At 72.0% G+C, this 56350-nt stretch carries 51 protein-coding genes, 1 tRNA gene, 1 other RNA gene and 1 pseudogene (2 of these 54 only partly in view); 28 read left to right on the top strand and 26 right to left on the bottom strand.

Annotation, left to right across the window (positions count from 1 at the left end; genetic code table 11):
- A protein-coding gene (locus tag HDG69_RS18480) for an MMPL family transporter (RefSeq protein WP_171785282.1) crosses the window boundary here: on the bottom strand, positions 1-2218 show its 5' portion. 59 nt of this gene lie to the left of the window's left edge; only the first 2218 of its 2277 coding nucleotides appear in the window; its start codon is at positions 2216-2218; the stop codon falls past the left edge of the window.
- A gap of 27 nt (positions 2219-2245) precedes the next feature.
- Between HDG69_RS18480 and HDG69_RS18475 the strand changes: the two genes are divergently transcribed.
- The 4 genes from HDG69_RS18475 to HDG69_RS18460 are packed head-to-tail and all read left to right on the top strand — an operon-like array spanning position 2246 to position 5229.
- Entirely contained in the window at positions 2246-2704 is a 459-nt protein-coding gene (locus HDG69_RS18475) for a MarR family transcriptional regulator (protein WP_171785281.1), read from the top strand.
- Between the two features lie 25 nt (positions 2705-2729).
- A complete protein-coding gene (gene lipB / locus HDG69_RS18470; RefSeq protein WP_171785280.1) occupies positions 2730-3446 on the top strand; it encodes a lipoyl(octanoyl) transferase LipB in 717 nt (238 codons plus the stop codon).
- A 26-nt stretch (positions 3447-3472) separates the two neighbouring features.
- A complete protein-coding gene (gene lipA, locus HDG69_RS18465; protein WP_171785279.1) occupies positions 3473-4483 on the top strand; it encodes a lipoyl synthase in 1011 nt (336 codons plus the stop codon).
- A gap of 11 nt (positions 4484-4494) precedes the next feature.
- Complete coding sequence (locus tag HDG69_RS18460; RefSeq protein WP_171785278.1) at positions 4495-5229, top strand: DUF4191 domain-containing protein; 735 nt, start codon at positions 4495-4497, stop codon at positions 5227-5229.
- 63 nt (positions 5230-5292) lie between these two features.
- On the opposite strand, the gene HDG69_RS18455 is transcribed toward HDG69_RS18460, so the two are convergent.
- Positions 5293-5739, bottom strand: coding sequence for an RDD family protein (locus HDG69_RS18455; protein ID WP_171785277.1), 447 nt, complete (start codon positions 5737-5739; stop codon positions 5293-5295).
- A gap of 134 nt (positions 5740-5873) precedes the next feature.
- On the opposite strand from HDG69_RS18455, the gene glnA reads away from it, so the two are divergent.
- The 7 genes from glnA to HDG69_RS18420 all read left to right on the top strand — a co-directional run bounded on the left by glnA (position 5874) and on the right by HDG69_RS18420 (position 12738).
- Positions 5874-7298, top strand: coding sequence for a type I glutamate--ammonia ligase (gene glnA, locus HDG69_RS18450; protein ID WP_171785276.1), 1425 nt, complete (start codon positions 5874-5876; stop codon positions 7296-7298).
- A gap of 157 nt (positions 7299-7455) precedes the next feature.
- Entirely contained in the window at positions 7456-8325 is an 870-nt protein-coding gene (locus HDG69_RS18445) for an AraC family transcriptional regulator (RefSeq protein ID WP_171785275.1), read from the top strand.
- 125 nt (positions 8326-8450) lie between these two features.
- Positions 8451-9230 (top strand): DUF429 domain-containing protein, encoded by a 780-nt coding sequence (locus HDG69_RS18440; protein WP_171785274.1) that lies wholly within the window; start codon positions 8451-8453, stop codon positions 9228-9230.
- A 63-nt stretch (positions 9231-9293) separates the two neighbouring features.
- Positions 9294-10208 carry an ATP-binding cassette domain-containing protein gene (locus HDG69_RS18435; RefSeq protein WP_171785273.1) on the top strand — a complete coding sequence of 305 codons (915 nt, stop codon included), beginning with the start codon at positions 9294-9296 and terminating at the stop codon, positions 10206-10208.
- Complete coding sequence (locus tag HDG69_RS18430) at positions 10195-11100, top strand: ABC transporter permease (protein WP_171785272.1); 906 nt, start codon at positions 10195-10197, stop codon at positions 11098-11100. Before HDG69_RS18435 ends, HDG69_RS18430 begins: the two co-directional genes overlap by 14 nt.
- Positions 11100-12011 carry an ABC transporter ATP-binding protein gene (locus HDG69_RS18425; protein ID WP_171785271.1) on the top strand — a complete coding sequence of 304 codons (912 nt, stop codon included), beginning with the start codon at positions 11100-11102 and terminating at the stop codon, positions 12009-12011. The genes HDG69_RS18430 and HDG69_RS18425 overlap by 1 nt, the downstream gene beginning before the upstream one ends.
- Before the next feature lie 13 nt (positions 12012-12024).
- Complete coding sequence (locus HDG69_RS18420) at positions 12025-12738, top strand: ABC transporter permease (RefSeq protein WP_343036518.1); 714 nt, start codon at positions 12025-12027, stop codon at positions 12736-12738.
- Positions 12739-12744: 6 nt separating this feature from the next.
- Here HDG69_RS18420 and HDG69_RS18415 read toward each other — a convergent pair whose 3' ends face one another.
- Together HDG69_RS18415 and HDG69_RS18410 are read right to left on the bottom strand one after the other, a co-directional pair.
- Entirely contained in the window at positions 12745-15891 is a 3147-nt protein-coding gene (locus HDG69_RS18415) for a bifunctional [glutamine synthetase] adenylyltransferase/[glutamine synthetase]-adenylyl-L-tyrosine phosphorylase (RefSeq protein ID WP_171785270.1), read from the bottom strand.
- Between the two features lie 35 nt (positions 15892-15926).
- Positions 15927-17264, bottom strand: coding sequence for a glutamine synthetase family protein (locus HDG69_RS18410; RefSeq protein ID WP_171785269.1), 1338 nt, complete (start codon positions 17262-17264; stop codon positions 15927-15929).
- A 107-nt stretch (positions 17265-17371) separates the two neighbouring features.
- Between HDG69_RS18410 and panB the strand changes: the two genes are divergently transcribed.
- Entirely contained in the window at positions 17372-18274 is a 903-nt protein-coding gene (gene panB, locus HDG69_RS18405; protein ID WP_171785268.1) for a 3-methyl-2-oxobutanoate hydroxymethyltransferase, read from the top strand.
- A gap of 10 nt (positions 18275-18284) precedes the next feature.
- Here panB and HDG69_RS18400 read toward each other — a convergent pair whose 3' ends face one another.
- Positions 18285-18488: an SPOR domain-containing protein gene (locus HDG69_RS18400; protein ID WP_171785267.1), complete on the bottom strand. Its 204-nt coding sequence runs from the start codon at positions 18486-18488 to the stop codon at positions 18285-18287.
- A gap of 28 nt (positions 18489-18516) precedes the next feature.
- Between HDG69_RS18400 and ppgK the strand changes: the two genes are divergently transcribed.
- Positions 18517-19281: a polyphosphate--glucose phosphotransferase gene (gene ppgK / locus HDG69_RS18395; RefSeq protein WP_171785266.1), complete on the top strand. Its 765-nt coding sequence runs from the start codon at positions 18517-18519 to the stop codon at positions 19279-19281.
- Between the two features lie 66 nt (positions 19282-19347).
- Here the strand turns inward: ppgK and HDG69_RS18390 are convergent, their stop codons facing one another.
- Positions 19348-19671 (bottom strand): STAS domain-containing protein, encoded by a 324-nt coding sequence (locus HDG69_RS18390; protein WP_171785265.1) that lies wholly within the window; start codon positions 19669-19671, stop codon positions 19348-19350.
- Between the two features lie 203 nt (positions 19672-19874).
- A complete protein-coding gene (locus tag HDG69_RS18385) occupies positions 19875-20462 on the bottom strand; it encodes a GNAT family N-acetyltransferase (RefSeq protein ID WP_171785264.1) in 588 nt (195 codons plus the stop codon).
- A gap of 54 nt (positions 20463-20516) precedes the next feature.
- On the opposite strand from HDG69_RS18385, the pseudogene HDG69_RS18380 reads away from it, so the two are divergent.
- Positions 20517-21482: pseudogene (locus HDG69_RS18380) on the top strand (DUF1990 domain-containing protein); the annotation flags it as partial.
- Positions 21483-21598: 116 nt separating this feature from the next.
- Here the strand turns inward: HDG69_RS18380 and rnpB are convergent.
- Together rnpB and HDG69_RS18370 are read right to left on the bottom strand one after the other, a co-directional pair.
- An RNA gene (gene rnpB / locus HDG69_RS18375) (RNase P RNA component class A) lies at positions 21599-22003 on the bottom strand.
- A 24-nt stretch (positions 22004-22027) separates the two neighbouring features.
- The gene (locus HDG69_RS18370; RefSeq protein ID WP_171785263.1) at positions 22028-22411 is read right to left on the bottom strand and encodes a tautomerase family protein; all 384 of its coding nucleotides are present in this window, start codon (positions 22409-22411) and stop codon (positions 22028-22030) included.
- 53 nt (positions 22412-22464) lie between these two features.
- On the opposite strand from HDG69_RS18370, the gene HDG69_RS18365 reads away from it, so the two are divergent.
- Complete coding sequence (locus HDG69_RS18365) at positions 22465-23298, top strand: peroxide stress protein YaaA (protein WP_171785262.1); 834 nt, start codon at positions 22465-22467, stop codon at positions 23296-23298.
- A 12-nt stretch (positions 23299-23310) separates the two neighbouring features.
- On the opposite strand, the gene HDG69_RS18360 is transcribed toward HDG69_RS18365, so the two are convergent.
- From HDG69_RS18360 to HDG69_RS18325, 8 genes are all read right to left on the bottom strand, one after another.
- Positions 23311-23994 carry a histidine phosphatase family protein gene (locus HDG69_RS18360; RefSeq protein ID WP_171785261.1) on the bottom strand — a complete coding sequence of 228 codons (684 nt, stop codon included), beginning with the start codon at positions 23992-23994 and terminating at the stop codon, positions 23311-23313.
- Positions 23994-24728: a zinc ribbon domain-containing protein gene (locus HDG69_RS18355; protein ID WP_171785260.1), complete on the bottom strand. Its 735-nt coding sequence runs from the start codon at positions 24726-24728 to the stop codon at positions 23994-23996. Before HDG69_RS18355 ends, HDG69_RS18360 begins: the two co-directional genes overlap by 1 nt.
- Before the next feature lie 35 nt (positions 24729-24763).
- Positions 24764-25630 carry a Nif3-like dinuclear metal center hexameric protein gene (locus HDG69_RS18350; protein WP_171785259.1) on the bottom strand — a complete coding sequence of 289 codons (867 nt, stop codon included), beginning with the start codon at positions 25628-25630 and terminating at the stop codon, positions 24764-24766.
- A 19-nt stretch (positions 25631-25649) separates the two neighbouring features.
- Positions 25650-27350, bottom strand: a complete 1701-nt coding sequence (locus tag HDG69_RS18345) for a bifunctional 3'-5' exonuclease/DNA polymerase (protein ID WP_425484059.1) — start codon at positions 27348-27350, stop codon at positions 25650-25652.
- Between the two features lie 184 nt (positions 27351-27534).
- Positions 27535-29655, bottom strand: coding sequence for an iron ABC transporter permease (locus HDG69_RS18340; RefSeq protein WP_171785257.1), 2121 nt, complete (start codon positions 29653-29655; stop codon positions 27535-27537).
- Between the two features lie 2 nt (positions 29656-29657).
- On the bottom strand, positions 29658-30662 hold the full coding sequence (locus tag HDG69_RS18335) for an ABC transporter substrate-binding protein (protein ID WP_171785256.1): 1005 nt from the start codon (positions 30660-30662) through the stop codon (positions 29658-29660).
- A 28-nt stretch (positions 30663-30690) separates the two neighbouring features.
- Positions 30691-31527 carry an ABC transporter ATP-binding protein gene (locus HDG69_RS18330; RefSeq protein ID WP_343036517.1) on the bottom strand — a complete coding sequence of 279 codons (837 nt, stop codon included), beginning with the start codon at positions 31525-31527 and terminating at the stop codon, positions 30691-30693.
- 92 nt (positions 31528-31619) lie between these two features.
- Positions 31620-32285 (bottom strand): TetR/AcrR family transcriptional regulator C-terminal domain-containing protein, encoded by a 666-nt coding sequence (locus tag HDG69_RS18325; RefSeq protein WP_171785255.1) that lies wholly within the window; start codon positions 32283-32285, stop codon positions 31620-31622.
- A gap of 81 nt (positions 32286-32366) precedes the next feature.
- On the opposite strand from HDG69_RS18325, the gene HDG69_RS18320 reads away from it, so the two are divergent.
- Both HDG69_RS18320 and HDG69_RS18315 read left to right on the top strand, forming a co-directional pair.
- Positions 32367-33074 carry an NAD(P)-dependent oxidoreductase gene (locus tag HDG69_RS18320; RefSeq protein WP_216645882.1) on the top strand — a complete coding sequence of 236 codons (708 nt, stop codon included), beginning with the start codon at positions 32367-32369 and terminating at the stop codon, positions 33072-33074.
- Positions 33071-34300: a DUF418 domain-containing protein gene (locus HDG69_RS18315; protein ID WP_171785254.1), complete on the top strand. Its 1230-nt coding sequence runs from the start codon at positions 33071-33073 to the stop codon at positions 34298-34300. The genes HDG69_RS18320 and HDG69_RS18315 overlap by 4 nt, the downstream gene beginning before the upstream one ends.
- Here the strand turns inward: HDG69_RS18315 and HDG69_RS18310 are convergent.
- A complete protein-coding gene (locus HDG69_RS18310) occupies positions 34290-34736 on the bottom strand; it encodes a GNAT family N-acetyltransferase (protein WP_171785253.1) in 447 nt (148 codons plus the stop codon). The two genes, HDG69_RS18315 and HDG69_RS18310, sit on opposite strands and share 11 nt — an antisense overlap.
- Before the next feature lie 157 nt (positions 34737-34893).
- Between HDG69_RS18310 and HDG69_RS18305 the strand changes: the two genes are divergently transcribed.
- A complete protein-coding gene (locus HDG69_RS18305; RefSeq protein ID WP_171785252.1) occupies positions 34894-36654 on the top strand; it encodes a serine/threonine-protein kinase in 1761 nt (586 codons plus the stop codon).
- Positions 36655-36698: 44 nt separating this feature from the next.
- Here HDG69_RS18305 and HDG69_RS18300 read toward each other — a convergent pair whose 3' ends face one another.
- Together HDG69_RS18300 and HDG69_RS18295 are read right to left on the bottom strand one after the other, a co-directional pair.
- Complete coding sequence (locus HDG69_RS18300) at positions 36699-37670, bottom strand: bile acid:sodium symporter (RefSeq protein ID WP_171785251.1); 972 nt, start codon at positions 37668-37670, stop codon at positions 36699-36701.
- On the bottom strand, positions 37667-39421 hold the full coding sequence (locus tag HDG69_RS18295; RefSeq protein ID WP_171785250.1) for an AMP-binding protein: 1755 nt from the start codon (positions 39419-39421) through the stop codon (positions 37667-37669). The genes HDG69_RS18300 and HDG69_RS18295 overlap by 4 nt, the downstream gene beginning before the upstream one ends.
- Positions 39422-39623: 202 nt before the next feature.
- On the opposite strand from HDG69_RS18295, the gene HDG69_RS18290 reads away from it, so the two are divergent.
- Positions 39624-40076, top strand: coding sequence for an SRPBCC family protein (locus HDG69_RS18290; RefSeq protein ID WP_171785249.1), 453 nt, complete (start codon positions 39624-39626; stop codon positions 40074-40076).
- A gap of 14 nt (positions 40077-40090) precedes the next feature.
- Here the strand turns inward: HDG69_RS18290 and HDG69_RS18285 are convergent, their stop codons facing one another.
- From HDG69_RS18285 to HDG69_RS18270, 4 genes are all read right to left on the bottom strand, one after another.
- Positions 40091-40615 (bottom strand): flavodoxin family protein, encoded by a 525-nt coding sequence (locus HDG69_RS18285; RefSeq protein WP_171785248.1) that lies wholly within the window; start codon positions 40613-40615, stop codon positions 40091-40093.
- A 359-nt stretch (positions 40616-40974) separates the two neighbouring features.
- Positions 40975-41051, bottom strand: a tRNA-Val gene (locus tag HDG69_RS18280).
- A 118-nt stretch (positions 41052-41169) separates the two neighbouring features.
- A complete protein-coding gene (locus HDG69_RS18275; protein ID WP_171785247.1) occupies positions 41170-41634 on the bottom strand; it encodes a peroxiredoxin in 465 nt (154 codons plus the stop codon).
- A gap of 5 nt (positions 41635-41639) precedes the next feature.
- The gene (locus HDG69_RS18270) at positions 41640-42044 is read right to left on the bottom strand and encodes a DUF3052 family protein (protein ID WP_171785246.1); all 405 of its coding nucleotides are present in this window, start codon (positions 42042-42044) and stop codon (positions 41640-41642) included.
- Positions 42045-42374: 330 nt separating this feature from the next.
- On the opposite strand from HDG69_RS18270, the gene aceE reads away from it, so the two are divergent.
- Complete coding sequence (gene aceE / locus HDG69_RS18265; protein WP_171785245.1) at positions 42375-45122, top strand: pyruvate dehydrogenase (acetyl-transferring), homodimeric type; 2748 nt, start codon at positions 42375-42377, stop codon at positions 45120-45122.
- Between the two features lie 88 nt (positions 45123-45210).
- On the opposite strand, the gene HDG69_RS18260 is transcribed toward aceE, so the two are convergent.
- Positions 45211-45906, bottom strand: a complete 696-nt coding sequence (locus tag HDG69_RS18260) for a hypothetical protein (RefSeq protein ID WP_171785244.1) — start codon at positions 45904-45906, stop codon at positions 45211-45213.
- A 108-nt stretch (positions 45907-46014) separates the two neighbouring features.
- Between HDG69_RS18260 and HDG69_RS18255 the strand changes: the two genes are divergently transcribed.
- From HDG69_RS18255 to HDG69_RS18215, 8 genes are all read left to right on the top strand, one after another.
- A complete protein-coding gene (locus HDG69_RS18255) occupies positions 46015-47178 on the top strand; it encodes a PucR family transcriptional regulator (RefSeq protein ID WP_171785243.1) in 1164 nt (387 codons plus the stop codon).
- Positions 47179-47275: 97 nt separating this feature from the next.
- Positions 47276-48247 carry an acyltransferase domain-containing protein gene (locus tag HDG69_RS18250; protein WP_171785242.1) on the top strand — a complete coding sequence of 324 codons (972 nt, stop codon included), beginning with the start codon at positions 47276-47278 and terminating at the stop codon, positions 48245-48247.
- Positions 48244-49251, top strand: a complete 1008-nt coding sequence (locus HDG69_RS18245) for a beta-ketoacyl-ACP synthase 3 (protein ID WP_171785241.1) — start codon at positions 48244-48246, stop codon at positions 49249-49251. The genes HDG69_RS18250 and HDG69_RS18245 overlap by 4 nt, the downstream gene beginning before the upstream one ends.
- A 104-nt stretch (positions 49252-49355) precedes the next feature.
- Complete coding sequence (locus HDG69_RS18240) at positions 49356-49604, top strand: acyl carrier protein (RefSeq protein ID WP_106269616.1); 249 nt, start codon at positions 49356-49358, stop codon at positions 49602-49604.
- 99 nt (positions 49605-49703) lie between these two features.
- On the top strand, positions 49704-50954 hold the full coding sequence (locus tag HDG69_RS18235; RefSeq protein ID WP_171785240.1) for a beta-ketoacyl-[acyl-carrier-protein] synthase family protein: 1251 nt from the start codon (positions 49704-49706) through the stop codon (positions 50952-50954).
- Positions 50955-51089: 135 nt separating this feature from the next.
- A complete protein-coding gene (locus HDG69_RS19250; protein WP_246256770.1) occupies positions 51090-54257 on the top strand; it encodes a choice-of-anchor G family protein in 3168 nt (1055 codons plus the stop codon).
- Between the two features lie 75 nt (positions 54258-54332).
- Positions 54333-55091, top strand: coding sequence for a DUF5819 family protein (locus HDG69_RS18220; RefSeq protein ID WP_281360243.1), 759 nt, complete (start codon positions 54333-54335; stop codon positions 55089-55091).
- Positions 55088-56176 carry an HTTM domain-containing protein gene (locus HDG69_RS18215; protein ID WP_171785238.1) on the top strand — a complete coding sequence of 363 codons (1089 nt, stop codon included), beginning with the start codon at positions 55088-55090 and terminating at the stop codon, positions 56174-56176. Before HDG69_RS18220 ends, HDG69_RS18215 begins: the two co-directional genes overlap by 4 nt.
- A 59-nt stretch (positions 56177-56235) precedes the next feature.
- On the opposite strand, the gene HDG69_RS18210 is transcribed toward HDG69_RS18215, so the two are convergent.
- Positions 56236-56350: the final stretch of a DUF3145 domain-containing protein gene (locus HDG69_RS18210; protein ID WP_171785237.1), read on the bottom strand. It continues 386 nt past the right edge of the window; the window shows 115 of its 501 coding nt (coding positions 387-501); its start codon lies off the right edge, out of view; it ends in the stop codon at positions 56236-56238.

The raw sequence follows: 56350 nt of genomic DNA, 5'->3' as shown, positions 1-56350 counted from the left end.
GGACCAGCGCGGGCACCAGCAGGCTGCGCACCACGAGCGTGTCGACGAGCACGCCGAACGCCACGATGAAGGCGAGCTGGGCCAGGAAGAGCAGCGGGATCACGCCGAGGGCCGCGAACGTCGCCGCCAGCACGACGCCGGCCGAGGTGATGACCGACCCGGTGACGGCCAGGCCGCGCAGCACGCCCTGCCGGGTGCCGAACCGCAGGCTCTCCTCGCGCACCCGCGTCATGAGGAAGATCGAGTAGTCCACGCCGAGCGCGACCAGGAAGCAGAAGGCGTACAGCGGGACCGAGGGGTCCGCGCCGGGGAAGTCGAACACGTGGTTGAACAGGATCGCCGCGACGCCGAGCGCGGCCCCGAACGAGAGCACGTTCGCCGCCATGAGCAGCACGGCGGCCAGGACCGAGCGCAGCAGCAGCATGAGGATCAGCAGGACGACGACGAGCACCACCGGCACGATCAGCTGCAGGTCGCGCTGGCCTGCCAGCTGGGTGTCCAGCCGCTCCGCCGCCGCTCCGCCGACGAGCGCCTCGGGCGAGACGTCGCCGACGGTGCCGCGCAGGGCGGAGACCGTCTCGACGGCCTCCTGGCTGTCGGAGGGCGCCGAGGTCGTGACGTCGACGCGCACGAGGCCGTCGACCACCAGGGGGTCGCCCTGGGGTGGCGCGCCGGGCGCGGCGGCCGGCTGGTCGGTGACCGGCGTGGCCGCGGAGACCCCGTCGGTGCCCTCGGCGGCGTCCAGGACGGCGTCGAGGTCGCCCTCCGGGGCGACGACGGTGACCGGCTGCGCGGAGACCCCCTCGAAGTGGCGGGTCAGGGCCTCCTCGCCGTCGACCGAGTCGACCTGGGTGAGGAACACCTCGGAGTCGCCCGTGCCGTCGGCGTCGAAGGTCGGCACGAACGCCGCCGCGGCGGCGAGCACGAGGGCGGTGACGATCCAGACGGAGCGGGCGGGACGCCCGACGAAGGCGGCGACCTTCGACCACACGCCGTGACCGGCGATCGCGACGGTGGTGTCGGCGTCGTGCACCTCGGCGGCGGCGACCGTGGCGGGCACGGGCTCCGCGTCGTCCGCGGCCACCTGCGGCACGCGGGGCCAGAACACCCAGCGGGCGCGGCGGCCGCCGACGAGCAGCAGAGCGGGCAGCAGCGTCAGGGCGGACAGGAAGGCCGCGACGATGCCGATCGCGGCGACGGGTCCGAGGCTGCGGTTGGAGGACAGGTCGGACAGCAGCAGGCAGAGCAGCCCGGCGACGACGGTCCCGGCGCTGGCGGAGATCGGTTCGATCGAGGCCCGGACGGCGCGGCGCAGCGCGGTGTAGGGCGAACGGACGGTCAGCAGCTCCTCGCGGTACCGGGCGACCACGAGCAGCGCGTAGTCGACGGACGCTCCGACCACCAGGATCGACAGGATGCCCTGGGACTGCCCGTTGAGCGTCAGGACGTCGTTCGCGGCCAGGTGGTAGACCACCAGGCCCGCGAGGGACAGGGCGAGCACGGCGTTGAAGATGACGACGAACGGCAGCACCGGCGAGCGGTAGACGAGCGCGAGGATGACGAGCACGGCGCCGAGCGCCACGAGGAGCAGCACCGTGTCGATGGCTCCGAAGGCGTTGACCAGGTCCGCGACGAACCCGGCGGGACCGGTGACCCACGCGTCGAGGCCGACGCCGGCGAGCCCGTCCTGCGCGGCGTCGGCCGCCGCCAGGGAGCGCAGGGCGTCGATCGCCAGCCCGGAGACGCTGGACTCCTCGGTCCCGGCGTCCTGCTCGGCGAGCTGGGCGTCCAGGGAGACGACCACGAGCGCGGCCTGGCCGTCCTCGGAGGGGACGACGACGGGGTCCGCCGTGCTGGCGTCCCCGATGGTGGCGGGCTCCTCGCCGCTGGTGCCCTCCAGCGGCGCGTCGGGCACGGCCTCGGCGAAGGCCTGCACCGCGCCGAGCTGGGCGTCGGTGATCGGTGCACCGTCGCTCGTCTCGGCGACCACGAGCGCCGGCAGCGTCTCGTCGTCGCTGAACTGCGCGGCGAGCCCGGCCGCCTCGGTGGACTCGGCGCTGGCGGGCAGGAAGGCTGCCGCGTCGTTGGTCTGGACGCTGCTGAGCTGGCCCTGCGCCTGCCCCCCGAACGCCCCGACCGCCAGCCACACGCCGATTGCTGCCAGAATGACGAGACCACGGACGACACCCGTCCACCTATTACTCAGCATGTTGAGCATTCTCCACCGGAAGGGCATCCTGGGCAAGTGACAGACCCGACGAGCGAGGAACCTGCCGACTGGCCCACCGGGCGGCTGCTGTTCACCCTCGTGCGCCGCATCGAGCACGAGTGGAACGACCACCTGGCGGGCTGGGAGCTCAACCATGCCGGGTTCCCTGTGCTCCTGCACCTGTTCAAGGGCCCCCGCACCCAGCGCGAGCTCGCCGAGCTCTCCGGGGTCACCGAGCAGACCATGAGCAAGGTCGTCGCCCGGCTTGAGCGCTCCGGGTACGTCACGCGCTCCACCGACCCGCGCGACCGCCGTCGTCGGGCCGTGGCGGTCACGGAGGCCGGGCGCCGGGCCGCCGCCGAGGCCGGGCAGCGCCAGCCCGCCGAGGACCTCACCGTCCGCGGGCTGGACGACGACCAGGCCCAGGCGTTCCGTGAGCTGCTGGTCACCATGGTGCAGGCGGGCCGCCCGGACGCGACCCCGCCAGCGCGGTAGCTCGCCGGCGGAGTAGCCTGCCAGCATGGACGTCGTCACGCTGCCGGGCCGCACGGACTACCGCGAGGCCTGGGACCTGCAACGACGCACGCACGAGTCCGTCCGCGGCGGCTCCCCGGGCGTGACCTACCTGCTCGAGCACGACAGCGTCTACACGGCCGGCCGGCGCACCCGGCGCGACGAGTACCCCACCGACGGTACCGAGGTGGTCGACGTCGACCGCGGCGGCAAGATCACCTGGCACGGCCCCGGCCAGCTCGTCGCCTACCCGATCGTCGCGCTGCGCTCGCCCGTCGACGTCGTGCAGTACGTGCGCACCCTCGAGACGGCGGTGATGGCCGTGTGCGCCGCTCTCGGCCTGAGCACGGTCCGGGTGGAGGGTCGCTCCGGTGTCTGGTTCGCCGCCGACGACGGCGTCCGGGCCGGGTACGAGGGCGCGGCACCGCGCCGCGCGCGCAAGGTCTGCGCGATCGGGGCCCGCGTGGCCCGCGGCGTGACCATGCACGGCCTCGCGCTGAACTGCGACGCCGACCTGACGGCCTTCGACGCCATCGTGCCGTGCGGGATCGACGACGCCGACGTAACCTCGCTGTCCGCCGAGGCGGGCCGGGCCGTGACCGTCGAGGAGATCCGCCCGCTGCTGGCGGCGGCCCTGCAGGAGCACCTCGCCCCCCTGGTGACGGAAGTCACGGCCACCTCGCAAGACATCCGCCCCACCCCCGCGGGCTCCGCCGTAGGCTGAGTGCCGTCTACGAAGGGACCGACGTCGTGACCATCGCACCTGAGGGCCGCCGCATGCTGCGGGTCGAGGCCCGCAACGCCACCACCCCCATCGAGAAGAAGCCCGACTGGATCAAGACGCGCGCCGTCATGGGTCCCGAGTACAAGGAGCTCAAGAGCCTCGTCAAGGGCGGTGGGCTGCACACCGTGTGCGAGGAGGCGGGCTGTCCCAACATCTTCGAGTGCTGGGAGGACCGCGAGGCCACCTTCCTCATCGGCGGCGACCAGTGCACCCGCCGGTGCGACTTCTGCCAGATCGACACCGGCAAGCCCGCGGACTTCGATGCCGACGAGCCCCGGCGCGTGGCCGAGTCCGTGCGCGAGATGGGCCTGAAGTACTCGACGATCACCGGCGTCGCCCGCGACGACCTGGCCGACGGCGGCGCCTGGCTCTACGCCGAGACCGTGCGCCAGATCCACGCTCTCAACCCGGGCACCGGCGTCGAGCTGCTCATCCCGGACTTCAACGCGATCCCCGAGCTCCTCGACCAGGTCAACGAGTCGCGACCCGAGGTGCTCGCCCACAACGTCGAGACCGTCCCGCGAATCTTCAAGCAGATCCGGCCGGCGTTCCGCTACGAGCGCTCGCTGTCGGTGCTGACCCGCGCCCGCGAGGCCGGCCTGGTCACCAAGTCCAACCTCATCCTCGGCATGGGCGAGACCATCGACGAGGTCAAGCAGGCGCTCGAGGACCTGCACGACGCCGGCTGCGACCTCATCACCATCACCCAGTACCTGCGCCCCTCGCTGCGCCACCACCCGGTGGACCGCTGGGTGCGGCCGGAGGAGTTCGTCGAGCTGAGCGAGCACGCCGAGGCGGTCGGGTTCCTCGGGGTCATGGCCGGCCCGCTCGTGCGGTCCTCGTACCGCGCCGGACGCCTCTGGGGTCAGGCGATGACCCACCGCGGCGAAGCCGTCCCCGAGGCGCTGGCGCACCTGACCGAACCGACGACCGCACGTCAGGAGGCCGCGAGCCTCGTGGCCTCCCGCGCCCAGTAGACTCAACGACCATGGCCCGCACCAAGTCCGGCGCCGGCGACTCCGCCGACGCGCCCACGAAGAAGCAGAAGAAGCCCAAGAAGCAGCGGTGGTACCACCAGGTATGGGCCGCCTACAAGATGACGCGGCGGCAGGACCCGCTCGTCACCTGGATCATGCTCGCGGTCTTCTGCGGCATCCTCGCGCTCTCGCTGCTCGTCGGTTTCCTCACCGGGCACCCGATCTACGCGACCGTGATCGGCCTGCCGTTCTCCCTGCTGGGCGCGATGTTCGTCCTGACCCGCAAGGCGGAGCGCGCGGCCTACACGCAGATCGAGGGACAGCCCGGTGCCGTGCGCGCCGCGCTCGGCACCGTGCGCGGCGGCTGGAACTTCGACGACGAGCCCGTGGCGGTCAGCCGGCAGCAGGACCTCGTGTTCCGCGGCATCGGCCGGCCGGGCGTCGTCCTCGTCTCCGAGGGCCCGGCGCACCGCGTGCAGCGCATGCTGGACGACGAGCGCCGTCGTACCGCACGCGTGCTGCCGAACGTGCCGATCACCCTGCTGCAGGTGGGTAACGCCGAGGGGCAGATCCCGCTGCCCAAGGTGGCCCGCAAGGTCCAGAAGCTGAAGAAGAAGCTCACGCGTGCCGAGTCCGCCGAGGTCGGCAAGCGCCTCAAGGCGCTCGGTGGGGTGCGCCTGCCGGTGCCCAAGGGCGTCGACCCGATGAAGGCCCGCCCGGACCGCAAGGGAATGCGCGGGCGCTGACCGCACGGCGCACGCCTCCGGGACGACGCAGGCTTCCAGGACGACCACGAGCGGCCGGTACCGTCATCGACGCACGATGACCGTGCCGGCCGCTCTGTCGTGCATGCCGCGACCGTCGGCGTCCCAGACGACCGGCGGGATCACCAGGCACAGCAGCAGGGTGCGGACCGTGCCGCGGCCGAAGCCGACCAGGTGCGGCCCCTCGACACCGAGCCTGCGCACCTGGAGACCGAGCAACCGGTGGCCGATCGTCGACCCGACGGACGACACCAGGATCAGGTTCATCACCGCGAAGATCGCCAGGGTCACCATCGGGTCTCGCCCGAAGAAGCCGAAGCTGATCGCCTCGGCCAGGGCCCAGTCGACGCACAGCGCGACCACCCGGCGCCCGAGCGGAGCCCGCGAACCGGCGCCCGAGGCAGGCAGACCGAGCCGGTCGCGCCCGCCGGTCTCACCTGTCGGGACGCTGCCACCGGTCAACCACGACCCAAGATCGCCACGTGAAGCCATGTCATCAGCCTACGCGCGGTCACCGGGTGGTCACGTAACACGGTCGAAACATCGGCGCTATGCAAGGGTAACCCTGCAGCCCTAGCGTCAAGGGCGCCGAGCGACCTGGCACCGTCTCACCAAGGAGAGCCTGCATGTTCACCAATGCCGAGGAGGCAATCGCCTTCACCCGCAACGAGGGGGTGGAGTTCATCGACGTCCGGTTCATCGACCTGCCGGGCGTGATGCAGCACTTCAACATCCCCGTCGGGCAGTTCGACGAGGACTCCTTCACCGAGGGCCTGATGTTCGACGGCTCCTCGATCCGAGGCTTCCAGGCGATCCACGAGTCGGACATGAAGCTGGTCCCGGACGTCACGACGGCGTACCTCGACCCGTTCCGCAAGCGCAAGACGCTCATCATGAACTTCTCGATCGTGGACCCGTTCACGGACGAGCCCTACGGTCGCGACCCGCGCACGATCGCCGCCAAGGCCGAGGCGTACCTGCGCTCCACCGGCATCGCGGACACCGCGTTCTTCGCCCCCGAGGCCGAGTTCTACATCTTCGACGACGTCCGCTTCGCGACGTCGGCGAACTCGAGCTTCTACCAGATCGACTCCGTCGAGGCGGCCTGGAACACCGGGCGCGAGGAGGAGGGCGGCAACCTCGGGTACAAGACCCGGTACAAGGGCGGCTACTTCCCCGTCTCCCCGAACGACCAGTTCGCGGACCTGCGGGACGAGATCTGCGCCGCGCTGGCCCAGGTCGGTCTCGACGTCGAGCGCGCGCACCACGAGGTGGGCACCGCCGGCCAGCAGGAGATCAACTACAAGTTCAACACCCTGCTGCACTCCGCCGACGACCTGATGAAGTTCAAGTACGTCGTCAAGAACGTCGCCTGGCAGGCCGGCAAGTCCGTGACCTTCATGCCGAAGCCGATCTTCGGCGACAACGGCTCGGGCATGCACTCCCACCAGTCCCTGTGGCTGGACGGCGAGCCGCTGTTCTACGACGAGAAGGGCTACGGCGGCCTGTCCGACATGGCCCGCTGGTACATCGGCGGCCTGCTCAAGCACGCGCCGTCGCTGCTGGCGTTCACCAACCCGTCGGCCAACTCGTACCACCGTCTGGTGCCCGGCTACGAGGCCCCGGTCAACCTGGTCTACTCGGCGCGCAACCGCTCCGCGTGCATCCGTATCCCGGTCACGGGCAACTCGCCGAAGGCCAAGCGCGTCGAGTTCCGCGTGCCGGACCCCTCGGCCAACCCGTATCTGGCGTTCGCCGCCCAGCTCCTCGCGGGCATCGACGGCATCAAGAACCGCATCGAGCCCCCGGCGCCGGTCGACAAGGACCTGTACGAGCTCCCGCCCGAGGAGCACGCGGAGATCGCCCAGGTCCCTGCCTCCCTCGGTGAGGCCCTCGACAACCTCGAGGCCGACCACGAGTTCCTCACCCAGGGCGACGTCTTCTCCGAGGACATCATCGCCACCTGGATCGACTACAAGCGCACCAACGAGATCGACCCGATCCGTCTGCGCCCGCACCCCCACGAGTTCGAGCTCTACTACGACATCTGATCGGTCGTAGGAGCAGGACCCGACGCTGTCGCGTCACCACGAAGGCCCCGGCACCCGCCGGGGCCTTCGTCGTTCCTGCGATGATCGAGCCGGTCCGCGACGGTCGGGCGCGGACGCCTCCGGCTCCTGGAGGCTTGTCCCTGGAAGGAGGCTCGCGATGTTCGCAGCGCTGAACCACCTGGTGGACGCCGTCGAGGAGGCGGCGGCCGAGCAGGTGGACGTCGCCAGAGTGGCAGCCGAGCACGGCACCACGGAGCACCACCTGCGTCGGATGTTCTCGTCGCTGGCGGGCATGCCCGTCTCGGAGTACGTCCGCCGTCGTCGGATGATGCTCGCCGCCGCCGACGTGGCGGAGTCGGCCGACGATCTGCTGACGCTCGCGGTCAGGTACGGCTATGGCTCGACCGAGGCGTTCGGCCGCGCGTTCCGTGCCGTCCACGGCCTCGGTCTCAGCGACGCACGCCGCGCCGGGGGTCCCTTCCGCGGTCAACAGCAGCTCAGGTTCCGCCTGACCGTCGAAGGGAACACGCCCATGCACGTCCGACTCATCGAACGACCCGACCTGCGCCTCGTCGGCCACGCCGCCCGGGTGCCGCTCGTCCACGAGGGCATCAACCCTCACATCCAGGAGCACATCGCCGCGATCCCGACGGAGGAGCACCTGCGGCTCAAGGAGTCGGGCAACACCTCCCCCGCCGGCATCCTGCAGATCAGCGACGAGCTGGAGCAGGACAGCCCGGAGGGCACCGAGCTGACCTACCTGCACGGCGTGGCGGTGACCGCCGGCACGCCGGTGCCGCAGGACCTGGACGTCCTCTTCGTGGCCGCCGGGAGCTGGGCGGTGTTCACGACCCAGGGACCGCACCCGCGGGCGCTGCAGGAGGCCTACGCGGCCACCGCGTCGGAGTGGTTCCCGTCGAACCCGTGGCGGCTGCGCCCCGGCCCGTCGATCGTGGCGGTCCTGGAGCACGACGAGGACTTCACGAGCGCCACGTGCGAGATCTGGATGCCCGTGGAACGCGCCTGACCGACGAGCAGCATGGAGGTCCTCACGGTGCCGGCACGGTCGGCACCGTGAGGATGTCCGCGCCTCGCTTCGTCGGCGAGCCTCCCTCCTGCGGCCCCATCACTCCCGGTACTACGATCGGCAGGATGCGATCCGGCGGCATCGACCTCTCGACCGACCCCCGCAAGACCGGCGTCGCGACGATCGAGTGGTACACCCACGGCGCCCGTCTGGCGAGCGCCTCGCTCGGTGCGGACGACGACTCCCTCGTGGAGCTGATCGATCACGCGGACAGGACCGGCATCGACTGCCCGCTGGGCTGGCCGACGGCGTTCGTCGACTACGTCGTCGCGCACCGCGACGGCGGCCTCGACCTCGACGTGCCGCCCACCCGCGCCCCCCTCCTGCTGCGGGCGACCGACCGGCACGTCGTCCGGAAGGCAGGTGTCAGGCCGCTCAGCGTCTCCGCCGAGCGGATCGGGTCCACCGCCATGCGGTGCGCGGCCCTGCTGTCCCGACTCGTCGAGGCCGGGACCGCCGTCGACCGGACCGGAGGATCAGGAGCCGTCGTCGAGACCTACCCGGCCGCGGCACTGAAGATCTGGCAGCTGCCGTTCCGGAGCTACAAGGGCAGGACCACGGAGGCTCAAGCCGTCCGCGCCAAGCTCGTCGAGGGTCTCGCCACGGCGCTCCCCTGGCTCGATCTCGGCGGCCACGAGAACGTCTGCCGCGAGCACGACGACGTCCTCGACGCCGTCGTCTGCGCGCTCGTGGCGGGCCTCGTGCTGCTCGACCGCTGCGACCCCGTGCCACCCGACGCCGTCCAGGAGGCTCGTACCGAGGGGTGGATCGCGCTGCCGCCGGTCATCCGTCCGGACGGTCCCGCTGTCATCCCTTCGGTCCGTCCTCGTCAGGGTTCACCCTGAAAGCTCCCTGGTCCACGCCCGAAGGCCTATCCGCGGCGGGTCCCCGTCGCTAGCGTGAGGCGCGTGCCAGTCATCTCCACGGAACGACTCACCAAGAGGTACCCCCGGGTCACCGCGCTCGACGCGCTGACCATCGACATCGGCGACGGCGTGACGGGACTGGTCGGTGCCAACGGCGCGGGCAAGTCGACCCTGCTCAAGATCCTGCTGGGACTGACCGAGGCGACGTCGGGTACCGCGACCGTCCTGGGGCACGACATCGTGTCCGACGGGCTCGCCCTGCGCAGCCGGGTCGGGTACATGCCCGAGCACGACTGCCTGCCGGGCGACATGTCGGCGACCGAGCTGGTCGTCCACCTGGCGCGCATGTCCGGGCTGCCGACGTCGGCGGCCCGCGAGCGCGCCGCCGACACCCTGCGCCACGTCGGGCTCTACGAGGAGCGCTACCGGCCGATCGGCGGCTACTCCACCGGCATGAAGCAGCGGGTCAAGCTCGCACAGGCGCTGGTGCACGACCCTGACGTGGTCTTCCTCGACGAGCCGACCAACGGCCTCGACCCGGCCGGACGCGACGAGATGCTGTCGCTGGTGCGGCGCATCCACACCGACTTCGGCATCTCCGTGCTCGTCACGTCCCACCTGCTGGGCGAGCTGGAGCGCATCTGCGACGGCGTGGTGATCATCGACGGCGGCACCCTCCTGCGCTCGTCGACGGTGGCCGACTTCACGCGGTCCAGCGACCGGCTCGCCCTGGAGGTCCTCGCCGACCCTGACGACGCCCTCGTGGCGCTGGCGGACGCCGGGCTCGAGGTGGTCCGGGACGGCCTGCTGCTGCTGGTCGCCCTCGAGGACGACGAGACGTACGACAAGGTCCGAGACGTCGTCGCGGACCAGGAGCTCGGGCTGGTGCGCCTCGCACCGCGCCGCCACCACATCGCCGAGGTGTTCGACGAGGAGGCCACCCGTGTCATCTCCTGACAGCGCGCCCGCAGGCGTCATCCACAACATCGGCTACCGGGGCTACGACGGCGAACGTCTCTCGCGACGCGCGATCACCCTGGCCCTCTACACCCACGGCCTGCGGGGTGCGTTCGGGCTGGGCCGCGCCGCACGGTCCAAGGTGATCCCGATGGGCATGGCCGTGGTCATGCTGCTGCCCGCCGTCGTGCTCGCCGTCGTCGCCGTCGTCGGCGAGCAGATGGGCCAGCTCTCCGGTCCGGTGGTCCCCTACACCCGTTACGCGATGATCCTGCAGGCGGCGCTGGCGATCTTCGTCGCGGTCGCGGCCCCGCAGTCCGTCTCCCTCGACCTGCGGTTCCACTCGCTGCCGCTGTACCTCGCGCGGCCGCTCGCGCGGGCCGACTACGTGCGCGCCAAGCTCACCGCCCTGACCACCGCCGTCTTCCTCCTGCTCGCCGCTCCCCTGCTGGTGATGTACCTCGGTTCGCTCGCGGCCGGGTTCGACGCCGCGAGCGAGACGGCGGACGTCGCCCAGGCGCTGCTGGGAGCGCTGCTGTACGCCGCCGTCCTGTCGAGCGTGTCGCTGGTCATCGCGTCGCTCACGTCCCGGCGAGGCTTCGGGATCGCCGCGATCGTCACCGTGCTCGTCCTGAGCTACTCGATCGTCAGCAGCATGCAGGGCGTGATCGCCTTCGACGCGGACGACCCCACCACCGCCGGGTGGGTCGGGCTCTTCTCACCCATGACGCTGGTCGACGGGGTCCAGGTCTGGGCCTTCGGTGTCACCACGTCGACGCCGGCGGGGCCGCCGAACGACCTCGCCGGCGCGGCGTTCCTGCTGACCTCGCTGGCCGTCGTGGCCCTCGGCTACGTGGTCCTGAACCGTCGCTACCGGAAGGTGAAGGTCTGATGGCCACCCTGCGGATCGAAGAGTGCTCCCGCTGGTTCGGCAACGTCGTGGCGGTCAACGACGTCTCGATGTCGATCGGCCCCGGCATCACCGGGCTCCTGGGGCCCAACGGCGCCGGGAAGTCGACCCTGATCAACATGCTCGCCGGGTTCCTACCTCCGTCCGCCGGGACCGTGACGCTCGACGGGACGGCCACCTGGAAGAACCCGGAGGCCTACCGGGTCCTCGGCATCGTCACGGAGCGCGAGGCCACGTACGACTACCTCACCGGGCGCCAGCTCGTCGTCGCGAGCGCCGAGCTGCACGGTCTCGACGACCCGGGGGCGGCAGCGCGACGCGCGCTGGAGACCGTCGCGATGCAGGACGCCCAGGACCGCAAGGTCGGCGAGTACTCCAAGGGCATGAAGCAGCGCGTCAAGATGGCCTCCGCCCTGGTGCACGACCCGACCGTGCTGCTCCTGGACGAGCCGTTCAACGGGATGGACCCGCGCCAGCGCCTGCACCTGATCGAGCTGCTGCGCCGCATGGGGGCCGAGGGCCGCACGGTGCTGTTCAGCTCCCACATCCTCGAGGAGGTCGAGCAGCTCGCCCACCAGATCGAGGTGGTCGTCGCCGGCCGGTACGCGGCGTCGGGCGACTACCGCGAGATCCGGCGCCTGATGACCGACCGACCCCACCAGTACACCGTCGTCTCGAGCGACGACCGGGTGCTCGCCTCGGCCCTGGTGGCCGACCCGTCCACGGCCGGCGTCAGCCTGGAGGACGGCGTGCTGCGCGTCCAGGCCCGGGAGTTCCTCCGTTTCGCCGAGCTGCTCCCCCGGGTCGCCCGCGACGCGGACGTCCGCCTGTTCGAGGTCTCGCCGGCCGACGAGTCGTTGGAGAGCGTCTTCTCCTACCTCGTCGAGAACTAGGAGCCAAGCCACCGTGAACCGCACCATCATCCGACTGACCGCCCAGGGGATGCTCGGCGGGCGACGCCTCTGGCTCCTCGGCGCCCTGGCCGCCCTCATCCTCGTGATCGCCGTCGCGACGCGTCTGCTCGCTCCCGGGTCACCCGCCGACGGCGCGACGGTCCTGCGCACGATCGTCTTCTCGACGTTCCTGCCGCTGTTCGGGCTGATCGTCGGCACCGGGGCGATCGCCCCCGAGATCGACGACGGCTCGGTCGTGCACCTGCTGGCCAAGCCGGTGTCGAGGCACACGATCGTGCAGAGCAAGCTCGTGGTGGCGGTCGGCGCCGTGGTCGCCCTGGCCGTGCTTCCCACGGTGCTCGCGGCCGTGATCCTGGGCACCGGGGCGCAGACGGTCCTGGCGTTCGGGGTCGGAGCGCTGGCTGCCGGGGCCGTCTACGCCGTGCTGTTCCTGCTCCTGACGCTCCTCACCCGGCACGCCGTCATCATCGGGCTCGTCTACGCCCTGATCTGGGAGAGCCTGGTGGGCAGCTTCGTCCCCGGTGCGCGCAACCTCAGCATCCAGCAGTGGGCGCTGTCGATCACCGACGCGATCGCCCCGGCCGGGGTGGTCGCGGCCGACGTCGGGCTGGGCCTGGCCTGCGGACTGATCGTGGCCGTGCTCGTGGTCGGGACCTGGTACGCCGGGAACCGGCTGGCCGCCCTGACCCTGGCCACGGAGGACTGAACGCTCTCAGTCCTCGCCGTAGACGACGCGCTCCATGACCGTCCGAGCCCGCCGAGACGTCCGCAGGTAGAGCTCCTCCAGCTCACCGCCGCTCTCGACGTCGCCGAGCAGGTTGGCCAGCCCCGACAGCGCCCAGGCGTCGGCGGGCAGCACGTCGCCCCGGGGGCCGCCGACCTTGCCGGACCACAGCACGAGCGCGGAGCGCAGACGCGAGGCCAGCACCCACGCCTCACGCAGCCACTCCGCGTCCAACGCGTCGAGCAGACCCGCGGACTCCGCGGCGTCGAGCGCCGCCACCGTCTCGGTCACCCGCAGGCCGGGGACCTCGTGCGCGTGCTGGAGCTGCAGGAGCTGGGCGGCCCACTCGACGTCCGAGACCCCGCCGCGACCGAGCTTCAGGTGCCGGGTCGGGTCGGCGCCGCGCGGCAGCCGCTCGGCCTCGACACGGGCCTTGATGCGTCGCACCTCGCGCAGCGCGGGATCCGGCAGCCCACCGGAGGGGTAGCGGTACCGGTCGACCAGGTCCGTGAAGCGTCCGGCCAGCTCGGCGTCCCCCCCGAGGGCTCCGGCGAGCGGCCGCGCCCGCAGCAGGGCTTGCTGCTCCCACACGTCGATCCACCGCGCGTAGTACTCCACGTAGGAGTCGAAGGTGCGCACGAGCGCCCCCTGACGTCCCTCGGGCCGCAGGTCCGCGTCGACGGGCAGGTTCGGTTCGGTGCCGACGGCGGAGAGCATCTTCTGCAGGGTGCGCGCCGTGCGCACGGCGAAGTCCTTCGCCAGCGCGGCGTCGGCGCCGGGCACCGGGTCGTGCACGAACATCACGTCGGCGTCCGAGCCGTAGCCCATCTCCCGACCGCCGATGCGCCCCATGGCCACCACGAGCATCCGGGTCGGGTTCGCAGCAGCGTCGGTCCCGAGACCCAGCTCCGACCGCGCGGCGTACTCCGCGACCCGCAGCCCACCGAGCAGGACCATGTCGGCGGCGTCGGAGATCGCGGCCTGCGCCTGGACCGGGTCGAGCACACCGAGCACCTCGCCGGCGCCGGTGCGTGCCAGCTCCCGGCGCCGCAGGGCACGCAGCTTCGTCGCCGCCGGCCCGGGGTCGTCGACCCGGGCGAGCACGGCGTCGGCCTCGGCGGCGAGGCGCTGGGGGCCGCGGGGCTCCAGTCGCGAGGTGTCCGCGAGCCACTGCACCGACTCCGGTGACCGCGCCAGGGCGTCCGCGAGGTAGCGGGAGGACGCCAGCAGGTGGGCGAGGTGATAGGCGGCGTTGCCGGAGTCCCGCAGGAGGCGCAGATACCAGGGCGTGGCACCCAGCGACTCGGAGAGCTTGCGGAAGGCGAGGAGCCCTGCGTCGGGGTCCGCTCCCTCGGCGAACCAACCCAGCATCACCGGCAGGAGCTGACGCTGCAGCGCCGCCCGTCGCGAGGTCCCCTCGGTGAGGGCCACGACATGACGCATCGCCCCGTCGGGATCGCGATAGCCGACGGCGGAGAAGCGTGCCCTGGCGGCGTCCGGCGCGAGCGACAGCTCGTCGTCGGACAGCTGTGCCCAGGCGGGCAGCAACGGCCGGTAGAAGACGGCCTCGTGCAACGCTCTGACCTCGCGGCGGGTGTCCCGCCAGAGACGCATCAGGTCGTCGGCACCCTGTCCTCGCAGACCCAGGGACCGGGCCAGACGACGCAGGTCCTCCTCCGAGGTGGGCAGCAGGTGCGTGCGGCGCAGCCGGAAGAGCTGGACCCGGTGCTCGAGCGAACGCAGGAAGCGGTAGCACTCCCCCATCCGCGCGGCGTGCTCGCGACCCACGAACCCCGCGTGGGCGAGGGCGTCCAGCGCCGCGAGAGTGTTGGCGGCGTGGATGGACTCCGCGGTGCGTCCGTGCACGAGCTGGAGCAGCTGGACGGTGAACTCGACGTCGCGCAGGCCGCCCTTGCCGAGCTTGATCTGGCGGTCCGCCTCGGCGACAGGGACGTGCTCCTCCACGCGCCGACGCATCGCCTGGGCGTCCTCGACGAAGTGGTCGCGGTTCACGGCCGCCCACACGAAGGGGTCGACGGCCTCCCGGTAGGCGGCCCCGAGCTCCGCGTCACCGGCGACGTGCCTCGCCTTGAGCAGCGCCTGGAACTCCCACGTCTGGGCCCAGCGCTCGTAGTAGGCGACGTGGCTCTCGAGCGACCGGACGAGCGGACCCTGCTTGCCCTCGGGTCGCAGCGCGGCGTCGACCTCCCACAGCGCCGGCTCGGCCGAGGTGCCGCCGCACACCTTCTGCAAGCGGGCGGCGAGCTGCGCACCGACGCGCATGGCGGCCGACTCCTCCATCACCGCGGTGCCGTCCGCCGTGCGGGCGGGTTCGCAGACGTAGACGACGTCGACGTCGGAGATGTAGTTGAGCTCGCGGCCGCCGGTCTTGCCCATGCCGATCACCGCGAGGCGCACGCCGGCGCCGTGGTCCGGCTGGTGGCACCGCGCGACGGCGAGGGCCGCCTCCAGCGCGGCGGAGGCGAGGTCGGCCAGCGCGGCGGCGACGGCGGGCAGCAGCACGAGCGGGTCGGTGGCGGTCAGGTCCGTGGCGGCGATCCGTAGCAGGCGCGCGCGGTAGGCCCGCCGCAGCGCGTCGGTGGAGGTGCGGGCGGCGACGTCGGCCCACGCCGGGGTCTCGTCCGTGCCCGGGGCGGGGTCTGCTGCGGCCACGGGGTCGTCAGCCGCCGGGTCGGCTCCGACGGCCCGCAGCAGCTCGGCACGGACGGCAGCCGGGTCGGTGCCGATGTCCGACTCCTCCCCTGCGAGGGAGTCGAGGAGACCGGGTCGCCGCACGATCTCGTCGCCCAGGGCGGATGACGCCCCCAGCACGGCCAGCAGCCGCGTGCGGGTGGCGGCCTCGGGACCGCCCGGCCCGGCGGACAGCAGGTGGTCGACGCGGTCGCCGGCGCCGGGAGCGCCCGCGAGGCGGACGAGCTGGAGCAGGGCGAGGTCGGGGTCGGCCGTGGCGCCGAGGGTCTGCAGCAACGACTCCCCGCCGTCCGGCGGCAGGCGCCGCTGAAGGTCGTCGTCGGCCCACAGCGAGGCCGATCGCGTGAGGTCGGCGAAACCTGCCCGAAGGAGCCTTCGGGTCAGGGTCTCGCGTCTGCCGGTGCCGGACGTCGTCGAGCTCACGTCCCGACCCTAGCCGCCCCGGGCCTCACCACGGATCAGAGGAACTGCAGCGAGGTCCGCAGCTCGTACGGCGTGACCTGTGCGCGGTAGGCGTCCCACTCGTTGCGCTTGTTGCGCAGCACGTAGTCGAAGACGTGCTCGCCGAGCGTCTCGGCCACGAGCTCGGAGGACTCCATGAGCTCGATGGCCTCGTCGAGCGAGTCCGGCAGCGGGGCGATACCGAGCGCGCGGCGCTCGGAACCGGTCAGCTCCCAGACGTCGTCCTCGGTGGCCTCCGGGAGCTCGTAGCCCTCCTCGATGCCCTTGAGACCGGCCGCCAGCAGCACGGCGAACGCCAGGTAGGGGTTGGCGGCGGAGTCCAGCGCCCGGTACTCGACCCGCGAGGAGTTGCCCTTGCCCGGCTTGTACATCGGCACGCGCACGAGCGCGGACCGGTTGTTGTGCCCCCAGCAGATGTAGCTGGGCGCCTCGGCGCCGCCCCAGAGCCGCTTGTACGAGTTCACGTGCTGGTTCGTCACCGCGGTGATCTCGCCGGCGTGCACGAGGAGCCCGGCGATGAACTGACGCCCGGTCTTGGACAGCTCGAACTGCGCGCCCGGCTCGTGGAAGGCGTTGTGGTCCTCCTCGAAGAGCGACATGTGCGTGTGCATGCCCGAGCCCGGCTGGTCGGCCAGCGGCTTGGGCATGAACGACGCGAACACTCCCTGCTCGAGCGCCACCTCCTTGACCACCGTGCGGAAGGTCATGAGGTTGTCGGCGGTCGTCAGCGCATCGGCGTAGCGCAGGTCGATCTCGTTCTGCCCCGGACCGGCCTCGTGGTGGGAGAACTCCACCGAGATGCCCATCGACTCGAGCATGGTGATGGCGGCACGGCGGAAGTCGTGCGTGCTGCCACGGGCCAGGTGGTCGAAGTAGCCGCCGTCGTCCACCGGCTGGAGCGGCTGGTCGCTGGAGGACATCTGGTTGAAGAGGTAGAACTCCACCTCGGGATGCGTGTAGAAGGTGAAGCCCTTGTCGCTGGCCTTGGCGAGCTGCCGCTTGAGGACGTTGCGCGAGTCGGCGAGAGACGGCTCGCCCTCCGGCGTCAGGATGTCGCAGAACATCCGTCCCGTGCCGTGGCGCTCGCCACGCCAGGGCAGCACCTGGAAGGTGGTCGGGTCGGGCTTGGCGATCATGTCCGCCTCGTAGACCCGCGTCAGCCCCTCGATCGAGCTGCCGTCGAACCCGATGCCCTCGACGAAGGCCTGCTCGAGCTCGGCAGGTGCGACCGCGACCGACTTGAGCACCCCCAGCACGTCGGTGAACCAGAGACGGATGAAGCGGATGTCGCGCTCCTCGACCGTGCGGAGAACGAACTCCTGCTGCCTGTCCATGACCCCATCCTGCCCGATACCTGTTAACCGTGGGTGACGCACCGCTCCGGCGCCGTCGACCGGACGCGAGACGAGGTCCCACCCGGCTGTCGCCTACGCTATCGACCATGGCAACCACGAGCCAGGACCCTTCCCCCCAGAGCCCTTCCGGAGCCGGTGTGAGGTCGGTCACCCCTGACGGTGACGCGGCCGCCGGCATCGCCGGTGGCGCGCGGCGCGTACGGGTCCACCACCTGCGGCAGGCCAAGGAGCGGGGCGAGCGGATCACGATGCTCACCGCCTACGACGCGCCCACCGCGGCCCTGTTCGACGCCGCAGGCATCGACACGCTCCTGGTGGGCGACTCGATCGGCAACACGATGCTGGGGCACGCCACCACGCTGCCGGTCACGCTGGACGACATGGTCCGCGCGGGACGCGCGGTCGCCTCGGCGACGCGGCGCGCCTTCGTCGTCGTCGACCTGCCCTTCGGCACCTACGAGTCCGGGCCGGAACAGGCTCTCGCCTCGGCCGTCCGGGTGATGAAGGAGACCGGCGCGTCCGCGGTCAAGCTCGAGGGCGGACGGCGGACGGCGGCTCAGATCCGCGCGATCACCGACGCCGGTATCCCGGTGGTCGGTCACCTCGGTTACACGCCGCAGGCGGAGAACTCCCTGGGCGGTCCCCGGGTGCAGGGCCGCGGGGACGACGGCGCCGAGGAGCTGAGCCAGGACGCCCTGGCCGTCCAGGAGGCCGGGGCGGTGGCCGTCGTGCTGGAGATGGTCCCGGTGGAGGTCGCGGAGAGGATCACCGAGTTCCTGCAGATCCCCACGATCGGGATCGGCGCCGGCACGCACGTCGACGGCCAGGTGCTGGTGTGGACCGACATGGCCGGGATGACGGACTGGTCACCACGGTTCGCCCGTCGCTACGCAGAGCTGGGGCGTGCGCTGCAGCAGGCGGCAGCGGACTTCGCCGACGAGGTGCGCTCGGGCGCCTTCCCCGCGGCGGAGCACTCGTTCGGGCAGTGACGGTCGCCCCTCACCCCTGGTCGCGCCAGTCGGCGTCTTCCTCCTCCCAGTCCTCGTTGCGGCTCGACGCGGTGTCGAGGGCGCGCGCGGCCTCCTCCCGGGTGGGGTAGGGCCCCATGCGGTGTTTCCAGGACGACTTGCGGTCCGACTCCTCGACCTCGCCGGTCCTGGTGTTGTACCAGTACGTCACCTGACGTGGGCTGTTCTCGCTCATGACTCGATCCTGCACCAAGATGGTGCCCATGGCTGAGCAACGAGAGCACCGGGTGGCGTTCGGCATCGACGTCGGCGGGTCCGGGATCAAGGGCGCCCCGGTCGACCTGTCGACCGGGGAGTTCACCGCCGAGCGGCAACGGATCCGCACGCCCGAGAAGTCGACACCGGAGGCCGTGGGAGAGATCCTCGGTGAGCTCGTCGACGGCTTCGACCTGCCCGACGACGCCCCGGTCGGCGTCGCCTTCCCCGCCCCGCTGGACCACGGCGTCGTCCGCTTCATCGCGAACCTGCACAAGTCGTGGAAGGGCGTGGACCTGCCTGCGCTCGTGCGTGAGGCGACCGGTCACGAGGCCGTGGCGGTCAACGACGCCGACGCGGCCGGCGTCGGCGAGCAGCGGTACGGGGCGGCGCAGGGGCGCGAGGGCGTGGTGCTCGTGGCGACCCTCGGCACCGGAATCGGGTCGGCGCTGCTGGTCGACGGCGCGCTCGTGCCCAACACCGAGCTGGGACATCTGGAGATCGACGGGCACGACGCCGAGCACAAGGCCGCCGACTCGGCCCGGGACCGCGAGGACCTGAGCTGGGAGAAGTGGGCGAAGAGGCTCCAGCGCTACTTCGAGACGGTGGAGATGCTGCTCTCCCCCGACCTGATCGTCGTCGGCGGCGGGGTCAGCAAGCACCACGAGAAGTTCCTGCCGCTGCTCGACCTGCGGGCCGACATCATCCCCGCGAACCTGCGCAACCGAGCCGGCATCGTCGGTGCGGCGTCGCTGGCGGCGAGGCCGCACTGACCGGTCCGCCCGACGGTCCGGACATGGCGGTGCCGACCACGCGATCGCGTGGTCGGCACCGGTCGGTCAGCGTGCGACGAGCGAGTCGAGCTCGAGCGTGCGCAGCGTCTGACGGATGGCGGCGGGAGGATCGTGCAGCGAGACCTTGAGACCCTCGTCCTGCCCGATGCGGCAGATCTGGACGAGGAAGGCGATGCCCGCCGAGTCGATGAACGTCACGGCGGACGTGTCCACGACGATGGGCAGGTCTCGCTGGAACGCCCCGGCAAGTGCTGCCGAGGCCTGGTTGCGCAGGGCGATGTCGATCTCGCCCCACATCGTCACAACGCTCACCGACGGGTGCTCGGTCAGAGCGATCCCGCCGACCCGTACCTCACTGGTGAGAGCCACTGTCACACCTTCGTCCCTGGAGTCAACGCCCCCTGCGTGCCACGGTGCGGCACCGGCGATCAGGACACGCGACCACGTTGTCGCGATGGCGCCAACTTACACCAGGACTCCCCGGCGGAGAAGACCCGGTGAGACAGACTTGACCAAATCTTCACTTGCCGGCCCGGGATCGAGGCGCCCTGAGCACCCTCCAGGCCCGGGACTCAGAAGTCGATCCGCATGACCCGGCGCCGTGGCGTGGGCGCACTGATCGTCTCCAGGCCCGCTGCGGCGAACACCTGGGGCGTACCGACGCTCGCCTCGTCCCAGACGACCTCTCCCCCGTCCCGCGCGACGATCGGGTAGCCCTCCAGCGCCGTGGCACCCCGCGACCGCGACAGGTCGACGGCCGCCTGCGCGAGCTCGTAGGTCAGCCCCTGACCCCGGGACCCCGCGCGGACCACGAAGCAGGCCACGGCCCACACGGAGTCGTCCTCGCGGTCCTCGTCGCGGCCCGACCACACCACCGGGCTGCGGCCGTAGTACCGGCGGTACGTCGGGCGCGGCCCGACGGCGACCCACCCGACCGGCTCGTCGTCGTCGAACGCGACGATCCCGCCGGGTGCGGGACCGTCCCCGCCGACCTGGTCCGCGAGCCGCATCCTGCGCTCCTCCACGGGCATGTGCCACCAGAGGCCGTCGCCGAGCACCTGACGCTGGCACTGGCACTGGCCCGCGGCCGACCGGCCGAGCACCGTCTGGACGTCGTCGAACGGCACCTCGTCGGCCGGGCGGACGGTGAGCACTCCCATGACAGGACGGTATAGCCGCCGAGGCGGCGCCGCCGTCCCGGGCAGTGCGGCAGGATGTGCCGCGTGCAACCGACGACGGACGACACCGGCGCACGCTGGTTCTGCGTGGGTGACGGCGCCGACCGTGCGACCACCGAAGCGGCGATCAGGGGCGCGCTGGTGGCAGCGCGGAGCCGTCTGGCCAGCATCGAGGTCGACGTCCTCTCGGACGAGGCGTGGCCGACGGACGTCCGCGAGGCCGTCCGGCTGGCCGAGCGGCGCCTCACGGCGAAGCGCCGCGCCAGCACCTCCCTCGCCCTGGACCCCGGCCTCCAGGAGGACCTCGACATCGCCCTCGCGCTCGCGCCGTTCAGCATCGCGTGCACGGGACTCAGCACCCGAGGGGCGCCCATCTGGAACGCGGACGACACCGGCACCAGCACCGCCTTCGCGCTCACCCCGGCCGAGGAGCACGCGGTGAGGTCCACCATCGGGCGAGCCGGCGGAGACGCCGGAGATCTCGTGACGCTCGCGGAACACCGACTGCGCCGACGCGAGCTCAGCTACGACGTCGTCGGCGGCACGGCGCCCGGCAGCGTGAAGTGGCGGCCACCCGGCGGCTGGCGCGCACACGAACGCACGGTCCGGCTGGGCACCGGCGAGAACCTCTGGCAGTCCGCCTCGGCGGCCGTCCTCTCGTGGGAGGTCAAGACCCGCAGCGGGTTCACCGTCGATCCGCGGCTCGCACCCGGACACCCCGCACACCGCGGGGAGCGCTCCTGGCTCGTCGCACGTGTCGGTCCGCTTCGGGTGCGCGAGCCTGTCGAGGTCGTCGGGACGATCAGCACCGACCGACGGGTCGCACTCGCCTACGGCACGCTCGAGGGCCACCCCGTCGCCGGCGAGGAGGCGTTCATCGTCGAGCGCGACACCGACGGGACCGTGACCCTGACACTGCGTTCACTGACGCGCGCCGGGCAGGGCGCTTGGCGGGCGCTGTTCCCGCTGATCCTGGTCGCACAGCGCGTCTACCGGCGCCGCTACCTCCGCGCACTGCGTCGCGACGGCCAGGAGCCGAGCCCCCGGCAGACACTGCGGACGCTCTGCGGACTGGGCCACCCCCAGCGGCATCGAGCCGCGGTACAGACCGTGCGAGGCGGACGAGCCGGTCTGTACGCCGGGTTCTGTTCCCGCGCCGGGTCTCCCCGACACGGGCGACGGTCATCCATCTAGGCCCTGCGTTGCCGCAGGGCTCCAGCGGTCTACCCGGCTGCGCTTCTCGTCAGAGAATCGGGCGGGCCGCCCTCAGACACAGCCTGTCTGACCTTGCTCCAGGTGGGGTTTACCGAGCCGCGACCGTCACCGGCCGCGCTGGTGGTCTCTTACACCACCGTTTCACCCTTACCTGCTCGCCGAGGCGTGCAGGCGGTCTGCTTTCTGTGGCACTGTCCCGCGGGTCACCCCGGGTGGCTGTTAGCCACCACCTTGCCCTTCGGAGCCCGGACGTTCCTCGGCGTCGCCACCCCGAGGAGCAACGACGACGCGACCGTCCGACCGACTCGTCCGCCCCGCAAGGATACCTGCCGTCAGACGTCCACCCGGTAGGTCAGCCCCAGCTCGTCACCGGAGTGCCCGCGGATTCCCCAGTTCTCGCGGGGGCTCTCCATGATCACCACCTCCAGGTCGTCGGCGGCCAGCCCCAGCGCAGGTGCGACGTCGTCGTACATCGCCCGGACCAGGGCCTTCTTCGCGTCGATGGAACGCCCGGAGAAGCACAGGATCTCGATGACGAGGTACGCGTCGGAGCGCGGGGCGACCAGGTCGCCGTCCTCGAGCAGCACGAAGCGGTGGAACCGCTTGTCCGCGGGGAGCTGCCACGCCCCGACCACCGCGGCGTGCACGGCCTCGGACACCTCCGCGCGCCGCTCGCCCCACACCGGCCGGTTCCCGTAGATCTTCACCTGCGCCATGGGGACACCCTACGGACGCACGGTTCTCGGGCTCGCTCCCCTAGGGTGTCCGGGTGCTGATCTGCCTGCCGCCCTCCGAGGGCAAGACGCCCGCCCCCGACGACGGCGCCCCGGTCGACCTGTCGAGCCTCACCGCCCCGGGGCTCACCGCGCAGCGGGAGGCCGCCCTGGACGCCCTGGCGACCGTCAGCGCGAGGCAGGACGCCACCGACGTCCTCAAGGTGGGCGCGACGCTGGCCGACGAGGTCTCCCGCAACGCCGGCCTGCGCAGCGCGCCGGCCGCGCCCGCGGGCGACGTCTACACCGGCGTGCTCTACGCCGCGGCGGGCCTGACCGATCTGACCGGCCCGGCGGCGGACCTCGCCCGCGACACGGTCCGCATCTTCTCCGCCCTGTGGGGCGTCGTCAGGCCGACGGACCGGATCCCGGCCTACCGGTTGTCCATGGGGGTCGACCTGCCCGCCGTCGGCAAGCTCGCCACGGCCTGGCGGCCTCACCTGACGGCGGCGCTGGACGAGCGCGCCGCCGGGGACGTCGTCGTCGACTGCCGCTCGGCCGCCTACCTCGCCGCCTGGAAGCCCGCGACGACGGGGCCCCACGCCGCCGAGTGGGTCACCGTCCGCGTCGTGCGGGAGGCCGAAGGGAGGCGCACCGTCGTCTCGCACAACGCCAAGCACACCCGAGGCGTGCTCACGGGCCACCTCCTGCGCCGTGCGGGCGAGGCGCCGTCGTCGGCGGAAGGGCTCCTCGCGACCGCCCGCGAGCTCGACGGCGAGGTGATCGGCACCGAGGTCGGTACCGGCCTGAGCTACCGCATGATCGAGGCGACGCTCGGTGAGGCGCCCGCTCGCAGCGGACCGCGCGTGCTGGAGCTCGTCATCGCCTGACGGCGACCCGGTTCAGTCGGCGGCCGGGTACCCGACGGCAGAGACCTCGCGGCCTCCGTCGGGCCAGAACCTCAGCACCGACAGGGAGCACGGCGGGATGCGCACGCGACCCCAGGAGCTCGGCGGGGCGTCGAGCGCCAGTCCCACCAGGGCCCGGATCACCGCGGCATGCGCCACGACGACGGAGGTGCTGCCCTCGGCGCCCGCCACGACGTCGTCGAGGGCAGGTTGCACCCGGGTCGCGAGGTCGGCGTACGACTCCCCGCCGGGCGGGGCGAAGGTCCCCTCGGTCACCCAGCGCAGCAGGTCGCCGGGCCATCGCTCCTGGACCTGCTCGGGGACGAGGCCCTCCCACTCGCCGAAGCGGATCTCGGCGAAGCGCTCGTCGGTCCGCACCCGGGCACCGATCCGTCGTCCGACCGCCGTGGCGGTCTCCTGGGTGCGCACGGTGGGGGAAGCGACGAGTGCGTCCGGCCGGGCCACGTCCGGCCACAGGTCCTTGCCGATGCGGAACACGGCGTCAGCGGCCTGGGCCGCCTGCCTCTGACCGGCCGTCGTGAGCGACGGACCGGGCACGTCCCCGCCGGAGAGCGCCCCGACCTCGGTCAGCGGCGTCACGCCGTGGCGCACCAGGACCACGGTCGCCGGGACCGCGCCGTCGTACCGGGCCAGCGCGCCCGGGGCAGGCCTGTGCATCACGCAGCGGTGACCCGCACGAGGATCCGGCCGCACTCCTCGCAACGGACGACCTGCTCGGGCGCGGCGTTCTTGGCCGCGGCGAGGTCACCGGGGTTCAGCTCGAGACGGCACCCCTCGCAGCGGTTGCCGTTGAGCGCGGCCGCACCCGTGCCGAGCTGCGAGCGCAACCGGTCGTAGAGAGTCACCAGGGCGGCGTCGAGGCCTGCGGCCGCGGACTCCCGCGCGGTCGTGACCTGCCGGGCGGCGCCGTCGATCTCGGCGAACGCCGCGTCACGCTCCGCCGTCACCTTCTCCTGGGCGGCGACGAGCTCACCGTGCGCGGCCTCGACCTTCGACAGCGCCTCCTGGTGCGCCTCGAGGCGCTCCATGAGTTCCAGCTCGGCGTCCTCCAGCACGTTCTGTCGCCGGGCCAGCGACTCGAGCTCGCTCAGCACGGCGGTCGCGTCCTTGGCGCCGAGCGCCCCGGAGTCGAGCTTCTGCTGGTCGCGGGTCGCGCGCTGGCGGACCTGCTCCACGTCCCGCTCGGCCTTGGTGACCTCACGCTCGAGATCCGCGACGGCGGTCCGCGAGTCGACCAGGGAGCCGTGCAGGTCCCGCATGCGCTCGTCGAGCTCGGCCAGCGTCGCCAGCGTGGGGTGGTTCCTGCGCTGGTGCGCGAGCTGCTGGAGCCTGGTGTCGAGGGCCTGGACCTCGAGCAGGCGACGCTGGTCCTCGACGGGTGCGGTAGCCATGGGTGGGTCCTCTCGTGCAGCTCTTCAGATGACGGTCAGCGACCCGTGCTCGCGACCCGGGTCGTCCAGGGGTCCGTCACCAGGGTGCTGACTCTGGTGGTCACCGTACCGTCTCCCAGTCGCTCCTCGAGGTCGGCGGCGGCGTAGGCCAGCCAGGGCCACTCGGAGGCGAAGTGGGCGACGTCCACGAGGAACGGTCGGCCGCCGTCCGACGTCGCGCCCCCGCCTTCCTCGAAGGCGGCCCGCTCCCGCAGCTCGGAGGCCGGGTGGTGCCGCAGGTCGGCGGTGACGTAGACGTCGACGGCGGCGGCCCGGACGGCGTCGAACAGCGAGTCCCCCGACCCGCCGACGACCGCCGCGGTGGTGATCTCGGCGTCGAGGTCGCCGGCCACCCGGACCCCCTGCGCTGTGGCGGGCAGCACGTCGGCGACCCGGTGGGCGAACTCGCGCAGCGTCGTCGGCCGTTCGAGAGGGCCGACACGCCCGATCCCTCGGTCGGCGTCGTCGACGCGCGCCACCAGGGGACTCCGGTCGGTGATGCCGACGAGGTCCGCCAGGGCGTCGGCGACCCCGCGAGGCGCGGAGTCGGCGTTGGTGTGCGCCACGTGCAGCGCGCACCCGGCCGCCAGGAGACGGTGCACCACGGCTCCCTTGAAGGTGGTGGCGGCCACGGACGTGACCGGCTTGAGGAACAGCGGGTGGTGCGTCACCAGCAGGTCGGCACCCCACTCGACCGCCTCGTCCACGACGTCGGCCACGGGGTCGACGGCGAACAGCACCTTGCGCACCTCGCGCTGCGGGTCCCCGGCCACCAGTCCCACGGCGTCCCAGCCCTCGGCCGTCGACGGCGGGTAGAGGTCCTCCAGGACCGTGACGACGTCGGCCAGCGTGGGTGCGCTCATGCGCCCGACGATACCGACGTCACTTGGCGTCGGCGTACGAGTCGACCGTGGCGACGGTGAGCGGGAACGACACGGGGAAGTCCCCGAAGAGCAGCCGCCCGGCCTCCTCGGCCGCCTCGCGGACCTCACGGGCGACGTCCTCCGCGAGCGCCGCCGGCGCGTGCACCACGACCTCGTCGTGCACGAAGAACACCAGGTGCGCCCGGTCCGCGAACGGGGCGGGCCCGTGGTTCGGCTGTGCGGCGGTCGGCAGGCGCCACAGGCGTCGGCGGATCGCGGCGATCCAGCACAGCGCCCACTCCGCCGCCGTGCCCTGCACCACGAAGTTGCGCGTGAAGCGCCCCCAGGCGCGGGCCGAGGAGCGGGCCAGGCTCGCGGCGTCGGCCGGGGCGCCGTCGCCGAGCGCCCCGGACTGCGCCGCGTCCCACGCCTGGCCTGGTGGCGGCGAGGTGCGCCCGAGCCAGGTCGTCACGGAGCCGCCCCGCTCGCCGGTCCGGGCGGCGTCCTCCACGAGCCCCATCGCCCGCGGGAAGGCCCGGGACAGCCGGGGCAGCACCTGCCCGCTGACGCCGGTCGTCCCGCCGTACATCGCGCCGAGCATCCCGACCTTCGCGTGCTCCCGCGTCTCCACCGCCCCGGTGGCGACGATCCCCGCGTACATGTCCCCGCCCGCGCCCGCCGCGGCCATGGTCTCGTCGGCGGCGAGACCGGCGAGCACCCGCGGCTCGAGCTGGGCGGCGTCGGCGACGACGAGCACCCACCCCGGATCGGCCTGGACGGCACGGCGCACCCCGCGGGGCAGCTGCAGCGCCCCACCGCCGCTGGCAGACCATCGGCCTGTCACCACGCCGCCGACGACGTAGTCGGTGCGGAACCTCCCGTCGCGGACCCACTGGTCCAGCCAGGACCACCCGTTGGCCGTGTAGAGGCGGTACAGGCTCTTGTACTCCAGCAGCGGTTCCACCACGGGGTGGTCGATCCTCTCCAGCTCCCACTTCCGCAGGCTCCGCGCGCCCACCCCCGCGTACTCCATGGCGCGCAGCAGGTCCGGGTGGGAGTCGGGGTTGAGGCTGTCCGGGGCGTCGAGGGCGGCCCGGATGCGGACCGCGAGCGCCTCGAGCCGCTCGGGGCGGCGGCCGGGCGCCGGACGCGGTCCGAGCGTCTCGGTGAGGACCGCGTCGTGGACGTCGGTGCGCCACGGCAGCCCGGCGTGGTGCATCTCGGCCGCGGCGAGCGCCCCGGCGGACTCGGCGGCGAGCAGCAGGCGCAGCCGGCCCGGTGCGGTGGACCCGGTGACGGCGGCCTCCTGGACGGCCAGCTCGGCCACGGGGTCCAGGCCGGCGTCGGCACCTGCGCCCGACGGCGGCACCCCTTTCTCGCGGGCCCGTTCGCGTTCGGCGCGCGGGGCCGCGGCGAGGTCGAACAGCGACTCCTCCTGGGGAGCGCGCAGCACGCCCACCACGGCGGCTCCCCCGACCGGCGAGTGCTCCAGGGCGTCCCAGCCGCTCGGCGAGGACGTGGCCAGGTCCGAGGTCGCCGCGAGGCTCGAGACGCGCAGGATGCGGTGGGCGAGCCGCAGGTCACGGCAGCGCTCGACCCGCTCCCCCGCCGTCAGGAGCGCCGGGTACCAGCGGTTGGTGTCGTCCCACGTCCACCGCGGCGGGCTCGTCGAACTCTCGGCCTCGTGCACGAGCGTCGCGAGCCCGTCGCGGGTGACCACCTCGGCGGGCGTCGGTCCCTGCCGCGCGCGCTCGTCGAGGACCCGCACGGCACAGACCGGTCCGCTGCCGCTTCCCGGGTCGGGGCCCGTGACGGCGGCGTCTGCGGGCTGGGCGGCCAGGACGAGGTGCACCCGCCCATCCTGCCCGCAGGCACCGACACGAGACCCGCCTGCTGCGGCGGCGTCAGGCGCGGGCCCGCATCCGCCACAGCAACCAGACGAAGTACGGCGTGCCGATCACCGCGGACACCAGGCCCGCCGGGATCTGAGCCGGGGCGATCACCGTCCGCCCGACCACGTCCGCACACACCACGAGGAGCCCGCCCAGCAACACCGCCAGGGGCAGCATCGCGGCGTGGCGCTTGCCCACGAGCAGGCGGGCGGCGTGCGGCGCCACGAGGCCGACGAACGCGATCACGCCCACGCACGCTGTCGCGGCGGCGGTCAGCAGCACGGCCAGCGCCACGACGACGCGGCGCACCTGCGGCACCCGGACCCCCAGGACCCGCGGCGTCGTCTCGTCCCACTGGAGCAGGTCGAGGTCGCGGTGCAGCGGCACCAGCACGACGCCCGCCACCAGCAGGACCACCAGCAGCGGCACCAGGTGAGGGAGCATCGCCCCGTAGGTCGAACCGCCGAGCCAGGTGATCGCAGCGTTCTGGTTCCACGGGTCGGTACGCACCAGGAGCAGCGTGGTCAGGGCGCTCGCCGCCGCACCCACCCCGACGCCGACCAGCACCATCCGACCCTGGTCGGCACTGCCCCGGGCGCCCAGGGCGAAGATCGCCAACGTCGCCACCGTGGCCCCGACGAGGGCACCGGCGAGCGTCTGGGCGAAGGAGACGGTGGAGAACGTCACGATCGTCACGACCGCGCCCAGACCCGCCGACGCCGAGATCCCGAGGATGCCAGGGTCGGCCAGGGGGTTGCGCGTCACGGCCTGCACGAGCGCGCCGGCCAGGGCGAGCGCCATCCCGGCGAGCAGCGCCGCCAGCACCCGGGGCACCCGCGTCTCCAGGATGATCTCGACGCGCACCGAGGCCAGGCCCCGGAGCCAGTTGGTGACGTCGCCGAGCAGCACGGTGCGGTCCCCGAGCAGGACGCCGGCGACCACCGCGCCGACGAGCGAGACCGCGGCGACGACCAGCACGACGCGCGCCGCCCGGCGGCTCCGCACCCCGCCGCGCAACGAGGCGAGCGCGTCACCCGTGAGGCCGCTGCGCATGCGCTGCGCGAGCACGACCAGGAACACCGCACCGATGATCGAGGTGATCACACCCGTCGGCAGGGTGACGCCCGAGACCGCACCGAACACCGCGCGGACGAACACGTCGGCGGACAGCACCAGGGCGACCCCCGCGAGCGCGCTGACGGGGACGAGCACCCGGTGCCGGCGCAGCGCAGGCACGGCGCGGGCCAGCATGCGCACCAGCACGGGTGCGCAGAGGCCGACGAAGCCGATCGGCCCGGCCGCGCTGACCGCCGTCGTCGCCAGCAGCACCGAGACGGCGACGAGCCCGAGCCGGGTGCGTCCGACGGAGACTCCGAGCGAGCGGGCGGCGTCGTCGCCGAGCTGGAGCAGGTCGAGCCGCCGGCCCAGCAGCACGAGGACCAGCAGGCCGACCACCACCACGGGCGCCAGCATCGTGACGGTCTGCGCGCCGTTCTGGGCGAGGGACCCGGCGCCCCAGGCGAACATGCCCTGGGTCTCCCACGGGAAGAGCAGCAGCAGCACGGAGGTGATCGCGGAGATGCCGAGGGTCAGGGCCGACCCGGCGAGGACCAGCCGGATGGCCGAGACGCTCGACCCGGAGGAGATCGCGATCACGGTGGCCGCGGCGAGCAGGCCGCCCACGAACGCCACCGCGGCCCCGGACAGGATGCCGAGCGGCACCCCGGCCACCGCCACGACCGTCAGTGCCAGGTAGGCGCCGGCGTTCACCGCGGTGGTGTCCGGGGAGGCGAGCGGGTTGCGGGCGACCCCTTGCATGGCCGCCCCCGCGGCGCCCAGCGCCGCCCCGACCACCAGGGCGGCGAGCAGGCGCGGGACGCGGGACTGTGCGACGACGAGCGCGCCCTGGTCCGTCCCCGAGCCGGTGACGACCTGCCAGAGCTCGGGGACGGTCAGTCCGGCCGTCCCCTGGGTCAGGTGCACCACGACGGCGACCACCAGCCACGCCACGATCAGCCCGACGGCGGCCGGCGCCTTCCAGCGCCCGCCCCCGACCTTGTCGGGTGGGGTCGGCACGCCGACCGGTCCGGCGACGGGACGTTCGAGCGTGGTGGTGGCGCCGTCGTGGCTCATGCTCAGGCCCCCAGGATCTGCACGAGGTCGTCGCTCCACGCGATCATCGAGGCCGGGCCGCCGTACGCCCAGATGCCGACCGCGGCGCGGTGCACCTCACCGTCCGCGACGAACGCGAGGTCCTCCCACAGCGGGTTGCCGGCCATCTCGGCCTCGACGACGTCCTCCTCGTCCCCGTCGTTGCCCCAGTAGAGGAAGCGGGTGTCGTCAGGCAGACCCGTCAGCCCTTCCAGGTCCGTGTACGACAGCCCGAACGCGTCGTCGCCCGGGTCCTCCCACGCGGCCGTCAGACCCATCTCGTCGGCGACCGCATGCACGGCCGTGCGCGGGCCGTGCATGCGGATCGAGAGGTTGGCACCCTCGGCGTACGGCGAGGTGAGCACCACGGGCGTGCCGGCGAGGCCCGCCTCCTCGATCTTCGCGGCGTTGGCGGCGAGGGTCTCGTCGAGGTCGTCCAGCAACGCCTCCGCCTCGGCCTCCTTGCCCAGGAGGGTCGCGACGGTGGCGAGCTCGTCACGCACCGTGCCGAGCGGGTCGGACACGTCGGCGCTGCCCATGACGACCACGGGGGCGATCCGCTCCATCTGCTCCATCGCCTCGTCGGGCACGGAGCCCGAGGCGCCGATGATCAGGTCGGGTTCGAGGTCTGCGACGGCCTCGATGCTGGGTTCCCGACGCACGCCGACGTCCTCGGGGTCGGTCCGCAGAGGTGCGCCCGCTCCCACCCAGCTCTCGTAGCCCGCAGGGTCGGACATGCCGATCAGGTCGACACCGAGGGTCGTCACCATCTCGGCCTGGTTCCACTCCAGGGCGACCACACGCTCGGCCGGGCCGTCGGGCAGCACGACCTCCTCGCCGCGGGCGTCGGTCACCGTGACGGGTCCGGTCGCGGCGGATGTCTCGGTGTCCGTCCCGGGCGCGGTGCCGGCGGGGTCGTCGGTGGTCCCGCAGGCGGTGAGCGTCAGGCCCACCGTCAACGCGGCCACCAGTGCACGTGCAGTTCTCATTCGTCCTTCTCCTCCTGGTCGGGACCGGTCAGGCGTTCGCCGTCGCGGCCCGTCGTCGCAGCAGCTGCCGCGGTACGTGCACTCGGGGCACGTCGTCCTCGGTCCCGTGGTCGACGACGACGTCGATCTCGAAGACCTCGCTGAGAAGCTCGCTGCGCATCGCCCGAGCGGGCGGACCGTCCGCGACGACGCGACCGCGGCTCAGCACGACCACCCGGTCGGCGAGCGCAGCGGCCTGGTTCAGGTCGTGCAGCACGGCGCCGACGGCGATGCCGTGGTCGTCCGCCAGCTCGCGGACCAGCTCGAGCACCTCCACCTGGTACCGCAGGTCGAGGTGGTTCGTGGGCTCGTCGAGGAGCAGGACATCCGTGTCCTGGGCCAGCGCGCTGGCGATCCACACCCGCTGGAGCTGCCCGCCGGAGAGCTCGTCGATCATGTCGGAGGCGCGGTCGGTCAGCCGCGTCAGCCGCAGGGCATGCTCGACGCGCTCGGCTCCCTGCGGGTCGTGCCCACGCCACCGCGAGCGGTGCGGGTGGCGACCGAACTCGACGGCGTCGCGCACGGTGACCCCGACCGGCGTCGGGCGGCTCTGGGAGAGCATCGCGACCTCGCGGGCGAACGAGCGGGCGTCCAGGTCCCCGGCAGGGCGTCCGTCGCGCAGTGTCACCGTGCCGGTCCGGAGCCGCTGCAGCCGGGCGATCCCGCGCAGCAGGGTGGACTTGCCCGAACCGTTCGGCCCGACCAGTGCTGTCACACGCCCGGGGCTCAGGACGATCTCGGCCTCGCGGACGACGTCGTCGCCGCCGTACGTGATGGACACGTCTGCGGCGTGCAGCCAGGGTCCTGGCTCGTTCGGGGCGCTCACCCGTACCTCCGTGCAGTTGGTTAGCCTTACCTAACCATGACGCCTGCGGGTGGAGGAAATCGTCTCGGATAGCGGGACCTGGTGGCCCCCGCTCAGCCCTCGTCCGGGTGCAGCGCGCCGAGGATCAGCGTGAGCCCGGCATCGAACGCCTCGACGAAGTCGTAGCCCTGCTGGCTGGCGTACCCGGTCGCGACCTCGACCAGGCGGGGATGGCTCGCGACGTCCAGCCGGTCCGCGACGTCGTCGACGACCTGCTCGAGCCCTTCCTGGCCGCCGAACGGCAGGCCCACCTCCTGCAGCACGGCGCCGTAGACGTAGCTGTCCACGACGAAGAACGCCCGCACCGCGGCTTCGACCGAGAACCCGCCGGTCCGCAGCACCCCGAGGACCGCCTCGTGGTGACGCAGGGTCGCCGCCCCGGGACTGCGGGAGTCGAGCAGCGCGACGGCCCAGGGGTGGCGACGGAGCACCCTCCGAGCCGAGTCGGCACGACGGCGCATCGCCTCGCGCCAGGCGCTGTCCGCCGGCGGGAGCTCGATCTCGGCAAAGACCGTGTCGACCATGCCGTCGAGCAGGTCGTCCCGGTTGCGGACATGGTTGTACAAGGACATCGCCTCGACACCCAGCCCGCCGGCGACGGCGCGCATCGTGACACCGCCGATGCCCTTCGCATCGGCCAGCGCCACCGCCGTCTCGACCACCCGCGCGCGATCGAGCGGCGCCCTGCGCCCCGCCTCGCCGGTCGTCCCGCTGCTCACACGCTCGCCCCCTTGACTCTACTTACACAGTAAGCCTACTGTACTTACAACGTAAGCCACCGGCCGGACGAGGGAGCACGCATGAGCATGACGACGAAGGTCTGCATCGTGGGGGCATCGGGCAAGCTCGGCCAGTACCTGGTCCAGCACGCCCTCGACCGGGGCTGGGAGGTGGTGGGTGTCTGCCGCGAGCGCAGCGTGCCGAAGCTCGACCGGTTCGCCGACCGGATCACCATCGTCCCCGGCCCCACGAACGATCCCGACGTGATCCGCCGAGCCGCCGCAGGCTGCGACGGCGTGCTGACGGTCCTCGCCCCGTGGGGGGTCCAGCAGTACGCCTCCGGCACCGCGCAGGCCGTGCTCGACCACGCCGCTCCCGACGCCCGGCTGATCTTCTCGTGCGGCTGGCACATCACGCGAGACGGCCAGGACAGCTACTCCCGGCGCTTCCTGGCCACGGTGCGCCTGATGACCTGGTTGGCGAAGGCCGTGCGCGCCGTCGAGATCGACGACCAGGTCGAGGCGTGCCGACGCATCTTCGCCAGCGAGCGCCGCTGGACGGTGGTACGCGGCAGCGACCTCGAGGAGGGACCGAGCCAGGGGCTGCCCGTCTGGAGCCGGCACGTCGGCGACCCGGTGCTCGCGAGCAACCTCACCCGCCGCGTCGACTTCGCGCTGTTCATGATCGAGGCGCTCGACGACCGTCTGGTCCACGAGGCGCCTGCCATCGTGGGACGCCTCTCGGCCAGCGCCCTCGCCCACCACCAGGACCCTGAAGGAGCACGATGACCGCCCCCACCCCCGTCCGCAGCACGCCCGGGACGCGAGCCGTCGCACCCGACCTCGCCCGCGGCCTCATGCTGCTGCTCATCGCACTGGCCAACGTCCCCTGGTTCCTCTACGGGACCGAGACCTCCCTGACCAGCGCGCACCGCGAGCCCTCCACGACGCTCGACGCCGTCTGGCAGTCCGTGGCGATCGTCGCGGTCGACGGCCGCAGCTACCCGCTCTTCGCCTTCCTCTTCGGCTACGGCATCTGGCAGTCGTTCGCCCGCCAACGTTCTGCCGGCGTCGACGAACGCACGGCGCGACGGAGGCTGCAACGCCGGCACGGATGGATGATCGCCTTCGGTGCGGTCCACGCCGCCCTGCTCTGGTTCGGTGACGTGCTCGGCGCCTACGGACTCGTAGGACTCGTCGTGGTCTGGCTCTTCCTGCGACGCACGACGCGCACCCTGCTGATCTGGGCCGCGACGCTCACCGGTGTCCTGCTCCTCGCCGCTCTGGGCACGCTCGCGCTGGGCGCCGTGGTCCCCCCGGAGCTCGCCGAGGTCCCCGGCAGCGCGAACCCGGACCTCGCCGGCACCACGCCCTACCTCGCCTCGATCCTGCCGCGCCTGCTGTTCTGGCTGCCCTTGACCGTCACCCAGGGCATCTTCGGCCTGGTCGTGCCCGTGGCCGTGCTGCTCGGCATCGCCTGCGCACGGGTGCGGATCCTCGAGGAGCCCGCCGCGCACCGCCGGGCGCTGGCGCTGACCGCCGTCGTCGGCATCGCCGTCGGCTGGGCCGGTGCCGTGCCGTCGCTGCTGGTCCACCTGGGCACGTGGGAAGCACCCGAGTGGGCGCCCGTGGTGCTGCACCTGGCCACCGGCCTCGGCGCGGCACTGGGCTACGCGGCACTGTTCGCACTGTTCGCTCTGCGCGTGCCGTCCGGGACTGCTCCGCGCGGGTTCACCGCGGCCCTGACCGCCGTCGGCCAGCGATCCTTGACGAGCTACCTGCTGCAGTCGGTGATCTTCGCGCCGCTGCTGTGCGCCTGGGGCCTCGGACTCGGGGGCGTGCTCGACCAGTGGCAGGCCGCGCTCCTCGCGGTGGCGACATGGCTGGTCACGCTCGCCGTCGCCGTCGGTCTCGCACGGGGCGGGCGTCGGGGACCGGCCGAGCGGGCGCTGCGGGCGCTCTCCTCCCGGGGCGCGGAGACCTCCGCGACGCCGGTCGGTCGCCTCACACCCTGAGCTCTCCGAGACGCTGGCCGAACAGCTCGCCGACCGGCCGGAAGCCGCACCGGAGGTAGAAACCCTCCGGGCTCCGGGGGTGGTCCGCGTCCCACAGCACCGTGATCCTGTCCACGCCCCGCCGACGGGCCTCAGCAGCCACCTGCTCGACGGCGAACCTGCCGATCCCCCGGCGGCGTGCGTCCGCGGCGACGTTCATCCGCCAGATGCCCGCGCGAAAGGCCGGTTCCGACTCGTCAGGGCTCCAGTTGGCCATGACGAATCCGACCACGGCGCCGTCCGCGGTGATCGCTCGGGGCCACGCCGTCGGCTGCACGTAGGCCTCGGCGACCGACCACGCCGTGGGCGCGACCGGCTCGTCATCTCCCGACTGCGGAGGCAGGGCCAGGACGGCCTCGAGGTTTTCCGGCGTCAGCGCTTCGATACGGAGGTCCATGGGGCGAAAGTAGCTCTCGACTCCGACACCTGCCGCACCGCGGGCCCCCACCGCCTATCCTGTGATGGCTGATGACTGAGATGACTGAGATGACCCGAACCACCGTGCCGCGGTGCACGGACCGCGTCGACACCTCGGCCCGCCGACCGTGCGCGGCATGACACCGACCGGGCCGACCGACGAGCCGCCGGCCGGCCAGGTGGTCATCGGCGGGAAGTACGTGCTGGGGGCCATCCTCGGCACGGGAGGCACCTATACCGTCTACGAGGCCTCGCGGCTCTCCGCGGCGGACGGGGACCCGGGCGACGGCACCTCCGACGCCCGTCCGTCCGACGATACGGAGCCCGGACCGGCGCTCCTGGTCAAGGTCCTGCACCCGCACCTGGTCGACGACGAGTCGGCCCGCGCCGCCCTGGCCCGCGAGATCGCGGCGTCGGAGCTGATCGACCATCCGGGCGTGTCGAAGGTCCTCGACACCGGGGAGGACGAGGTCGCGGGAGCGGACGTGCCCTGGGTGCTGACCCGCCGCCTCCCCGGCACCCTCTTGTCCGAGCTGGCCGCCGGACGTGGCATGCCGTGGCGTGAGGCGCTCGCCCTGGTCGACGGGCTGCTCGACGCGCTGGCAGCGGTCCATGCCGCCGGCCTGGTGCACCGCGACGTCAGCCCACGCAACGTCGTCGCCGAGCGACACGACGACGGGGCGCTGACGGTCGGGTTGCTCGACCTCGGCCTGACCGCCCCCGGCGGAGGCGACGGAGACGGCGAGCTCGTCGCGGGCTCGGTCACCGGGATGTCGCCCGAGCAGGCGCAAGGACGACCGCTCGACGCACGCAGCGACCTCTACTCCGTCGGGGCGCTGGCGTACTTCGCGCTGACCGGTCACGCGCCGTTCGAGCGTCCCCGGCCCGCCGACGTGCTCCGCGCCCACGTCGGTGCACCGGTGCCCGCACCGTCCGCACGCCGGGCCGCGGTGCCGGTGACGGTGGACCGTCTCGTGTCCCAGGCCATGGCCAAGGACCCGGCACGACGGTTCGACTCCGCCGCGGAGATGCGCGCGGCCGCCGCGACCATCCTGGGCGCGGGGGCGGTCGCCACCACGGCCGCCGCCACCGGCTCGGACGAGACGATGACCCTGGGGCAGATCGCGGAGGACGACCCGAACCGCACCGCGGTCGTCGGAGCGGCGGGGGTCGCGGCCGCCGCAGCGGCGGCGGCCGCGGGCGACGGCGACGAGCTCCAGCGCACGCGCCAGCTCGGCGCGGTCGAGCCGACGACCACACCGGCCGAGGGAGAGCCTGCGCCGACGGTCGTGGCGGACGTTCCGTCCACCCCCGCCGACGGCGTGCCCACGCCGACCGTCGTGGCGGGGGCAGCAGCGGGCGCGGTCGGTGCGGCAACCGTCGCCCCGGACGAGCCGTCGCCCGAGACTCCGTCACGCCGTCGACGGGTGCTGCTCCTCGTCCTCGCGCTGGTCCTGGTGGTCGCCGCCGGAGCCTTCGCGTTCTGGTCGCTGCGGGACACCGACGACGACGGTCCCGTCGTCCCGGTCGTGCCGAGCCTGTCGCCCTCGCCGACGGCGTCGCCCACGCAGGAGCCCACGTCGGCCCCGCCGCCCGAGCCGGAGACGCGCCCCGCCCCGGCGCCCGAACCGGAACCCGAACCGGAACCCGAGCCCGAACCGGAGCCGAGCCCGTCCCCCACCCAGGACGTGACCGAGGACCCGACCCCGACGCCGACCGCCGAGCCCGAACCGGAACCAGAACCGGAACCCGAACCGGAACCCGAGCCCGAACCGGAGCCGGAGCCGGAACCCGAGCCCGAACCCACGGCCGAACCCACGGCCGACCCGGCGCCCGAACCGCCCGGTGACGGCTCGGTGGACGACGGCTCCCCGGTCGAGGGTGGCGCCGCGCCCTAGCTGTCAGTACGCCCAGCAGCGCACGCTGGGTGACGCCGGAGTGCTCACAGCAGGCTCGGGATCTTCTGCTCCTCGGCGAGGTTGGCGCGACGGAAGTACAGGGTGACGAAAGTCGCCACGATCACGATGAACAACGAGTACAGCGCGGGCACGAGCAGCAGCAGGCCCAGCTGTGGGCTGGCAGGAAAGCTGAGCAGGATGATCGCGATGGCGAGCGGGCCGTTCTGGATACCGGTCTCGAGCCCGACGGTCCGTGCGTCCTTCGGGTGCATCTTGATCGCACGCGCGATCCCGTACGCCACCGCGATGCCGAAGAGACCCAGGCAGATCGTCACCGCGTAGACCTGCCACGAGGTCCCCGACAGCAGCACCCAGTTGCGGGGCACCCAGGTCACCACGAGGAAGACGATGAAGAACAGCCCGAAGAAGCCCCCCATCAGCTCCATCACCGCACCGACGTTGGGGTAGTAGCGGCGGATCACCATGGCCAGCGCCACGGGCACCAGCATGACCACGAGCGTGATGATGATGTTGGCGATCGGTATCTGCAGGTCCAGACCGGCCGGCATGAACCGCGTGCCGTACAGGTACAGCATCAGCGGCGTCATGAGCAGGGCCCACAACGTCGAGTTGGTCGTCATCATGACGCTCAGGCCGAGGTTGCCCTTGGAGAAGTAGGTGAAGATGTTCGACGTGGTCCCGGCCGGCACGGCGCCCATCAGCAGGGCGCCCAGGGCCAGGGGGGCGGCGACCTCGCTCGGCAGCTGCAGGATCAACCCGAGCACCAGGAGGAAGGCGAGCAACGGCATGATCCCGAACTGGGTGAGCCACGCGATGATCAGGCCCCAGGGGCGGCGGAGCGCGGAGGTGAAGTCTCGCGGTGTCAGGCCCGCACCGAGGCCGAACATGATCACGAAGACCAGCACGATCAGGATGACCTGCTCGAACTGGGTGACCACCTCGTGGTCCGCAGGGGGTACCACCTGGGTGGCGAGCGTGTGCAGCGGCGTGCTCATCGCGGTGACGCCTCCTCGGAGCCGGGGTCGTTCGTCGACGTCGTGGCAGGTCCGGGGTCGGTGCGCAGCTCCTTGCGCAGGATCTTGCCGATCGGGCTCTTGGGCAGCTCGTCGCGGAACTCGATGCTCCGCGGCACCTTGTAGGCCGCCAAGCTCTCGCGGCAGTGCGCGACGATCTCGTCCGGCGACGGTGCGGGATCATCGGCGACGACATAGGCACGCACCGCCTCTCCCGTCTTCGGGTCGGGCACTCCGATCACGCCCGCCTCACGCACGGTCGGCATGGCCGCGATGCACTCCTCGACCTCGTTGGGGTACACGTTGAAACCGCTGACCAGCACCATGTCCTTCTTGCGGTCGACGATCCGGAAGTAGCCGTCGTCGTCCATCTCGCCGATGTCCCCGGTGTGCAGCCAGCCGTCGACCAGCGCGTGCTCGGTCTCGTCAGCACGCTGCCAGTACCCCTGCATGATCTGTGGCCCCCGTGCCACCAGCTCTCCCGGCTCGCCCGCGGGAAGCACGTTGCCCGCGTCGTCGATGCAGCGGACGGTCGTCGAGGGCACGGGGATACCGATCGTGCCGTCCTTGACGGTGCCACCGAGCGGGTTGAAGGTCAGCACCGGGGAGGTCTCTGTCAGGCCGTACCCCTCCACGATGGGGGTGCCGGTGACCTCGCGCCAACGCTCGGCGACCGGCTGGTGCAGCGCCATGCCGCCGGCGGCCGAGGCCCGCAGGCTGCGGGGCGGGTAGTCGAGGAACCATCGCTCGTTGAGCAACGCGTTGAACAGCGTGTTGACGCCGGTGAGCCAGGTGATCCGGTAGTTCTCGAAGGCCCGCTTGAGGTTGCTGGGAGGTCGGGGGGACGGGACGAGGATGTTCCTTCCTCGCATGTGGTAGAAGCCGATGAGATTCACCGTGAAGGCGAACACGTGGTACAGCGGCAGCGCGGTGAGCACGGTCTCCTCGCCACGGCGCAGATGGGTGCCGCACATCGCGAGCATCTGAGCGGTGTTGGCCACCAGATTCCCGTGCGACAGCATCGCCCCCTTGGAGACGCCGGTGGTGCCGCCCGTGTACTGCAGCACGGCCAGCGTGTCGGGTCCGACCCCTTCGAGATACGCCGCGGGGCCTGCGGCGCCCTCGTCGATCCGCTCGCGGCCGGCCTCCAGGGCGTCGCGCAGAGGCGTGTGCGCGACGCTCACGGGTGGGAGGGACCGGCTCCAGTAGCGCTGGGTGGCACGGATGATGCCGGCGACGACGGCAGGGAAGAACTCCGAGATCCGGACCGTGACCACGGTCTCGATGCCGGTCGAGGCGAGCGCCTTCGGCAGCCGGTCCGCGAACATGTCGATGATGACCAGCGCCCGGGCCCCGGAGTCGCTGAACTGGTGCGTCATCTCCGACGCCGTGTACAGGGGGTTGGTGTTGACCAGCACACAACCGGCCTTGAGGATCCCGAAGGCCACCACCGGATAGCTGAGGCAGTTGGGCAGCTGCACCGCGACACGGTCCCCGGCCACCAGCCCGACGACCTCCCGCAGGTACACCGCGAACTGGTCGGAGAGCCGCTCGACCTCGCTGTAGCGGAGCGAGCCGTTCATGCCGTTGGGCATGCACTGGGTGAAGGCGACCGCCGCGGGGTCCTCGGCGGCGGAGGCACCCAACAGCTCCGGCACGTGGCGGGCTGCCAGCTCGTCGATCTCGGGCGAGGTGCCGTCCGGGTAGTACCGGTGCCAGGGAGCCGCGCTCATGGTCGGCCGTCCCCGCTGATCGCGCGCTCACGCACGCGGTCTGGGCCTGGGTCTGGCCATGATGGCGCGTCGCCGACGGGCGACCATGACCATCTCGTCCGAGCACGGCTCGACCACCTGCGACGTTGCATGCCGCGAGTATGCCAGAACGGCTTCGACGGCGGAACGCCCCCGACGTCACGTCGTGTGCCACGATGCACCGGTGCCCACGACCTTCGAGATCGTCACCCGGTGCCCGTGCGCGCCCGAGGCGCTCTTCGACGCCTCGCTGAGCATCGACGCGCACGTCGACTCCATGGCGGCGTCCAGCGAGCGCGCGGTCGCGGGCGTCGTCCGCGGCAGCATCGGGCTGGGTGAGACCGTCACGTGGCGAGCACGACACCTCGGCATCTGGTTCCGCATGACCGTGCAGGTCACAGCGCTGGACCGGCCGCGGCGGTTCGTCGACGAGCAGGTGTCGGGCCCTTTCGGCAGCTTCGTCCACGAGCACGAGTTCACCGACGACGCCGGCGCGACGCGCATGACGGACACCATCACCGTCGCCTCCCCGATGCTCGGGCACCTCGCCGAGCGACTGGTGCTGGTCCCCTCCCTGCGTCGGCTGATCCGGCAGCGCAACGCGCACCTCGCGGCGCTCGTCCGGCGCGCTGCGTGAGGGCCTCGCGACCGTCAGGCCCGCGCCAGCATCTGCTGCGCCCGGTGCGCCAGCAGCTCGCCCCACTCGCGTGCCCGCTCCCGTTCGTGCGGCAGCAAGGGACCCTCGAGGCCGGCGACGTAGAACGACGCACCGCGGTCGAGGATGCGATGCCCGTCGCGACGGAGCGCCCGCGCCGCGGAGTGCGCCGCCGAGCCGGGCAGATGACGCACCTTCTCCACGCGGGTGTCGAAGGTCGCGTAGAGAGCGATCTCCTGGTCCGGGCGGAGCCCGTCGATCCACTCCCGGATCCCCGGTGACGCCGTCGGCTGGTCGCCCAGCCGCTCCCGCGCGTCCTGCCGTGTCTGGGGCCTGCTCATGCCGAAGGCATGGGTGGGACCACCGATGACGACCAGGTCTGCTCCGTCGACCCCCGCATCGCCGATGCTGTCGACCGACCGCACGCGCACCGGCATGCGTTCGGCGATCCCGTCGCCGACGGCACGTGCCACGAGGGCGGTGTTGCCGAAGCTGGACTCGTAGACCACCAGTGCGGACATGATGCTCGGCTCTCTGCTCGAGGTGGCGCTCCACCGGCGCCGGAGGATCAGCTGGTGGTTCCACCGTGGCAGGGACACCCGTGTCCGGACAGGGCCGTTGGTCCTGGTTCACGAGGCCAGAGGTCCCCCCGCCGCGAGCGGGGACAGAGGGAAGGCCGCGAGCGCGACACAGCCGAGAACGACCAGGCGAAGTCGAGGACGCCGTCGTACGCCCGCTCACCAGCGCAGCGCTGCACGAGGCGTTCCTGGCCACCCACGAGGGCGAGCCCTCGGCCGATCGTGAGTCGCACGCCCGCCGCCTCGCCTGACGAGCCGTGCTTGCCGAAGCGACACGGCAGGACGGAGCGCGTCCTCGCACGTGGTGGGCCCGGAGGGACTCGAACCCCCGACATCCACGGTGTAAACGTGGCGCTCTGACCAACTGAGCTACAGGCCCTCGCTACCCCGGGGGCGGCGACCCCGGCAGCGCAGGAAAGGATACCGGGCCCCGGGGCCCGGCTCGAACGATGCCCGCCGACAGGCTCGACGGCGGCGCGCCTACCGCGCCGGTGGGCTCACAGCTCCGCGAGCGCCGCCCGGTAGTCCTCGAGGTCACGTCGGCGGCCGCGCGGGCGGACCACCGACCAGCGCACGATGCCGTCAGCGTCGATCAGGAAGGAGCCACGGAGGGCGTGCCCGGAGGACTCGTCGAAGATCCCGTAGGCACGCGCGGCGGCGCCGTGCGGCCAGAAGTCGCTGAGCAGGTCGAACCCGAACCCCTCGACCTCGTGCCACGCCTTGAGCGCGAACACCGGGTCGGTCGAGACCGCCAGGAGGCGCACACCGGCAGCCTCGAAGTCCTCGACGTTCTCGTGCAGCTCGCGCAGCTCCCCGGTGCAGGTCCCGGAGAAGGCGAACGGGAAGAACACCACGAGCACGCTCTCGCCGCGAAGGTCGGCGAGGTGCGTGGGCGTACCGTGCGTGTCGGGCAGCGTGAGGTCCGGAGCCGGGTCGCCGGCGCGCGGGGCGGTGCCGTCCATCGGGTCTACCGGCCGCTGGCCGCCAGCCGCGTGGCGGACCAGTCCTCGCCGGCCGCGAAGGTGCTGGTCGCGTGCAGGCCGGCCGTGCTGGCGGCCTCCATGATCTCGTCGTGCGCCACGTGGCCCTCACGACGCGGCTTGCGGGTGAGCAGCCAGACGTTGCCACCGTCGTCGAGCGCCGTCTGGACGTCCACCAGCATGTCCGTCAGGTCGCCGTCCTCCTTGCGCCACCACACGACGACGCCGTCGATCACGTCGTCGTAGTCCTCGTCCACGAGCTCGCCGCCGATGACGCCCTCGAGCGCGTCACGCAGAGGCTCGTCCACGTCGTCGTCCCACCCGAACTCCTGCACGACCTGACCGGTGGTGAACCCGAAGCGCTCGGCCGGGTTGTCCGCCTGCTGTCCCACGTGGACCTACGTTCCTTCCGTCGTCGTCAGGCGCACCCTGCGGTGCGCCTGTGAGCGTCAAGGTAGTGCACGCGGAGCCGTGATGCGCGCCGGTCCACCGGCCCCGCTCCCACCTTCGACCGACTGCGGACTCCTCACCATGACGTAGATCACGGATTCTTGACCGCCACCTGGTGTCCGGGCGGAGAAAGTCAGGACACAATGAGTAGTGACCACCCGTGGGTGACCCGCGCCGTCGCGACCCCGGCGACGCGGCCGACCCTGCACGGGACGCCTGACACGAGCGGTCGCCGGTCCACGGCGGCAGCCCGCAGAAGAGAGAGGTTGCTGGTGGCTTCGTACGACGAGACCGGACCGCTGATCGACGGTCTGCTCAGCGCTGTGCCGGACATCGACCCGTCCGAGACCTCGGAGTGGGTGGAGTCCCTCGACGGTCTGATCGACGACAAGGGCGGCCCGCGGGCCCGCTACGTCATGCTCAATCTCCTGCGGCGCGCCCGTGAGCGCAGCGTGCAGATCCCCACGTCGGTGGCGACCCCGTACGTCAACACCATCGGCGTTCACGAGGAGCCCTACTTCCCGGGTGACGAGGCGCTGGAGCGGAAGTACCGTTCCTGGAACCGCTGGAACGCCGCTGTCATGGTGACCCGCGCGCAGCGTCCGGGCCTTTCCGTCGGCGGGCACATCTCCTCCTACGCGTCCGTGGCGACCCTCACCGAGGTCGGCCTCAACCACTTCTTCCGCGGCAAGGACCACGCCGGCGGCGGCGACCAGGTGTACTTCCAGGGGCACTCCTCGCCCGGCATGTACTCCCGCGCCTACCTCGAGGGCCGGCTCTCCGCGGACCAGCTCGACGGGTTCCGCCAGGAGAAGTCGCATGCGGGTGGCGGCCTGCCGTCCTACCCGCACCCGCGCCTCATGCCGGACTTCTGGGAGTTCCCGACGGTCTCGATGGGCCTCGGCCCCGCGTCGGCCATCTACCAGGCCTGGACCAACAGGTACCTGCACAACCGCGGGATCAAGGACACCAGCCAGCAGGACGTCTGGGCGTTCCTCGGCGACGGCGAGATGGACGAGCCGGAGTCGCGCGGCCTCATCCAGCACGCCGCCCACCAGGGGCTCGACAACCTCACCTTCGTGGTCAACTGCAACCTGCAGCGCCTCGACGGCCCGGTGCGCGGCAACGGCAAGATCATGCAGGAGCTCGAGGCGCAGTTCCGCGGTGCCGGCTGGAACGTCATCAAGGTCGTCTGGGGCCGCGAGTGGGACGCGCTGCTCAACGCGGACAAGGACCGCGCCCTGGTCAACCTCATGAACTCCACGCCGGACGGCGACTTCCAGACCTACCGGGCCGAGTCCGGTGCGTTCATCCGCGAGCACTTCTTCGGTCGCGACCCGCGCACCAAGGCCCTCGTCGAGAAGATGACCGACGACGACATCTGGAACATGAAGCGCGGCGGGCACGACTACCGCAAGATCTACGCCGCGTACGCCGCCGCCCGCGCCCACACCGGCCAGCCGACCGTCATCCTCGCCCAGACGGTCAAGGGCTACGCCCTGGGCTCCGGGTTCGCGGGCCGCAACGCCACGCACCAGATGAAGAAGGTCAAGAACACCGACCTCAAGGTGCTGCGCGACACGCTGCACATCCCGCTGTCGGACGAGCAGATCGACGCCGAGCCGAACCTGCCGCCGTACTTCCACCCCGGCATGGACGACGACGCCGTGCAGTACATGCTCGAGCGCCGCCGCCAGCTCGGCGGCTTCGTCCCCGAGCGCCGCTCCACGCCGAAGCCGGTCACCCTGCCGGAGCCGAAGACGTACGAGCTGCTCAAGAAGGGGTCGGGCACGCAGGAGGTCGCCTCCACCATGGCGTTCGTGCGCCTGCTCAAGGACCTCATCAAGGACAAGGAGATCGGGCCGCGCGTCGTGCCGATCATCCCGGACGAGGCGCGCACCTTCGGCCTGGACGCGATCTTCCCGAGCGCGAAGATCTTCAACACCGCCGGCCAGAACTACCTCGCCGTGGACCGCGAGCTCATGCTGAGCTACAAGGAGTCCGAGGCCGGGCAGATCATGCACACCGGCATCAACGAGGCCGGCTCGGCCGCCGCGTTCCAGGCGGTCGGCACGTCGTACGCCACCCACGGCGAGCACATGGTGCCGTTCTACATCTTCTACTCGATGTTCGGCTTCCAGCGCACGGGCGACCAGTTCTGGGCGGCCGGCGACCAGCTCACGCGCGGTTTCATCATCGGCGCGACGGCGGGACGCACCACGCTGACCGGCGAGGGCCTGCAGCACGCCGACGGCCACTCGCCGCTGCTGGCCGGGACGAACAGCGCCATCGTGCAGTACGACCCCGCCTACGGCTACGAGATCCGGCACATCGTGCGGGACGGCATCGAGCGCATGTACGGCGACGGGTCGGACGGCCGGGACCAGAACGTCATGTACTACCTCACGGTGTACAACGAGCCGATGGTCCAGCCGGCCGAGTCCGAGGACGTGGACGTCGACGGCATCCTGCGCGGCATCCACCGCATCTCGGTCGAGCAGGGCGAGGGTCCCAAGGCCCAGCTCCTCGCGTCGGGCGTGGGTGTGCCGTGGGCGCTCGAGGCGCAGCAGCTGCTGCGCGACGACTGGGGTGTCTCGGCGGACGTGTGGTCGGTGACGAGCTGGAACGAGCTGCGCCGCGACGCGCTCGCGGCCGAGAAGGACGCGCTGATCGACCCGGCGTCCGAGCCGCGGGTCCCCTACGTGACGCAGAAGCTCTCCGACGCCTCCGGTCCGTTCGTCGCCTCCAGCGACTACGACCACCTGGTCCCCGACCAGATCCGTGCCTGGGTCCCGGGCGACTACGCGGTGCTGGGTGCCGACGGCTTCGGGTTCTCCGACACCCGCGCCGCTGCCCGCCGGCACTTCCTCATCGACGGCCCGTCGATGGTCGTCAAGACGCTGCAGCAGCTCGCCCGTCGTGGCGAGGTGCCCCGCGAGGTCGTGGCCCAGGCCGTCGAGAAGTACCGCCTCACGGACGTCACGGCCGGCACGTCCGGCTCGGTGGGCGGCGACAGCTGACCGCCTGACCACGGCACACGGCGGCCCCCGCACCGATCCACCGGTGCGGGGGCCGCCGTCGTCCGGGGCGCGTCGCCCGAGCGCGGGTCTACCGCGGCGAGCCGGGCGACAGGTCGGTGGCCTCCGCCGCGGCGACGGCCTGCTCGAGCTCTGCCCGCATCGCTGCCACGGCGGAGGAGTCCGGGTGCTCGGCGAGGGTGGACAGGTGCTGCTTGGCCTCGAAGACCCGCTCCGCCTCCAGCGCCGCGAGCACGAGCTGGCGGCCCACCTCCGGCGTCTGCTCCCGCACGCGCCAGTGGCCGATCCCCAGGCCGAGCGCCTCCACCGGCATGCCGGCGTCACGCAGGACCTGCAGGCTCTCCGCGAGGGCAGCACCCGACCTGTCCCGCTCGGCGGCGGTGGCGAACCGGCGTGCGGCGCCCTCAGGGTCCTCCGCCACGGACAGCCTGCCGAGCTCGAGCAGCGGCCGCCACGCCTTGGGGTGCCCGGCGAGCTCCTCGGCCAGGGACCAGACCGCGAGGTCCGCGTCCTGCTGCCGGTCGGCCTCCTCCTCCGGCGCGGTGAGCGGGTCCTCGGTCGAAGGCTCCACCGCTCGCCGGCGCACCAGCTCGGCCAGGGCCTCGAAGGCAGGGGCATCGTTGGGGTCGTCGTGCAGCATCGCGCGCAGCGCGTCCTCGTGCACGGTGTCGCCGTAGCGACGGGTCTCGCTGGGGCGCCGGGTGCCGACGCGCGACGTCGAGCGTTGCCGGCGCAGCAGCTGGCGTAGTCGGGGCATGAGAGCCATACCACGACCATATCGGGTGACCGCCGTCGAGGTCGGTCGAGAACTGTCGGCGCCCGCCGTGGCGAGACGTTTGTGCACTCCCCACAACGATGGCTCTATCCTCGACGCATGTCGACCTCGACCGTCTCGCGCGACGAGAACGTCCAGCGCGTCCGCGAAGGCCTCGGGCTGCTCACCGCCGCAGCCATGCGCCGCCTCGACGAGGAGGTGGTCTGGTACCGCCAGCTCCCCGCCGAGGACCGGTCCTACGTCGCGCTCGTCGCCCAGACCGGCATCAACGCGTTCGCCACCTGGTTCGCCGACCCGAAGCAGACTCCGCACGGCGTCGGTGAGATGTTCGCCGCGGCTCCCCCGGAGCTGACCCGCTCGATCTCGCTGCAGCACACGCTGCAGCTCGTGCGCCTCATGGTGGACGTCGTCGAGTCGCACTCGGACCAGATCGCCTCGCCCGGCTACGAGCGCGAGCTGCGCGAGGCCGTCCTGCGGTACTCGCGCGAGGTCGCCTTCTCCGCGGCCGAGGTCTACGCCCGCGCCGCCGAGGTGCGGGGCGCCTGGGACGCCCGGCTGGAGGCCCTGGTGGTCGACGCCATCGTGCGGGGCGACACCGACGACGCCCTGCGGTCGCGGGTGTCGGCCCTGGGGTGGAGCGGGCGCGGTCAGGCGCTGGTGGTCGTCGGCGAGGCGACGTCGGGGCTCGACGACGTCGGCACCGCGGACCTGCGGCGGGCTGCCCGCCGGGCTGCCGGCGACACCCTCGTGGGCATCCACGGGGACCGGCTCGTGCTCGTGCTCGGCGGCGAGAACGACCTGCAGGCGGCGGCCGGTTCGCTGCTGGGTCGGTTCGGCCCCGGACCGGTGGTCTTCGGCCCCGTGGTGGCGAGCATCACCGAGACTCCGGCGTCGGCCCGCGCCGCCCTGGCGGGCCTGGCGGCCGCGCCGGCCTGGCCCCAGGCCCCGCGTCCGGTCCCGGCCGACGACCTGCTGCCCGAGCGCGTCCTGACAGGTGACCGGACGGCGCGCAGGATCCTGGTGGCCCAGGCCTACCGCCCGCTGCAGGAGGCCACCGGTTCCGTGCTGGACACCCTGTCGGCCTACCTCGGCACGGGCCGCTCCCTGGAAGCGGCCGCCCGGCGCCTGTACGTCCACCCCAACACCGTCCGCTACCGGCTGCGCAAGGTCTCGGAGATCACCGGCTGGGACCCGCTCGACGCCCGTGAGTCGTTCGTCCTGCAGATCGCTCTCGCCCTCGGGCAGGTCGACGTCGAGGACTGAGCGTGCGGGGCGCGTTGACGATTCCCACAACCGGCCCTGGTGAGGTTGGTACGGGTCGCCACGCTCCCCGAGGCGCCGCAGGTGGCACCGTGGTCACGTGCTCGCCGTCGTCTGCCCTGGACAGGGCTCTCAGACCCCCGGGATGCTCAGCCCCTGGCTGGAGCTGCCCGGCACCGCCGACCTGCTCGACTCGTTCTCCGCCGCCGCGGGCAGCGACCTCACGCTCCACGGGACCACGTCGGACGCGGACACCATCCGTGACACGGCCGTCGCCCAGCCGCTCATCGTCTCGGCCTCGCTCCTCGCGCTGCGCGCGATCCTCGACGGACGGGCCACCCCCGATGTCGTCGACGTCACCGCCGGGCACTCGGTCGGCGAGCTCTCCGCCGCGGCCGTCGCCGGGGTGCTCGACGACGCCGGCGCCGTCGGCCTCGTCTCGCACCGCGCCCGGGCCATGGCCGACGCGGCCGCGGCCGGTCCGTCCGGGATGAGCGCCGTCGTCGGCGGCGACCCCGACGAGGTCCTGGCCGCGATCGAGGCCGCCGGGCTCTTCCCGGCCAACGTCAACGGCGGTGGGCAGGTCGTCGCCGCCGGGGACACCGAACGTCTCGCCGCTCTGGCCGAGAACCCGCCGGCGCGCACCCGGGTGATCCCGCTGCCGGTCGCCGGGGCGTTCCACACCCCCTTCATGGAGCCCGCGCGCGCGTCCTTCGAGAAGGTCGCCACCACCTGGCTCGCGACCGACCCGCGGCTGCCGCTGCTCAGCAACGCCGACGGCGAGGACTACTCACGGCTCGGAGAGGGCGCGCACGGCCACGGCCGGTCGACCGACGTGCTGACCCGCCTCACCGCCCAGGTCACCGCACCGGTCCGCTGGGACCGGTGCCAGGAGACGCTGGCCGAGCGGGGGGTCACGGGCATCCTCGAGCTCGCCCCCGGCGGCGTCCTGACCGGGCTGGCCAAGCGGGCGCTCAAGGGCGTCGAGTCGGTCGCCGTGAAGTCGCCCGACGACGTCGAGGCCGCCCGTGACCTCGTCGCCCGCCACTCCGTGGTCGGGGCGGCGGCGTGACCCGCAAGGCGCTGCGCCAGGCCGAGCCCGTCCGGTACTCGCGGCTGCTCTCGGTGGCCGCGGAGCGCGGCAGCGAGACCGTCACCAACGACGACGTGGCCGGGCCGATCGACTCCTCCGACGAGTGGATCCGCCAGCGCACCGGCATCGTCACGCGACGCCGTGCCACGGCCGACGTCGACGTGCTCGACCTCGCCGAGGCCGCGGCCCGCAAGGCGCTCGACGACGCCGGTCTGACCGGCGCGGACATCGACGCGGTGATCCTGTCCACGATCACCTACTTCCACCAGACCCCGTCGGGCGCGGCGGTCCTGGCGGACCGCCTCGGCGCGACCCCTGCCGCGGCCTACGACATCTCGGCGGCGTGCGCCGGGTACGCGTACGGCATCGGCCAGGCGGACGCCCTCGTGCGCTCCGGGGCGGCACGCAACGTCCTGGTGATCGGCGCGGAGAAGCTGAGCGACATCGTCGACCCGACCGACCGGACCATCTCGTTCCTGCTCGGGGACGGCGCCGGCGCCGCCGTGGTGGGCGCCTCGGACACCCCCGGCATCGGACCCACGGTCTGGGGCTCGGACGGCTCCAAGGCACAGGCGATCCGTCAGACGCACTCCCTGCGGGAGCTCGCGGCCGACGGCTCCCTCGGCATGCCCACGCTGCGTCAGGACGGGCAGACCGTCTTCAAGTGGGCGAGCTTCCAGATGGCGCCCATCGCGGCCAAGGCCATGGCCGAGGCGGGCGTCGAGCCGGACGACATCCAGGTGTTCGTGCCGCACCAGGCGAACATGCGGATCATCGACCAGATGGTCAAGCAGCTCGGGCTGCCCGAGCACGTGGTCGTCGCCCGCGACATCGCCGACTCCGGGAACACCTCGGCGGCGTCGATCCCGCTCGCCACCGAACGGCTGCTCACCGAGGGGAAGGCCCGCTCGGGCGACCTCGCCCTGCAGATCGGGTTCGGCGCAGGGCTCGTCTACGCCGCCCAGGTGGTCGTGCTCCCGTAGCCACGCCCCGTAGAGTCCGAACCCGGTGGTGCGCGAGAATCGCACTGCCACACCCCGACCCGGTGCCGGACGGCCGGCACCACGTACAAGGAGAGACGCACCCCATGGCTCACACCGCTTCCGAGATCCTCGAGGGCCTCGCAGAGATCGTCGCCGAGGAGACCGGTCTGCCGACGGACGCCGTCGTCGCCGAGAAGTCCTTCACCGACGACCTCGACATCGACTCGCTGTCGATGATGACGATCGTCACCCACGCCGAGGACAAGTTCGGCGTGCGCATCCCGGACGACGAGGTCAAGAACCTCGCCACCGTCGGCGACGCCGTGAAGTACATCGAGGGCGCCCAGGCCTGAGGCCTGACCGACGACGCACCGCGTCGCCGCGCGGGCAGGCCCTCCCGGCCCGCCCGCGCGGCCCCTCGCACCATCCCCACCGAACCCAGGAGCTCCACCATGACCGCAGCTGCCTCACGCGACGTCGTCGTCACCGGCCTCGGCGCCACCACCCCGCTCGGCGGGGACGTGCCCAGCACGTGGTCGGCTGCGCTGGCCGGCGAGTCGGGTGCGCGGACCATGGACAACGACTGGGCGGAGAAGTACGGCATCCCCGTCACGTTCGCGGCGACCATCAAGGTCAAGCCGGAGGACGTCCTCCCGCGCCCGGAGATCAAGCGTATGGACCCGTCCACGCAGTACGCGATGATCGCGGCCCGCGAGGCATGGCAGGACGCCGGCGCACCCGAGGTCGACGGCGAGCGGCTCGGCGCCGTGGTGTCCTCCGGCATCGGAGGGATCTGGACCACCCTGGACGGCTGGGACACCCTGCGTGAGCGTGGCGCGCGGCGCGTGCTGCCGATGACCGTCCCGATGCTCATGCCCAACTCCCCCGTGGCGTACGTGTCCCTGGAGTTCGGCGCGCAGGCCGGCGCGCACTCGCTGGTCTCCGCGTGCGCCTCGGGCGCCGAGGCGATCGGCTACGGCATCGACATGATCCGTGCCGGGCGGGCCGACGTCGTGGTCTGCGGCGGCACCGAGGCAACGATCCACCCCATGCCGATCGCGGCCTTCGCCGCGTCGCGCACCCTCTCGCTGCGCAATGACGACCCGGCCGGCGCCTCGCGCCCGTACGACGTCGACCGCGACGGGTTCGTCATCGGTGAGGGCGCCGCCGTCGTCGTCCTCGAGAGTGCGGAGCACGCCGCGGCCCGCAACGCCAGGGTGTACGCCCGTCTCGCCGGGGTGGGTCTCTCCTCCGACGCCTACCACATCACGTCCCCCGACCCCGACGGCAAGGGCCAGGTCGCGGCGATGCGCCGTGCTCTGGCCGACGCCGACGCGACGGGCGCGGACGTCGTGCACGTCAACGCGCACGCCACCTCCACCAAGGTCGGGGACCTGACGGAGACCCGCTCGATCCGGTCGCTGCTGGGTGCCGACGCCGACCACGTCCAGCTCTCGGCGACGAAGTCGATGACGGGGCACCTGCTCGGCGGGGCAGGCGCCCTGGAGACGCTGTTCACCGTCAAGGCGGTGCACGAGCGGCTCGCTCCCCCGACCATCAACGTGGTCAACCCCGACCCGGAGCTCCAGGTCCCGCTGGTCCGTGACACCCCGTCGGCGCTGCCCGACGGCGACGTCGTGGCGATCAACAACTCCTTCGGTTTCGGGGGCCACAACGTCGCGCTGGCGGTCGCGAACGCCTGATTTCAGGCCCCTGACGCCGACCGGGTGAAAACTGCGGGTGAAGTCTCCCCCGGTCGCGAAAGTGAGATACCTCACCTAGCGTGAGTGCCGCAAGCGACTATTGCTCGGCAACTCACCGCCTTTAGGGGGGCACTCATGGCCGCATCGCGCCTGCACGACGGCATCGCCAGCCGAGAACCGGCGAACCCACCACCAACACGACGGCGGAGACGCGCGCGCCGCAGGGGCGCAGCGGCCTTCGCCGTCGCGGCGGGAATGGCGGGAGCGGCCGCGCTGGCCGGTGTCCCTGCTGCTCACGCGGTACCGACGGATGACAGCGAGGCGCTCGGCAAGTTCCTCGGTGGAAGCGCCGGGGGTATCAACCTGGACGACCTCGCGACCGTCGAAGGTGCCCTCGCCGAGTTCCCCTCCGGGAGCGAGCTCGAGACCAACCCGCTGGCCGCCGAGGTGCTCAACGCACTCGTGGTCGACCTGGGTGGCGGCCTGTCGCTGCTCGGCGAGAACGGGCTCATCGAGCTCGGCGCGGTGAACCAGTACGCCGCCGCCGATGCGGACGGCGCGACGGCCGCCTCCGGTGCCGTCAGCGATCAGGGCGCGATCGAGGTCGGTGGCTCGGCCGAGTTCCCCTCCGACGCGAGCGTGTCGTTGACACCATTGCTCGGAGACGCCGGGCTCGACGGGATCCTCTCCGAGCTCGAGCTCGAACTGGGTGCGCTCTCCAGCAGCGCGACATGGCCTGCCGGTGGCGACCCGACCGGGGAGTACCAGATCGCCGGCGCGACGTTCGGGATGGAGAGCCCCGCGGTCTCCGACGTCTCGTCGCTCGTCTACGACGACGTCGTACCGGTGGTCCAGACGGCTGTCGACTCGCTCGTGGGGCCTGACGGGCTTCTCGCGGGTGCACTCAACGCTCTCGGTGTCCTCGACCCGGTCCTGGGCATCCTGGGCGCCGACCTTGAGCCGGAGGTCGTCATCGACCTCGACCTCGAGGCCGCACTCGCGCCGGTCTTCGCGCAGAACTTCGGCGAGGAGGGCGTGATCCTCAACGTCGCCGACGGCACCGTCTTCGTCGACCTGGACACGATCCTGGGTGGCGACGGATCGCTCAACGGCCTGGACCCGAACACCGAGGTCCTGTCCGACGAGACGATCAACGCGATCCTCGCGGGCTTGAGCGCAGCTCTCGACGACCTGACGCTGGCTCTCGTCGACGCCGTCGACACGGCCCTGCGGTCGGCGAACCTGCTCGTCAGCGTCCAGGCGAACGTACCGAACCCGCTGCCGCTCACGCCCGATCTGCTCGACCTGAACATCATCCTCGACACGACCCTCGGGGACGTCGTGGCTGGCACGGTCGACCCGGGTGACGCGACGATCAGCATCTCGCTCTCCGGTATCCCGCTGGTCCTGCCTCTGGGCGACCTGGTGAACGGCCTCGCCGGGCCGCTCAACGACGTGCTGTTCGGACCGACGGGTGTGGTGAGCACGCTCGCGGGCACCATCACGTCCGAGGTGACCGACCCGCTGCTGACCACGCTGTCGCCGGCCTTCGAGGCGCTGAACGAGCTCGTCAGCCTCGTGGCCAACGTGCAGGAGCAGCCGGGCGACGTCGATCCCCACGACCCGACGGGTACGGAGTCGTTCACGCAGCGGGCGCTCACTCTGACGCTGGTTCCGGCCGGCCCGCTCGCTCAGGTCACGCTGGCCTCGTCCACGGTGCGCGCCGTGGAGGCCCAGCTCGACCTGGCCGTCACCGTCACGCCCGACGTCGCCGAGCCCGGCGACACGGTCACCGTGGAGGGCACCGGCTACACCCCGGACTCGACCGTCACGGTGGAGATCCGCGACTCCGAGGGCACCGTCATCGCGACGGTTCCCGACGTGCCCACGGACGCTGAGGGCAACTTCACCACCCCGGTGGAGATCCCCGAGGGCACCCCCGAGGGCGACTACACCGCGGTCGGCATCGACGACACCACCGGCCAGGAAGCAGAAGCTCCCCTGAGCATCGTGGATGAGGGCACCGAGGTCGACGGTGTTGAAGTTGACGGTGTCGAGGTCGACGGCGTTGAGGTCGACGGTGTCGAGGTCGACGGTGTCGAGGTCGACGGTGTTGAAGTTGACGGTGTCGAAGTTGACGGTGTCGAGGTCGACGGCGTTGAAGTTGACGGTGTCGAGGTCGACGGTGTCGAGGTCGACGGCGTTGAGGTCGACGGTGTCGAGGTCGACGGCGTCGAGGTCGACGGTGTCGAGGTCGACGGCGTTGAAGTTGACGGTGTCGAGGTCGACGGCGTCGAGGTCGACGGCGTTGAAGTTGACGGCGTTGAAGTTGACGGTGTCGAGGTCGACGGCGTTGAGGTCGACGGCGTTGAAGTTGACGGTGTCGAGGTCGACGGTGTCGAGGTCGACGGCGTTGAAGTTGACGGCGTTGAAGTTGACGGTGTCGAGGTCGACGGCGTTGAAGTTGACGGCGTTGAAGTTGACGGTGTCGAGGTCGACGGCGTTGAGGTCGACGGTGTCGAGGTCGACGGTGTCGAGGTCGACGGTGTCGAGGTCGACGGTGTCGAGGTCGACGGTGTCGAGGTCGACGGTGTCGAGGTCGACGGCGTTGAGGTCGACGGTGTCGAGGTCGACGGTGTCGAGGTCGACGGTGTCGAGGTCGACGGCGTTGAGGTCGACGGTGTCGAGGTCGACGGCGTTGAAGTTGACGGTGTCGAGGTCGACGGCGTTGAAGTTGACGGTGTCGAGGTCGACGGCGTTGAAGTTGACGGTGTCGAGGTCGACGGCGTTGAGGTCGACGGTGACGAGGACGAGCGCATGCTGACGGCCGACTTCGACGAGGAGCGGGTCCAGCGTGGCGAGGAGCAGACCTTCAACGCCGGGGGCTTCGAGCCTGGCGAAGAGGTCCAGGCGCGGATCAACTCCGAGCCGCTCAACCTCACGGTCCAGACCGCGAACGACGACGGTGAGGTCAGCTGGACGTTCGTCGTCCCGGCCGACTTCGAGGTGGGCCCGCACACGGGTACCGCCACCAGCGTCGACGTGGGCGACTCGGTCGTCGCGGCGTTCGAGGTCTACCTGACCCCGTCCGACGCGGCCGGTTCCCCTGGTTCCCCCGGTAGCAACGGTGGTAGCGCCTCCCCGGGAGGCACGACCACCGTCACCACCGGCGGGACCGGAGGCACGCTCCCGAAGACCGGTTCGGAGATCGCGATGTATCTTGCGCTCGCGTTCCTCCTGACCGGTGCGGGTACCGTGGCCCTCCGTGCGGCGAAGCGTCGCTCGCAGTCGGTGACCGACTGAGTCCGGCCACCGCACCATGACCCGGCGACCCGGCGCGACACACGTCGCGCCGGGTCGTCGGGTCCTCACCGCCCGATGAAGAGCTCAGGGGAGAATGTGACCGAGACGCGGACCAGGAAGCCGGCGTGGGTAGCGGTCGTCGCGGGAGTCCTGGGGTTGGTGGTCGCTGCTCATACGGCCGCGACATTCTTGTGGATCGCGCCGGAGAACGCCTTCAGCCGGGCGGTGGATGAACCGCTCGAGTCGGCCATGGACCCGGTGTTCCAGCAGAACTGGTCATTGTTCGCCCCGACACCGATCAACGTCGAGAACTCGCTCGAGGTGCGGGCGTTCGACGCGGACCTCGAGCCGAGCCCCTGGGTGGACGTCACGGACCTCGAGATCACCGCCAACTTCACGCACCACCTGCTGCCGAACCGCGGAAGCCGGCCCACCCGCATGCTCGCCGCCCGCGCGTACGCACAGTTCAACAAGCTCTCGGACGCGGAGCTCGCATCGCTGGGGAACCACTACCACCAGGATGCCTGGCTGCGTCTGGCAGAGGCTCTCGAGGACGCCGACGGCGCTTCCCCGGCAGCGCGGCGCAACCTCGCACTCCAGTACGACAAGGTCATGGCCGCCTACGCCACCGAGTACGTGCGAGCGACCGTGACCGACCTCGATCCGGTGTACGTCCAGTTCCGCGTCGTCCGGCAGCGGGCGACGCCGTTCCTGCAGCGCGGTGCTCCGCCTTCGGACCCGACGATCTACACGTTCGGGCGACGTCCGATGTACGAGTTCCCGCGTCAGGACTCCGACGCGTTCGGCGATGCGATCGCGAGGTTCCAGGGATGAGCGTCACGCAGGCGATCCGACCCGCGACAGAGCTCGGCGAACGCGCACTGGACTGGGTGAGCGACCGCCGTCGTGCGACGTACGGCAGCGCCCTGGTGCGGATCGCCTTCGGTGGTGGTGCGCTGGTCTTCCTACTGGCGCACATCCCGAACCGTGAGTACCTGTGGGGCGAGGCCGCCCGGTGGGCTGCTCCGCTGGACGACAACGGCGGTTTCGAGGCGCCCTTCACCGTCTTCGCCGGCGGGCTGGGTTCGACCCAGCTGACCCTCGCCTACGGCCTGATGGTCGTCCTCGCAGCTCTGGTCACGATCGGATGGCGCAGCCGGTGGGTCGTTCCCGTGTTCCTGGTGCTGTGGGTCAGCCTTCTCGAGTCGAACCCGCTGACCGGCGACCAGAGCGACAACATCTTCCGCATCCTCCTGCTCTACCTGTGCTTCGCCGACCTGGGCGGCAGATGGTCGCTGGACGCACGCCGTCGGGCGCGTGACCTGGCCCGCTGGGGCGTGGCGCGGCCGTTCGGTCGGTTCGGTTCCGACGTCGCGAACGCCCGCGCCGTCCAGCTCGGGACGCTGCTGCACAACTTCGCGATCGTCATGGCAGGGGCGCAGATCTGCCTCATCTACGTCGCGTCCGGCCTGTACAAGGCGCAGGGCCTGCGCTGGCAGGACGGCACGGCCGTCTACTACCCGCTGCAGCTCTCGCACTACCGGCCGTGGCCGTGGCTGGCGGACCTGCTCGTGGCGAACCCGTACATGGTCGCTGCCGTGACCTACTTCTCGGTCTTCATCCAGCTGTTCTTCCCGCTGATGCTCCTGCAGCGGTGGACTCGGGTCATCGCGATCCTCGGCGTCTTCGCCATGCACATCGGGATCGCCGTGGCGATGGGCCTGCCGTTCTTCTCGCTGTTCATCATGGCGGGCGACTGCCTGTTCGTGCGCGACACCACGTTCGCCGCCATGGAGCGTTCCGTCCGGCGGCGGACCGCACCGCTGGCCGAACGCCTCCGACGACGTCCGGCTCCCCCGCCGGAGAGCGCCGCTGGCCCGGAGGCGATCGACGTCCCCGGCGAGCTCGCCCACCGCTGACGCGCCGCCCGACAGGGGCGGCACGTCAGCGCGGTCGGCAGGTCACCGCTGGTGCCGTCTCAGCCCACCCGGTGCAGCCAACGCACCGGTGCTCCGGCACCGGCGTACCGGAAGGCCTCGAGCTCGTCGTCCCAGGCGCTGCCGAGCACCAGGTCCATCGCCGCGCGCAGGGCG

Source organism: Isoptericola halotolerans, assembly GCF_013149785.1.
Classification (GTDB): domain Bacteria; phylum Actinomycetota; class Actinomycetes; order Actinomycetales; family Cellulomonadaceae; genus Isoptericola; species Isoptericola halotolerans.
Note: the sequence above shows the minus strand (reverse complement) of the source record. Positions and strands in the feature narration are given on the sequence as shown.

Excerpts from the sequence above, each read along its gene's own strand:
- HDG69_RS18235 (WP_171785240.1), top strand. The coding sequence starts at position 49,704 with ATGACCGCAGCTGCCTCACGCGACGTCGTCGTCACCGGCCTCGGCGCC.
- HDG69_RS18260 (WP_171785244.1), bottom strand. The coding sequence starts at position 45,906 with ATGGCTCTCATGCCCCGACTACGCCAGCTGCTGCGCCGGCAACGCTCG.
- HDG69_RS18460 (WP_171785278.1), top strand. The coding sequence starts at position 4,495 with ATGGCCCGCACCAAGTCCGGCGCCGGCGACTCCGCCGACGCGCCCACG.
- HDG69_RS18310 (WP_171785253.1), bottom strand. The coding sequence starts at position 34,736 with ATGGACCTCCGTATCGAAGCGCTGACGCCGGAAAACCTCGAGGCCGTC.
- HDG69_RS18305 (WP_171785252.1), top strand. The coding sequence starts at position 34,894 with ATGACACCGACCGGGCCGACCGACGAGCCGCCGGCCGGCCAGGTGGTC.
- HDG69_RS18455 (WP_171785277.1), bottom strand. The coding sequence starts at position 5,739 with ATGGCTTCACGTGGCGATCTTGGGTCGTGGTTGACCGGTGGCAGCGTC.
- HDG69_RS18410 (WP_171785269.1), bottom strand. The coding sequence starts at position 17,264 with ATGGACAGGCAGCAGGAGTTCGTTCTCCGCACGGTCGAGGAGCGCGAC.
- HDG69_RS18355 (WP_171785260.1), bottom strand. The coding sequence starts at position 24,728 with ATGGCTACCGCACCCGTCGAGGACCAGCGTCGCCTGCTCGAGGTCCAG.
- HDG69_RS18240 (WP_106269616.1), top strand. The coding sequence starts at position 49,356 with ATGGCTCACACCGCTTCCGAGATCCTCGAGGGCCTCGCAGAGATCGTC.
- panB (WP_171785268.1), top strand. The coding sequence starts at position 17,372 with ATGGCAACCACGAGCCAGGACCCTTCCCCCCAGAGCCCTTCCGGAGCC.
- HDG69_RS18300 (WP_171785251.1), bottom strand. The coding sequence starts at position 37,670 with ATGAGCACGCCGCTGCACACGCTCGCCACCCAGGTGGTACCCCCTGCG.
- HDG69_RS18445 (WP_171785275.1), top strand. The coding sequence starts at position 7,456 with ATGTTCGCAGCGCTGAACCACCTGGTGGACGCCGTCGAGGAGGCGGCG.
- lipB (WP_171785280.1), top strand. The coding sequence starts at position 2,730 with ATGGACGTCGTCACGCTGCCGGGCCGCACGGACTACCGCGAGGCCTGG.
- HDG69_RS18400 (WP_171785267.1), bottom strand. The coding sequence starts at position 18,488 with ATGAGCGAGAACAGCCCACGTCAGGTGACGTACTGGTACAACACCAGG.
- HDG69_RS18370 (WP_171785263.1), bottom strand. The coding sequence starts at position 22,411 with ATGGCGCAGGTGAAGATCTACGGGAACCGGCCGGTGTGGGGCGAGCGG.
- HDG69_RS18220 (WP_281360243.1), top strand. The coding sequence starts at position 54,333 with ATGAAGAGCTCAGGGGAGAATGTGACCGAGACGCGGACCAGGAAGCCG.
- HDG69_RS18385 (WP_171785264.1), bottom strand. The coding sequence starts at position 20,462 with ATGGGAGTGCTCACCGTCCGCCCGGCCGACGAGGTGCCGTTCGACGAC.
- HDG69_RS19250 (WP_246256770.1), top strand. The coding sequence starts at position 51,090 with ATGGCCGCATCGCGCCTGCACGACGGCATCGCCAGCCGAGAACCGGCG.
- HDG69_RS18285 (WP_171785248.1), bottom strand. The coding sequence starts at position 40,615 with ATGTCCGCACTGGTGGTCTACGAGTCCAGCTTCGGCAACACCGCCCTC.
- HDG69_RS18275 (WP_171785247.1), bottom strand. The coding sequence starts at position 41,634 with ATGGACGGCACCGCCCCGCGCGCCGGCGACCCGGCTCCGGACCTCACG.
- HDG69_RS18440 (WP_171785274.1), top strand. The coding sequence starts at position 8,451 with ATGCGATCCGGCGGCATCGACCTCTCGACCGACCCCCGCAAGACCGGC.
- HDG69_RS18315 (WP_171785254.1), top strand. The coding sequence starts at position 33,071 with ATGACCGCCCCCACCCCCGTCCGCAGCACGCCCGGGACGCGAGCCGTC.
- HDG69_RS18425 (WP_171785271.1), top strand. The coding sequence starts at position 11,100 with ATGGCCACCCTGCGGATCGAAGAGTGCTCCCGCTGGTTCGGCAACGTC.
- HDG69_RS18215 (WP_171785238.1), top strand. The coding sequence starts at position 55,088 with ATGAGCGTCACGCAGGCGATCCGACCCGCGACAGAGCTCGGCGAACGC.
- HDG69_RS18340 (WP_171785257.1), bottom strand. The coding sequence starts at position 29,655 with ATGAGCCACGACGGCGCCACCACCACGCTCGAACGTCCCGTCGCCGGA.
- glnA (WP_171785276.1), top strand. The coding sequence starts at position 5,874 with ATGTTCACCAATGCCGAGGAGGCAATCGCCTTCACCCGCAACGAGGGG.
- HDG69_RS18350 (WP_171785259.1), bottom strand. The coding sequence starts at position 25,630 with ATGAGCGCACCCACGCTGGCCGACGTCGTCACGGTCCTGGAGGACCTC.
- HDG69_RS18320 (WP_216645882.1), top strand. The coding sequence starts at position 32,367 with ATGAGCATGACGACGAAGGTCTGCATCGTGGGGGCATCGGGCAAGCTC.
- ppgK (WP_171785266.1), top strand. The coding sequence starts at position 18,517 with ATGGCTGAGCAACGAGAGCACCGGGTGGCGTTCGGCATCGACGTCGGC.
- HDG69_RS18335 (WP_171785256.1), bottom strand. The coding sequence starts at position 30,662 with ATGAGAACTGCACGTGCACTGGTGGCCGCGTTGACGGTGGGCCTGACG.
- HDG69_RS18360 (WP_171785261.1), bottom strand. The coding sequence starts at position 23,994 with ATGCACAGGCCTGCCCCGGGCGCGCTGGCCCGGTACGACGGCGCGGTC.
- HDG69_RS18255 (WP_171785243.1), top strand. The coding sequence starts at position 46,015 with ATGTCGACCTCGACCGTCTCGCGCGACGAGAACGTCCAGCGCGTCCGC.
- HDG69_RS18295 (WP_171785250.1), bottom strand. The coding sequence starts at position 39,421 with ATGAGCGCGGCTCCCTGGCACCGGTACTACCCGGACGGCACCTCGCCC.